Raw genomic sequence first — 57296 nt, forward strand, 5'->3', positions numbered from 1 at the left:
GAGCCGGACGAGGATGAAATGGTGTACGTCGCGCGTTTCGTGTCGACGAAGTTCGTGCCGATCCACATGCCGATCGGCAGCCGCATCCCGATGTACTGCACCGGCTCCGGTCGTGCGTTCCTGAGCGCGTTGCCGCCGGAAGAAGCGCGTATGCGGCTCGACGGCATGGCGCGCACGCCGCATACGCCGCGCACGGTCACGGCGCTCGACGATCTCGTCGCGTTGCTCGACGGCGCGCGGCGCGAAGGCTACGCGACCAACCAGGAAGAACTGTTCATCGGCGACATGTCGATCGCGGCGCCCGTGCTCGGCAGCCAGGGGCAGCCGGTCGCGGCCGTGCACGTGGTCGCGCCGACGAGCCGCTGGACGTTCGACGACGCGCGCCGCAAGCTCGCGCCGGCGGTAATCGACTGCGCGCGCGGGATCAGCAATTCGATCCGGACGCTTGAGTAGCGTCGATGAAATGGCATGCGGCGCGCCGTTGCATTGAAGTTCTGGAGGCAAGTTCGTGAGCCGGCCTCGGGCGAGGTTTGTACGACGCCTTCGCCACGGCCATCGTCGGTTGAAACGCGATGCACGCCAACGCGGCAGCGATCCGGACTCCCCTCATGACAGGCTCCAGAAATTTGCGCGATCGGTACGATGGTTTTGCCAGCCAATCCACTCCGAGACGGAATTGAGGCGTCAGCGTTGCATGCTCTTCCCGTACCCGCGCAACGCCCCCAGATACGCCACGTCGTGGATGAATCGCGGCGATCGTCGATGCGTATTCGAGTCCTGGGGTAAGCCCGCTAGCGGGCAACCGCCTCCGGCGTGCTGACGGCGGCGATCGCTGTCGCTCGCCGCTCCGCCAGCTTCTGCGCAAGCCGGTACGCGACAAGCGAGCCCGCCACGGCCAGCAGCATGGGCACGAGGCTGTCGTGATTCGCACGCGTGAATTCGAGCATCAATACGACGGCCGTGATCGGCATCTGCATCGACGCGGCAAGAAACGCGGTCGCGCCGATCAGTGCGCATCCGCCGAGCGATGCGCCCGGCCACACCGCGCTCCACAGTCCGCCGAGCACGACCCCGAGCAACGCGCCGTTCGCGAGACCCGGCGTCAGCAGCCCGCCTTCCGCGCCGGCCCGCAGGCTGCCGGCCTCGATCAGCACCTTCAGCACGAGCAACGTCGCGGCGAAACCGATCGTCAGCGTGCCGTCGAAACCGAGCGACGCCGGGCCCTTGCCGTTGCCGAGCAGTTGCGGAAACCCCATCGCAAGCACGCCGATCACCGCGAAATTGAGCAGCGCGAACACCGGCAGCCGCCAGTCCTTCGGCGCGTTCGCCCGCGCGCGGCTCGTGAGCCGGACGAAACCGTACGCGGCGAAGCCGAACAGCGGCCCGCAGACGATCGACCATGCGACGAGCGGCGTGCTCAGCACGAACGCCGGCACCGTGTACTGATGCTCGTTGCCGAGGCCGATCCATGCGACGACCGCCGCGATCGCGGACGTGACGACCGCCACGATCAGCGCCCGCAATTCGAACGTGCCGAGCAGCACCTCGAGCACGAAGATCGCACCGCCGAGCGGCACGTTGTAGACGGCCGCGAGCCCCGCGCCGGCGCCGCACGCGACCATCAGCCGGCAGTCGTCGGGCGTGAGTCGCGCCGCGTGGGCAAACCGCCCGGCGAGCAGCGAACCGATCTCGCGCGGCGCGACTTCGCGACCGAGCGGCGAGCCGAGCGCGACGGTGACGATCTGCAACAGCGCATGAACCGTCGTGCTGACGAACGGCATCCGAGGATCGGCAGCACGCACCGCTCGACGGATGCTGACGAGCGGCCGGCCATACCGGTAAAGCGCCCACCAGCCGCCGCCGGCGACGATCCCGCAGCCGGCCAGCACCGCCAACCGGCGCAACGGCTCGGCCGCGGTCACGCCAGTGAGGAAGCTCTCGGGCCCGATCACGTGCGCGAGGCTGTAGCCGTACGCGAGGTGCTGGATCGCATGCAGCAGCAGCGCGAGCAGCATGCCGCCGAGGCCCGCGCCGAGGCCGGTCAGGACAGTGACGACGGCCATGCGCGCGAACGGACTGGCGGTCGGCGAAGCAGCAACGGGGGCGGACGGAAGATCGAGGCGCATGGGGTCGGCGAACGAAGAGGGAAAAGGACGGTGCGCAAAGGGGCACGCCATCGTCAGGACCGAATCGTAGGCCCCGGCCTCTCATGAGACAAACGTATTTTTCGAATCGACTGATGTATTTTACGAATACTTGACGGCCAGCGGGCCACGACGGCCCGCCTTTCTGATCAATCCGGATACGTGATGCGCTCCGGTTCACGCCGCATGATGACTTCCCCGTGGCGCACCGACAGCGTGGCCTTCGCCTGCCGGCGCACGGCTTCGTAGTCGCTGTCCGCGTCGAGCACGACCAGATTGGCCGGCCGCCCGACCGCGATGCCGTAGCCATCGCCGAGATGCATCGTCGTCGCGCTGTGGTCGGTCACGAAGTCGAGGCAGCGCTGCAAGTCCTGGTAACCCATCATGTGGCAGATGTGAAGGCCCGCGTCGAGCACGCGCAGGATGTTGCCGTTGCCGAGCGGATACCACGGGTCCTTGATCGAATCCTGCCCGAAGCACACGTTGATCCCGGCACGGTCGAGTTCCGCGACGCGCGTGACGCCGCGCCGCTTCGGAAACGTGTCGAAGCGTCCTTGCAGATGGATGCTCTCGGTCGGGCACGAGATGAAGTTCAGCCCCGCCCGCTTCAGCAGCCGGAACAGCTTCGAGCAGTACGCGTTGTCGTACGAACCCATCGCGGTCGTGTGGCTCGCGGTGACGCGCGCCCCCATGCCGCGCACGCGCGCTTCTTCCGCGAGCACTTCGAGAAAGCGCGAATGCGGATCGTCGGTCTCGTCGCAGTGCACGTCGACGAGGCAGCCCGTGCGTTCCGCGAGATCCATCAGGAAGCGGATCGAGCTGACGCCCTGCTCCCGCGTGTTCTCGAAATGCGGGATCCCGCCGACGACGTCCGCGCCGAGTTCGATCGCCTGCTCCATCAGCGCGCGGCCGCCGTCGAACGATTCGATGCCCTCCTGCGGGAACGCGACGATCTGCAGGTCGATCAGCCCGCGCGCCTCGTCCTTCACTTCCAGCATCGCCTTCAGCGCGGCGAGCGTCGGATCGGTCACGTCGACGTGCGTGCGCACGTGCTGGATCCCGTGGTCGCGCAACATGCCGATCGCCGCATGCGCACGCGCCTTCGTGTCCTCGTGCGTGATCGTCGCCTTGCGCTCGGCCCAGCGCTCGATGCCCTCGAACAGCGTGCCGCTCATGTTCCACGCGGGTTCGCCGGCCGTCAGCACCGCATCGAGGTGGATATGCGGTTCGACGAGCGGCGCGATCGCGAGCCGGCCGCCGCCGTCGATATGGTCGGGGTTCGTCGACGCGACCGGTGCGATTTGCGCATCGATCCGCGCGATCTTGCCGGCATCGACGCCGATCGTGAACAGGCCGTCGCGGCCGCGCAGGCGTACGTTGAACAGGTTCATGGGGTGGCCTCTTGTCGTATGCGTTGACACGGCCGCGCGATCTGCGTCGGCGGCCGTGCGGTCCGGGCGACCAGTATGGAGGAAAAGCGGCGATGCGCGCACGTACCGCGCATGTTGCATCGACACGACAGCCGGGCCGCGCCGGACGGAAGCCGCGGGCAGGCCGTCGCGCAGGAACCGCCGGCCGGCGCGGGCGCATCGCGTCGTGTCGGTTTTGTGAACGACTCTTGCACGATCCGGAACAGTGCGCTCGCGGCCGCTCGGCCCGTGCGCGCGACGCGCATTCCTATACTTGCGCCGAACTTTGGTTTCCCGTCCCACACGCAGGAGCTTGATGATGCAAAAAACCCTGATCGCCGGCGCGTGCGCCGCCGCCCTGTTCGCGCCGCTCGCCCACGCGCAGAGCTCGGTCACGCTGTACGGCCTGATCGACGCCGGCATCGCCTATACCAACAACGTGAACGGCGCGTCGCAGTGGCGCATGGCGACCGGCACGATCAACGGCAGCCGCTTCGGCCTGCGCGGCACCGAGGATCTCGGCGGCGGCCTGAAGGCGCTGTTCGTGCTCGAGAACGGCTTCAACGCGAACAACGGCGGGCTCGGCCAGGACGGCAAGCTGTTCGGCCGTCACGCGTATGTCGGCCTGAGCCAGGCCGGCTACGGCACGCTGACGCTCGGCCGGCAGTACGACACGATGGTCGACTTCGTCGCGCCGCTGTCCGCGACGTCCGGCGATTTCGGCGATGCAGGCTTCGCGCATCCGTTCGACAACGACAACCTGAACCACTCGCTGCGCATCAACAACGCGGTCAAGTACACGAGCGACACGATCGCGGGCTTCAAGGTCGGCGCGCTGTACGCGTTCTCCAACTCGGCGAACTTCAGCGCGAACCGCGCGTACAGCATGGCCGCGAGCTACACGAACGGCCCGCTAAAGCTGGCCGGCGCCTACCTGCAGATGAACGGCACGAAGGGCTCGACGAGCGCTAGCCCCGGCGCGACCGATTCGGCCGAAGCGAAGAGCCTGAACCAGGGCGGCTGGTCGATCGGCTCGGACCGCATGCGCTCCTACGGCGGCGGCGTCAGCTACGTGTTCGGCCCGGCGACCGTCGGCTTCGTCTACACGCGTTCGCAGTACGACAACACGGGCGCGTTCGGCTCCAGCGGCCAGATCGCGTTCAACAACTACGACCTGAACGTGCGCTATGCGGTGACGCCGGCCATCAGCGTCGGCGCGGCCTATGTGTACACGGACGCCAGCGTGTCGAATCCCGACAGCAAGCACGGCACCGACCCGAAATGGCATCAGGCGAACCTGCAGGCCGTGTACAAGCTGTCGCGCCGCACCGACCTGTACGCGGAAGCGATGTTCCAGCATGCGTCGGGCCGCGGCTACCAGGCGTTCATCAATACGTCGGGCGGCGCATCGAGCACCGCGAACCAGGTGGTCGGCACGATCGGCATGCGCACGCGGTTCTGACGGGCATCGCGCGACGTCGTCCGTGTGCACGGCGCCCGTGTGCACGGCGCCCGTGTCACACACGGGTCCGGCGGCCGCGGACGACGACGCCAATGTTGTTCCTTCTGGAACGCAGCCCTGCTGGAATCGGGGTGTTTGCACGCGGACTCGCTACGTAGACTGACGTCGAAGGTCGGCGCCGCGCACCGCGTGTCGATCCGGCCACCCACCCCTTGTTCAGGAGAACCTCGTGAAATCGCTCGTCGTTACCGCCGCCGCTGCCGTCCTGCTTGCCGCACCGGCCCTGTCGTTCGCCCAGCAGGCGAAGTCGCCCGTCACGCGCGCGCAGGTGCTGCAGGAGCTGATCGATCTCGAATCGGTCGGCTACAACCCGGCGCGCGGGGAAGTCGGCAACTATCCGGACGACGTCCTCGCGGCGCAGGAACGACTGCAGGCGAAGCGTCTTGCCGAGCGGAAAGCGGCGCGGGCCGCGTACGGCCCGGCCGGCGAGCCGGCAACCGAATCGGGCGCGGCGGCCAAGCCCGCGCTGTGACGACGCGCGTCGCTCGCATCAAGCGTGCATGGCGAGCGACGTGGTTTTGGCATGGTCATGAAATGAAGCAACCCGCCGCGCGCCGACGCGCGCGGGGTCCAGGCGGCCGCGCTCAGGCGGCCTGCGGTTCGCGGCCGATCGCGTTCAGCATCTCGACGTCGCGCGCGATCATCGTCGGCACCTGCGCACGCAGCATCTCGACCCAGGTCCGCACCTTCGCATCGACGAAGCGGCGCGACGGGTACAGCGCATACACGTTCATCTTCTGCAGGATATGCGCGGGCAGCACGCGGACGAGCGTGCCGTCGCGCAGCGCGTCGATCGCCGAATACAGCGGCAGCATGCCGATCCCGATGCCGTCGCGGATCGCGAGCGCGAGCGATTCGGCGGTGTTGGTCTGCACCGGCCCGGCGACGTGGATCTGCTCGACGCCTTCGGGCCCTTCGAGCACCCATTCGTGCGTCGGAAACGCCGGCGTACACAGCGTCAGGCACGCATGCGCGGCGAGATCCTGCGGGCGGGCCGGCACGCCGTGCCGTTTCACGTAGTCGGGCGATGCACACAGAATGCTGAACGTCGAGCCGAGCAGATGCGACACGAGTTCCGAATCGGGCAGCGACGACGCGGTGACGACGGCCGTGTCGCTCGTGCCGTCGAACAGGTCGGGCATGCGCTGCGACAGCGACAGCTCGATCGACACGTCCGGGAATTGCGCGTGATAGCGCGTCAGCGTGGGCAAGACATAGTGATGACCGACGCTCGCGAAGCTGTGCATGCGCAGCACGCCGGCCGGGCGCTCGTGCGCGCAACTCGCCTCTTCTTCCGCGCGGTCGACGTCGGCGAGGATCTGGCGGCAGCGCCGCAGATAGCTTTCGCCGGCCGACGTGAGCGCGAGACGCCGCGTCGAGCGATTCATCAGACGGGTGCGCAAGCGCGCCTCGAGCTCCGACACCGCGCGCGACATCGCGCCCGTCGTCGAATTCAGCGATTGCGCGGCGGCGGTGAAGCTGCCCGTCTCGACGACGCGCGAAAACACCCGCATGTTTTGTAGGGTATCCATTCCTGTGAGCGACCTGTAGCGGAGCCGCCATTTTCCTCCACCGGATGCGACAGATTGTTACTCCGGCTGCAACTATCGTTTCCCCGCAGCTGCGTTAATGCGCGGGCGCCGCACTCCTACAATCGGCGCCTCACCAGTCGAACGGACCCGTTCGGACCCGCCGCGGCAGCTCGCGCGGTCGGCCTTGGGCCCTCTTTTCATGAAGCCACCACCTGCGATCGCGCGACCTTCCATCGAACCGGCACGATGGAGGCGATGGCTCGATCCGCTCGGCAACGCGGCGCGCGACTGGGCCACGACCGACGGGATGATCTGGCTGCACCTCGCGAAAACCGTGCTCGCGGCGCTGCTGGCGATGGGCATCGCGATGCGTCTCGAGATGTCGCAGCCGCGTACCGCGATGACGACGGTGTTCGTGCTGATGCAGCCGCTGTCGGGGATGGTGTTCGCGAAGAGCTTCTACCGCGTGCTCGGCACGGCGGCCGGCCTCGTCGGCGCGCTCGCGCTCGGCGGGCTGTTCGCGCAGCAGCCGGAGCTGTACATGGCCGGCATCACGCTGTGGATCGGCGGCTGCATCGCGCTCGCGGTACGCAACCGCCACTTCCGCTGGTACGGCTTCGTGCTCGCCGGCTATACGGCCGCGCTGATCGGCCTGCCGGCCGTGATGACGCCGCAGACGCTGTTCCAGTCCGCGCTCACGCGCGCCGCGGAAGTCGCCCTCGGCATCGCGTGCTCGGGCGCGGTCAGCGCGCTGATCCTGCCGTTGAGTTCCGCGAAGGCGCTGATGCGCTCGTTGAGCGCACGCCACGCGACGTTCGCGGCGTTCGCGGCCGGCGCGCTCTCGGGCGACGTCGCGCGCGGCGATTTCGAGCGGCGCTTCGCCGATTTCGTCGACGATATCGTCGGCTTCGAAGCCAACCGCGCGTTCGCGTCGTTCGAGGATCCGCACATTCGCGCGCGCAGCCGCCGGCTCGCGCGGCTGAACAGCGAGTTCATGAACGCATGCACGCGGCTGCATGCGCTGCATCAGCTCGTCAAACGGCTGCGTGCGAGTCAGTCGGACGCGGTGCTCGATGCGCTGGCGCCGCACGTCGACGCGCTGGCGCTGCGCTTTGCCGCGTTACGCGACGAACGCCCGCGCGGCATCGCGCCGGCCACGGGCGCGCTGCTCGAACTGCGCCGCTTCCACGGTGCATTGCCGAAGGCCGCGCGCGCGTCGCGGCGGGCCATCGAGGACCATGCGGCCGGCGGCCTGCTCGACTTCGATACCGCGATCGAACTGCTGTACCGGTTCATCGACGAATATCTCGGCTACGTCGACACCTACGCGTCGCTCGATCAGGACGATCACGCGTTCGAGCGCTCGGTCACGCATTACGCGGTGAAAACCAATGCGTTCTTCGTCGGCTTCGCGTTCCTGCGCACGGTGGTCGCCGTCGGCGCGATGAGCGCGTTCTGGATCGCGTCCGAATGGCCGAGCGGCTCGCTCGCGGTGATCGCCACCGCGATCGCGTGCGCGCTCAGCTCGACGTCGCCGCGCGCGCCGAAGTTCGTCGCGCAAATGGGCGCGGGCGCGGCGTTCGCGACCGCGGTCGGCTATCTGTTCCTGTGCTACGTCTATCCGAACATCGACGGCTTTCCGCTGCTGTGCGCGGCGCTCGCCCCCGTACTCGGCCTCGGCGCGTTTCTCGCGATGCGACCCGGCCTGTCCGGCTACGGGATCGGCTTCGCGGTGTTCTTCTGCCTGCTCGCGGGCCCCGACAACACGATCGCGTATACGCCCGAAGTGCTGATCAACAACGGGCTGGCGGTCGTCGTCGCGATGCTTGCGTGCTCGCTCGTGTTCGCCGTCGTGTTCCCCACCCACATGCCCTGGCTCACCAGCCGGATCGCGCACGACTTGCGCCGCCAGGTGACGCTTGCGTGCGAAGGTGCGCCGGACGGCCTCGCGCAGCGCTTCCAGTCGAGCACGCATGACCTGATGGCGCAACTGCGGACGCTGCTGGTGCGCCGCACGCGGCAGCATCGCGATGCGCTGCGCTGGATGCTGTCGACGCTCGAGATCGGCCACGCGGTCATCGACCTGCGCGACGAGCTGCACGCGTTCGGCGCGGCGAAGCCGCCGCAGATGCTGCGCTGGACCGGGTCGATCGATGCGGTGCTGCTCGAACTGCCACGCTTCTTCGACGATCCGACGCCCGCCCACCATGCGCGCACGCTGAAATCCGTGAATCTCGCGATCCGCGCGGCGCAGCACGCGCTGCAGGCGTGGTACGCGGTGCCCGACGCGCGGCGCAACATGCAGCGGATCGTCGGCTGCCTGCACTTCATGCGCAGCGCGCTGCTCGACAAGGACGCACCGTTCAACCGGCACCGCCATTGAAGATCGATGCGCGCGCAACGGGATCGTTGTTCCGGATGGAAATAAGCTCTCCAGGCGTGGTGATTAATCTTTAAGCAGTGCGAGCCTATAGTTTCCTCACTGCCAGCGAGACTGGCACTCACCCAGGAGAAAAAAATGAAGCCGCTGCACCTCGCCCTCGTTGCCCTGTCGCTCACCGCTGCCGTCGCCCACGCGCAGCCGGCGCCGGCAGACGCCGCACCGCAACAGGCGAACCGCGCCGAGGCCGTCAAGGCCGCCGGCCGCGTCAATCGTGCGCAATCGAAGCAGGAAGACCCGAACGCATGCGTCGGCCCCGTCAGCTTCTGCAACATCTATTTCGGCAGTTGAGCATGACGCCGCGTCGCCACGGCCACGCCCGCATCGCCCGCATCGCCCGCACCGCATGCATGACGTGCGCGGGCGAACGGCGGTCCGGCCGATCGCCGCATCGCCGCCCTGCACCACGCCGCTTCGATTGAAGCGGCGCTTGCCGTTTCAGGCGCCGCGCCCCGGCCGCCAGCCCACTTCGCGCAACGCATCCAGCAAGCGCGCCTGCCCGAGCCCTTCGACCCGCGCCCCGCGCGACTCGACGTCGCCGCCTGCAACCAACGCATTCACGATCGCTTCCTCCACCGTTTCCGCCGCCGCGACGAACAGCGCGGAAATATGGTCGTTGTTGACCATCCGCACGTCGGTGGTCGGCGTGCCCTTGCTGCCGTAATTCACGGCAGGCAAGCCGGCGTTGCCGGTCGCGAACGCGAGGAAGATGTCGCCGCTCGAATCCTCGGTGCCGCCGCCGACGCGGGCGAGCCCCACACTCGCGCGCTGCGCGAGACGCCTGCATTGATGCGGCAGCAACGGTGCGTCGGTCGCGATCGTGACGACGATCGAACCCATGCCGGCCTCGCCTTTCGCTTCGGCTTCGCGAAACGGCGAATGCACGTGCCGCAGCACTTCGCCGACCGGGTAGCCGGCCACGCGCAGCATCTCGCGCACGCCGTAGTTCGCCTGCACGAGCGCGCCGACCGTCCAGCCGCCCGCGTCGCTCGCCAGCACGCGCGACGCGGTGCCGATGCCGCCCTTGAACTCGTGGCAGATCATGCCCGTGCCGCCGCCCACGCCGCCTTCGGCGACCGGCCCCGGCTGCGCGGCGGCCAGCGCGCGCTGCACGTGCGCGGCGTTCACGTGCTGCCCCCAGATGTCGTTCAGCAGCCCGTCGTAGGTTTCCATCACGACCGGCATGCACCAGTACACGCGGCCGGCCGCCGCTTCGCGTTCGTTCGCGACCAACGCGTCGCGCACCGCGCCGACGCTGTGCGTGTTCGTATAGGCGATCGGCGTGGTCAGCAGGCCGGCTTCGCGGATCCATTCGAGCCCGGTCGCGTCGCCGTTGCCGTTCAGCACGTGCACGCCCGCGAAGCACGGCGAATCGTGCGCGGCGCCCGCGCGCGGCTCGATGACGGTGACGCCGGTGCGGATCGATGCGTCGCCGTTCTCCACGTTCAGCGTGCAATGACCGACCCGCACGCCCGCTACGTCCGTGATCGCGTTGAAGCGGCCCGGCGTGCCGAGTCCGATGCGGATGCCGAGATCCCTCGTGCGCATGATGTCATTCCTCCCGTCTTTCAATGATTCGGTGTAGCGGTGATACAGGGTGTCGACCCGATGCTCAGAGCGCGCGGAATGCCGCGCTGTGGCGCGCCCACGCTGCGTACATCACGAGCGCCGCGACCAGCAGCCCGGCGATGATGATCAGGTCGGTCGGCTTCGTCGCCGTCGCGAGCGTCGTGTAGAGCGTGTATGCGGCGCCCGCCACAGCGACCAGCGGCGTCAGGGGCCACAGCGGCATCCGGTAATGATGCTCGACGTCGCGGCGCACGAACCGGCTCGCAAGCGCGGCCAGCCCGACGACGAGGTAGATCAGCAGCAACAGGTCGACCGTGAACGCGGTCAGCTCGTCGAGGCTCGACACGAACACGAGCCCGGCCGACGGGATCGCGAGCGCGATCGTCGCGAGCCACGGCGATTCGAGGCGCGGATGAATCGTCGAGAACGCGCGGTTGCAGGTGCGCGACCAGAGCGCATGCCGGCCGCTGCTGTACAGCAGGCGGCCCATCGCGATCACGATCGCGATGATCGCGTTGAACACCGACAGGAAGATCCCGCCGCTGATCACGCGCGACACGGCCGGATTGCTCAGCGAACGCACGACATAGCCGATCGGATCGGCGCTCTTCGTCAGTTCCGTCAGCGACGGCGCGCCGAGCACGATCGCGGTGAGCGGCACCAGCTCGACGACGAGAATCACGAGCAGCGAATAGATCACCGCCTTCGCGACGTTGCGGTTGCCGCCGCGCAGGTCTTCCGCGAGATAGGCCGCCGAGCCGAAGCCGTTGTAGCAGAAGATCGCGGTGCCGATCGCGGGCACGATGGCCGCGAGCGTGGCCGGCACGAGCGCATTGCCGCTCGCGACGACCGGTGCGATCAGCACTTCGGCGCCGCGATGCGGCGACCCGAAGCCGAGCCCGGCGATCAGCATCAGCACGCCGATTTCGACGACCAGGAACGCGCCGGTGATCCACGCATTCGTCTTGATGTTCAGCATGCCGAGCAGATAGCTGAGCAGCACGATCGTCAGCGCGACCGACTGGTTGCCGAAGTGCGTGCCGAGTGCGCTGTTCAGGTACGGCGCGGCGCCGCTGGCGAGCACCGCCGGGATGAAGACGCTGACGGACAGCACCGTGATGAAGGTCAGGTAGCCGGGCAGCGTGCCGAACACGCGCTTGGCCATCACGTATTCGCCGCCCGCGCTGCGGTGCGCGGCGCTGAGTTCCGCATAGCAGAGCGCGAACGCCAGCGCGAGCACGCCGCCGAGCACGAACGACAGCACGGCGCCGCTGCCGGCCTGCTGGATCGCGAACGGCGCGATCACGAAGATCGAGCTGGCCGGGGTCACGCCCGATACGGTGATCATCACTGCGTCGCGCACGCTGAGCGTCTGCGACAGCGCGCGCGGCGCGTCTTCCGTTGCAGGCGCCGCTTGCAGCGTGCCCGTCGATTCCGACATCATCGCCATTTCGTGCTCCTTCGTTCCTTTGCCGCCTTTTTTTGAACACCCATACTCGGGCCCGATTGATTGCGTGGCAGTCTAGGAAGCCAATTTCAGGACCGCTATTCCCCCTTCGTGTTACGCCCTTCCGGTGGTGGTATGGATCGTCTCTTTTCCGAAATCGCGATGCATCAGGCGCTCGGCCGCGCGATCGACCATCTCGGCCAGCCGCGCTTCTGGCGGTTCCTCGTGCTGCTGCTCAATGAAATGACGCCGTTCGACAACGCGCTCGCGACCGCGATCGGCCGCGACGGCGTGCCGCTCGTGCTCGACGAATACGACACGGGCGGCACCGACTCCGCGTCGCCGGTGCCGCTTTACCTGAACGGGTTATATCTGCTCGATCCGTTCCTGCAGGCCGCGCACGACGGGCTCGCCGACGGCTGCTACCGGCTCGAGGAAGTCGCGCCCGACCTGTTCCGGCAGAGCGAGTATTTCCAGAGCTACTTCCGCGATGCGGTCGGCGACGACGAGATCCAGATCCTCGTGCGGCCGAATGCCGACACGCTGCTGTCGCTGTCGCTCGGTGCGGCGACGCGCTTCGACGTCGAGCCGCTCGGCAAGCTGACGGCCGCGATGCCGTGGGTGCTCGCGGTCATCCGGCAGCATTGGCGGCTGGTGGGCGATGCCGCGCGCGCCGCGCCCGACGCGGACCTCGGCGCGCGCGTCGAGCAGGCGCTCGCGCGCTTCGGCGCGGGTGTGCTGACCGATCGCGAGATGGCGATCGCAAGAATGGTGCTGCGCGGCAATTCGTCCAAGGCAATTGCCGAACGGCTGGCGATCTCGCCCGAAACGGTGAAGGTGCATCGGCGGCACCTGTACGCGAAGCTCGGGATTTCTTCACAGCCCGAGCTGTTTTCGCGGTTCATTCAGGCGCTGGGCGAAAACGACGCAGCCGGTTGAGCGGCGCGTGCGCCGTCGGCCGGCGACGCGCCGGCAGGCGGCCCTGCGCGGGCGGGGCGACGGCGAAACGTCGGCTTCGCACCGCGCGCTTGCATTCACCTGCCCGATTCGACGAACCCGCCATCCGGCGCCGGATGCGGCACGTACCAGCCGAAATACACTTCGGCCTCGACGAGCCGGCCATCGCGCACGCGCAACCGTTCGGCGTTGCGGAACCGCCTGCCGGCGGTCGTCACGGCTTCGTACACGACGAACACGTATTCGCCGTGCACGGCGACGTCGACGAATTCGAAACCGGCGAGCATCGCGCTGTTCGGCCAGCAGCGTGCGAGATACGCATCGCGATCGAGCCGGTTGTCGAGCGGGCTCGTGAAATGGAAATCCGGCGCGATCAGCGCTTCGATCGCGTCGCGGTCCTTGTCGACATACGCGCGATAGCTGGCGCGCGCGACATCGCCTGGATCCTGAAGCATCGTCGTCCCCTCCCGGAAGGATCGGCGCGAGCCGGGCTCGCGCTGACGACGATATTCCGGCGGAATGCGCGCGATGTCATCCACGCAAACCCGTATCCGGGTCGTTGCCGCCGCAATGCACGCGCGGCTGGGGCTCGGGGACGGATGCCGAATACCCGGGCACGACGACGATCGTCGCGCCGTGGCGCACTGCGTGCGCGCCGCCGATATGCCCCCCGATCTTCTCGCAGCACCGCCAAAAACCGCCTATCGTGAATAAGGCGCTCCGTTTGCCGCCTTTCGCCCCGACGTCGCTCGCGGGGGGCGGCGACGGCGCCGTGCTCCGGCACCATTCATCGCGATTCCGGCGCACGCTCGCCCGTGCACGCAATCGCGGCCGCCCACCGGATTATCAGGAGGCACTCATGAAAGCCGCGCTGCTCGTCAGCTCCGCCCTGCTCGCCATTGCGTCAGCTTCGGCCACGGCCCAGGGTTCCATCACGAAGGAAGAAAACGGCGCACTCGTCGCCGCAAACGGGATGACCGTCTACTCGTTCGACAAGGACAAGCCCAACGCCGGCACCAGCGCCTGTTCAGGCCCATGCGAGACCCTCTGGCCGCCGTACAAGGCCAGCGCGACCGACGTACCGGTCGGCCCCTACACGATCGTCAAGCGCGACGACGGCAGCCCGCAATGGGCGTACAAGGGCAAGCCGCTGTACTTCTACTCGAAGGACATGAAACAGGGCGAACGCAACGGCGACAACTTCAAGAACGTGTGGCACGTGGTCGCGCCTTGAACCTGCTTTCGACGCGTTCCGCGCGTTTCGCCGGGACGTAAAAAAGCCCGCCTCCGATCGTCGATCGGAGCGGGCCTCGGCGGCGCCTTCTTACGTCGCGCCGGCTGCATGCTGCCGGCGCGCGTCGACTCAGCGGTTCGACGGGAAGCTGAACACCGTCCCTTCGCGCACGCCGGCCGACGGCCAGCGCTGCGTGATCGTCTTGCGCTTCGTGTAGAACCGCACCGCATCCGGGCCGTACGCGTGCAGATCGCCGAACAGCGAACGCTTCCAGCCGCCGAACGAGTGATACGCGACCGGCACCGGCAGCGGCACGTTGATGCCGACCATGCCGATCTGGATGTTGTCGCTGAAGTAGCGCGCCGCCTCGCCGTCGCGCGTGAACAGGCACGTGCCGTTGCCGTATTCGTGCGCGTCGATCAGCGCCATCGCATCGTCGAGCGACTTCATGCGGATCACGCCGAGCACCGGCCCGAAGATCTCGTGCTGATAGATCGGCATGCCGGGTTTCACGTTGTCGAACAGGCACGGGCCGAGGTAATAGCCGCCGTCGTGGCCGTCGACCTTCACGCCGCGACCGTCGACGACGAGCGTCGCGCCCGCGGCCACGCCCGCTTCGACGAAACCCGTCACCTTCTCGAAATGCTGCTGCGTGACGAGCGGGCCCATGTCGATGCCCGCGCCGTTGCCCGGGCCGACCTTCATCTTCTCGATCTCGGCTTTCAGCCCCGCGACGACCTGGTCGCCCGTGTCGTCGCCGATCGCGACGACGAGCGGAATCGCCATGCAGCGCTCGCCGCACGAGCCGTACGCGGCGCCCATCAGCGCGTTCACCGCGTTGGGGATGTCGGCGTCCGGCATCACGACCGCGAAGTTCTTCGCGCCGCCGAGCGCCTGCACGCGCTTGCCGTGCGCGCAGCCGGTCGAATAGATGGTTTCGGCGATCGGCGTCGAGCCGACGAAGCTCACAGCCTTCACGCGCGGATCGGTCAGGATCGTGTCGACCGCTTCCTTGTCGCCGTTCACGACGTTCAGCACACCCGGCGGCAGGCCGGCTTCGAGCGCGAGCTCGGCCATGCGCAGCGTCGACGACGGCGTGCGCTCCGACGGCTTCAGCACGAACGTGTTGCCGCACGCGACGGCCATCGGCCACATCCACAGCGGCACCATCACCGGGAAGTTGAACGGCGTGATGCCGGCGGCCACGCCGAGCGCCTGGAACTCGCTCCACGAATCGATCGCGGGGCCGACGTTCTTGCTGTGCTCGCCCTTCAGCAGTTCGGGCACGTAGGACGCGTATTCGACGTTCTCGATCCCGCGCTGCAGTTCACCCATCGCGTCGGCGAGCACCTTGCCGTGCTCGGCGGTGATCAGCGCGCACAGTTCTTCCGCGTGCTCCTCGAGCAGCGTCTTGAAGCGGCTCATCACGCGGGCGCGCTTCAGCGGCGGCGTGTTGCGCCAGGCCGGGAACGCGGCCTGCGCGGATGCGATCGCCGCTTCGACGGTCAGCTTGTCGGCGAGCGCGACGCTCTTGTGCGATTCGCCGGTGGCCGGGTCGAACACCGGTTGGACCCGGCTGCCGCCGTCGACGCGCTTGCCGTCGATCAGGTGGCCGACGGTGGAAGTCACATTGCTGTCGTGTTTCATCGTTCAGGCTCGTTCGTGAATTCGGTTGTCGCTTCGAGCGCGCACGGGCTCAGTCCACTTCGTTCAGTGCGTCGGACAGCGCGTTGACGAGGTTGTCGATCTCGCGCTTCTCGGCGATGAACGGCGGCGCGAGCTGGATCGTGTCGCCGCCGTAGCGCACGTAGAAACCCTTCGCCCAGCAGCGCATCGCGATCTCGTACGGGCGCCGCGCCGGCTCGCCCGGCAGCGCGGCGATTGTCAGGCCGGCGGCCAGCCCGTAGTTGCGGATGTCCGCGATGTGGCGCTGGCCCTTCAGCCCGTGCACGGCCGCCTCGAAATGCGGCGCGAGATCGCGCACGCGGGCCACCGCATCTTCCTTCACCAGCAAGTCGAGCGCCGCGACGCCGGCCGCGCATGCAACCGGGTGCGCCGAATACGTGTAGCCGTGCGGAAACTCGAGCATGTACTCGGGGCCGCCCGCGGCCATGAACGTATCGTAGATTTCCTTCGTCGCGATCACGCCGCCGAGCGGCTGCACGCCGTTCGTCACCTGTTTCGCGAAGTTCATGATGTCCGGCACCACGCCGAAGGCGTCGGCGCCCGTCATCGCGCCGGCCCGGCCGAAGCCCGTGATGACCTCGTCGAAGATCAGCAGGATGTCGTGCGCGGTACAGATGTCGCGCAGGCGCTTCAGATAGCCCTTCGGCGGCACGACCACGCCCGCCGAACCGGAGAACGGCTCGACGATCACGGCCGCGATGTTCGACGCGTCGTGCAGCGCGATCAGCTCGAGCAGGCGGTCGGCCAGTTCCGCGCCGTGTTCGGGCATCCCGCGCGAGAACTTGTTCTCGGCCAGTTGCGTATGCGGCAGGAAATCGGCGTCGAGGCCCTGGCCGAACAGCTTGCGGTTCGGCCCGATCCCGCCGACCGAGATACCGCCGAAGTTCACGCCGTGGTAACCCTTCTCGCGGCCGATCAGGCGCGTCTTCGTGCCCTTGCCCTTCGCGCGCCAGTACGCGCGGGCCAGCTTCAGCGACGTGTCGGCCGCTTCCGAGCCCGAGCCCGTGAAGAACACGTAGTCGAGGCCGGCCGGCGTCAGTTCCTTGATCTTGTTGGCCAGCTCGAACGATTTCGGGTGGCCGAACTGGAAGGCCGGCGCGTAGTCGAGCTGCGCGACCTGGCGGCTCACCGCCTCGACGATTTCCGTGCGGCCGTGACCGAGTCCCGTGCACCAGAGGCCCGACAGGCCGTCGAAGATCTTGCGGCCTTCGCCATCGGTGTAATACGCGCCCTTGCCGGACACGATCAGGCGCGGATCGGCCTTGAACTGGCGATTGGCCGTGAACGGCATCCAGTGCGCGTCGAGCCATGCGGCATCGGTGCGGAGGTTCGTGTCGTCGTGCTGGGCGGTGGTGATGTCGGTCATGTCGGTCGGCGCGGCGCGCCCCTCCTTCTCGTATTGATATTGCGCATTGTCGGGACGCCAATTAGTCTTTTGAATATCGCAATATCAATGTTCACTTGCGCAACTATGCAAGCAAAGAAACCGAAGAGCCGCGCGCTGCTCGGGCAGCTCAGCGACATGGATCTCCGCCTGCTGCGGGTCTTCAAGGGCGTCGTGCAGTGCGGCGGGATGGCGGCGGCCGAACTGGAACTGAATATCGGCATCTCGACGATCAGCCGGCACGTGAAGGATCTGGAAACGCGGCTCGGCCTCGTGCTGTGCCGGCGCGGCCGTGCGGGCTTCACGCTGACGCCCGAGGGGCAGACGGTCTACGAGGAAACGCTGCGGCTGCTCGCGTCGATGGAAGCGTTTCGCAGCCGGATCGACGGCATTCACGACAAGATGGGCGGAGAACTGCACATCGCGGTGTTCGACAAGACGGCGACCAACCCGCGTGCGCGCCTGGGCGACGCGATCCGCCAGTTCGCGGACGAAGCGCCCGACGTCGCGCTGAACCTGCACGTCGCGTCGATCAACGAGGTCGAGCGCGGCGTCATCGACGGCAGCTACCACGTCGGGATCATTCCCGCGCACCGCAACTCGGGCAGCCTCGTGTATTCGGCGCTGTTCGACGAACGGATGCTGCTCTACTGCGGCCGCCAGCATCCGCTCTTCGACGCGCCGCACGGCAAGCTCACGTGGACGACGATCCGCCACCACGCATTCGCGGGGCTCGGCTTCCATTCCCCGAACATGGAGCTGAGCCACCGCGCGAAGCTCACGCGCAGCGCGACCGCGTCGGACCAGGAGTCGATCGCGACGCTGATCCTGTCGGGCCGTTATCTCGGCTTCCTGCCCGATCACTACGCGGAGAGTTTCGAGAACAAGGGGCTGATGCAGCCGATCGCGCCGCACCGGTTCAATTACCAGTGCCGGTTCGTGAGCCTGCTGCGGCGCTCGCCGCGGCCGTCGCGGGCGGCGCTGCTGTTCCAGTCGTGCCTCGAAGCCGCGCATGCGGCGGTGTTGCCGGCGGCTTAGCCGGCGGCTTCGGTTTCGGTTTCGGTTTCGTTCAGGCCCCGTCGTCGGCCGCGCGCGGCCGCGCCCGCCCGCGCGTGACGAAATGGGTCGCGACGAGCGCCGCGGCAAACCCGGACGCCGCGCCGACGCCGAGCGCCCAGCGCGGGCCGAGATGGTTCGCGACCCAGCCGGCCACCGGCGCGCCGATCGGCGTGCCGCCCAGCGCGACCGCGAGGCGCAGCGCCATCACGCGGCCGCGCATCGCCGGCTCGGTGGAGAGCTGCATCAGGCTGTTCGTGGAATTCATGAAGGTGATCGCGGCGATGCCGGTCAGCACCAGCGCGGCGGCGAACGACCAGTAGCCGGGCGCCAGCGCCGCGAACGTGCAGCCGAGCCCGAACAGCGCCGCGCCGATCCACAGATGACGGAACCGCGGCTGCTCGCGGCGCGCGGCGAGCAGCGCGCCCGAGATCGTGCCGACCGCCATCATCGACGACAGGAAGCCGAACCCGCGCGCATCGACGTGAAACACGCTGGCGGCCAGCGTCGAAATGAACAACTGGAAATTGAGCCCGAACGTGCCGATCAGGAACAGCATCACGAGGATCGCGGTCAGGTCCGGGCGGCGCCACACGTAGCGGAACCCGTCGAGCAGGCTGCCGCGCGAGCGGCCGGCCCGTACGTTCGCGCGCAACTCGTCTTCCCGAAGCCGCGACAGCGACGCCAGCACCGCGAAGAAGCTGAGCCCGTTCGCGAGAAACGCCCAGCCGGTGCCGACCGATGCGATCAGGAAGCCGGCCGCCGCCGGGCCGACCATTCGCGCGGCGTTGAACGACGTCGAATTGAGCGCGACCGCGTTCGCAAGCTCGCGGTCGCCGACGAGTTCCGCGACGAAGGTCTGCCGCACCGGCGCGTCGAACGCCGACGCGCAGCCGAACAGGAATGCGAACACATACACGTGCTCGAGCCGCACGGCGCCGGTGACCGTCAGCACGCCGAGCACGAGCGCCAGCGCACCCATCAGCGCCTGCGTGGCCATCAGCAGCTTGCGCTGGTCGAAGCGGTCGGCCGCGTAGCCGGTCCACGGCAACAGCAGTAATTGCGGGCCGAACTGCAGTGCCATCACCGTGCCGACCGCCGATGCGTCGTGATGCGTGAGCTGCGTAAGGACGAGCCAGTCCTGCGCGGTGCGCTGGATCCACGTGCCGATGTTCGACACGAGCGACCCGATCGCCCACACGCGATAGTTGAAGCTGCGAAGCGAGCGGAACACGCCCGCGGCCGGCACGCTCATCGCCGCTCCCGGTCGGGCGCGTTGCCGCCGTGCAGTTCGCCGAAATGCCGCGCGAGGAACAGCCCCAGAACGAGGATGCCGAGGCCGAACGCCGCCGCGTCGGCCGTGATCTTCAGGTCGAAATCGCCGATCCGGCGCACGAGTGCATAAGCGACGACGAGGTTCACGACGCCCCACACCACGTTCACGGTGGACGACGACAGCCCGCGCCCGGGCGGATTCGCGAACGGCGTCTGGAACGGCTCGCCGCGCAGGCCGCTGACGAGATGCGGCACGGCGTTCGCGAGAAACGCGCCGCAGAAGAAGTACGACACGAGATGCAGGAAGTTCATGGGCGGGCCATCCTTTCGGCGAGCGGGTCGATACGGTTTACGGACGTGCCGGGTCCTGGAATTCGGCGAGCCGCTGCAACAGCTTCACGGCCGCCGCGAGCTCGGCCTGTTCCGCCGCCGACAGTTGCGCGTGCAGCGCACGGAACAGCCAGTCGTCCTTGGCCGCGCGGTTCGCTTGCAGCACCTTGCGGAAACCAGGCGTGAGCGCGATCAGCGTCTGCCGGCCGTCGGTCGGATCGGGCGCGCCGGCGACCGCGCCCAGCGCCTCCAGCGTCGCGACCGTCACGCGCATCGACTGCGGACGCACGCTTTCGGCACGCGCGAGCGCCGACACGGTTGCCGGGCCGTCGCGATCGAGCCGCAGCAACACCGATTTCTGCGAGGACGTGAGGTCGTTCGGATGGGCCTGCTCCCGCATTCGCCGCATCAGCTTGCCGACCGAGATGCGGAGTTCGCCGGCGAGGCCGGCCAGCGGGAGCGTGTCAGGGGGAGACAAGGGGGAATTCATGAATTCAAGATAGCACATCGACAGTAAAACTGTACAGTTTTACTGTATATTTCATCGCGTAAGGATCGGAGCACCCGCACCCGCTTTCGCCGCGATGCCGCCGCCGTCCGGCCGCTCGAGCCGGCTCTGCGATAATGCGGGCTTCTCCCGTTTCCGCGCCGCCTTCCGCCATGACGCAGCCGTCCGCCCCGTTCTCCACCGACCTGCCGCCGATCTCGTGCCTGCCCGGCGACGCGCTGCCGTGGCTGCCGATGAGCGCCGACCTGCCGGGGCTCGCGATCAAGTACCTGCACATCAACGCGGCCGAGGACACGCTCACCGCGCTGCTGAAGATGCCGGCCGGCGGCACGCTGCCGCGCCATCGGCATGACGGCGAGGTGTTCGTCCATACGCTGCAGGGTGCATGGCGCTACCGCGAATACGACTGGGTCGCGCACGCCGGCTCGACGGTGCTCGAACCGGCCGGCTCGGTGCATACGCCGGAAACGCTCGGCGCGCCGGGGGAAGACGTGATCACGCTGAACGTGATGCGCGGCGACCTCGTGCTGCTCGACGACGACGGCCGCGAAACGGCGCGTGAGAACTGCCGCGTCGCGCTGCTGCGCCAGCGCAAGCATGCGCGTACGGCGCCGGATGCGGCCACGGCGTTCGTTACGCGGTAAGACTCGGGACAGGCGTCGGCGCGGCGCGATCCGCGCGATACGGCCGCACCCGATCGCCAGGATGGCCACCGACGTCCTTCGCCCGCTTCGCCGGCCGCTCCGCGCGTTATCGGAAACGCCTGAAAAACCGCCGAATATCGTCGGCAAGCAAATCCGGTTCTTCCATCGCCGCGAAATGACCGCCGCTCGGCATGTCGGTCCACTGCGCCACGTCGAACACGCGTTCGAGCCAACCGCGCGGCGGACGGCTGATTTCCTTCGGAAAGCGCGCGAACGCGACCGGCACGCCCGCGCCCAGATCGCCGCCCTGCGCGCCAAAGCGTCGGTAGCCAAGGCCGGCCATCAATTCCGCCCAGCAGTCGGCGACCTGAAGCGCCGACGTGCCGGGCGCCGTCGGCGCCGGAGAAAACAGGAAGCCGGGCAGCGACGGCGCGACGATGTCGAATGCGTCGTCCGGATCGCCGCCGAACGCGGCCGGATCGCACAGGCGATCGATCAGCGCGTGGAATTCGAATGCGGAACCGGGCCAGCCGTGCGTGACGACGAGCGGATAGGGTTTCGGGCCGGTGCCGCGCCGATGCACGAAATGCACGCGCCGGCCGTCGACGTCCGCGACGAATTGCGGCAGCCGGTTCAGCGCGCGTTCCGCCGCACGCCAATCGAACCCGTCGGCCCAGTACGCGGCCAGCTCGCGCAGCCACGCACCCTCGACGCCCTGCTGCCACGGCTCGGCAGGCGTCAGGTTCGGCGGGCGGGTGTCGCGCAGGCGTCGACGCAGTTCGTCAAGTGCTTGATCGGGTATCGCAATGTCGAACGGCTCGGCGTGCATCGTGTCTCCTCGCGAAACATGTCGACGAAATTCTGCGCGATTTTTCCGACCCGCGCTGGCGTGCGGCCGCGCGCGTCAGCCCGTTTCCCGCTCATCCGCCCGTGCGTCGCGCCGCAACGCCTGCGGCGGCACGCCGAACCCGCGCACGAACGCGTCGCGCATGTGCCGGCGGTCACGAAAGCCGTTCTCCTTCGCGATCACGTCGAGCGGATGGCGGCTCTGTTCGATCATCAGCCGCGCCGATTCGAGCCGCAGCCGCTCGATCGCCTTCGCCGGCGACTGCCCGGTTTCAAGCGTAAACACGCGGCTGAACTGGCGCGGGCTCAGGTGCACGGCCTCGGCCAGCTCCTCGACGGTCAGCGCGCGGCCGAGATTTTGCCGCGCGTAGTTCAGCGCGTTCTGGATCCGGTCGGATTTCGGCGCAAGCTCGAGCATTTCCGAATGCTGCGACTGGCCGCCGGCGCGGCGCTGATGCATCACCAGCTTGTGCGCGACCGACCGCGCGGCGTCGGCGCCGAGGTCCTTTTCCACCATCGCGAGCGCGAGATCGAGGCCGGCCGTCATTCCGGCCGACGTCCAGATCGGGCCGTCGACGATGAAGATCCGGTCGTCCTCGACGCGAATCTCCGGGTAGTGCCGCTGCATGTCGCGGCCGAACGCCCAGTGCGTGGTCGCGCGACGCTGCGCGAGCAGCCCGGCCTCGGCCAGCACGAACGCGCCCGTGCAGATGCCGGCGATCCGCCGCGCATGCGCATTCGCGCGGCGCAGATAGGCGACGACGCCGGCCGGCGCCGGCGCGGCGAGCGGATCGTTGACGCCCGCGACGATCCACGTGTCGACGCCGAGCCGCCCGCGCAGCGCGCGCGTGGCGACCGGCAGCCCGAGCGACGAGCGCACGTCGCCGCCGTCGACCGAATAGTTGTCCATCGTGTAGAACGGCGCGTCCATGCCCACGTTCGCGTACTCGAACACCGACTGCGCGGCGAGCGCCATGATCTGGAAGCCGTCGCTGATCAGAAAGCCGATTCGGTGCATCTGCGTTCTCCGGTTTCGTGCCGAATGGCCCGATGTCCGGAATCATACCCATCTACGTCATTTGTGTCGCCGCGCTTCGAGCCCAGAATGCCTTCACGCCATCCGGCCATCCTCATCGAAACGGAGCACATCATGACGCAAGCACATCGCGGTACCGCCCTCATCACCGGCGCGTCGTCGGGCATCGGCGCCGTCTACGCCGATCGCCTCGCGCGCCGCGGCTACGACCTGATCCTGGTCGCGCGCAATCGCGACCGGCTGAGCGCCCTCGCCGAGCGCATCACGAACGACACGCAGCGCGGCGTCGAGATCGTCGACGCGGACCTCAACGACCGCGCGGCGCTCGCCGCCGTCGAAGCGAAGCTGAAACAGGACGCGAGCATCACGCTGCTCGTGAACAACGCGGGCATCGGCACGCATGCGCCGCTGCTCGACAGCGACGTCGACGCGATGACGCGGATGATCGACCTGAACGTGACCGCGCTCACGCGGCTGACCTATGCGGCCGTGCCCGGCTTCGTCGCACGCGGCCGCGGCGCGGTGATCAACATTTCGTCGATCGTCGCGATCTCGCCGGAAACGCTGAACGGCGTGTACGGCGGCAGCAAGGCGTTCGTGCTCGCGTTCAGCCAGTCGCTGCATCACGAACTCGCCGACAAGGGCGTGCAGGTGCAGGCCGTGCTGCCCGGCGCGACGGCCACCGATTTCTGGCAGACGGGCGGCCTGCCGCTCGAGCATCTGCCGAAGGAAATCGTGATGACGGCGCCGGACATGGTCGATGCGGCGCTGGTCGGGTTCGATCGCGGCGAACTCGTGACGATCCCGTCGCTGCACGCGGGCGACGAATGGGACGCATACGAGGCCGCGCGCCGCACGATGGCGCCGCACCTGTCGGCCGATACGCCCGCGCCGCGCTACGCGGCCGTGCGCTAGCCGGACGGTATCGGCATCGCGCCCGGGCCAGGCCAGCATCTCGCGTGGCCGTTGCTCACCGAGCGGGGGCCGGCCGGCATCGTCCGGCCCGCCGCGTCGATGCATCCGGCGCAGGTCGATCAACGCGGCGCGTGCGCCGGCTCCCGCGGCGTCGCGCGCACGCCCAGCAGCATCGCCACCGCGCACGCGGCCAGCAATCCGGCGATCATCAGCATCGCCGCATCCATGCTGCCGGTGCGCGTGCGGATCACGCCGACGATCCACGGCGTGATCATCCCGCTCGATACGCCGATGCTGCTGATCAGCGCGATCCCGCCCGCCGCGCCGGCCCCCGCGAAATACGCGGACGGCACGGCCCAGAACACCGGGTGCGCGGCGAAGATCAGCATCGCCGCGATCGACAGCAGCGCCATCATCGCGACGATGCTCGGCAGGTGCAGCGTCAGCAACGCGAGCGCCACCGCGCCGCCGAATGCGCACACGGCGAAATGCCGGCGGCGTTCGCGCTTGCGGTCCGAGCGCCGCGCGATCGCGATCAGCCCGGCCGCGCCGATCGCGTTCGGCACGATCGACAGCAGGCTGATGTGCACGACATCGTGAATGCCGAATTCGCGAATCATCAGCGGCATCCAGAACAGCAGCATCAGCAGCGCGGTCGTCAGCGAGAAATAGATGAACGCGAACAGGTAAGTGCGCGGTTCGGTCAGCACCTGCCGCAGCGAAACAGCCGCGTGCGCGGGCGCATCCGCGCGATCGGCGGCCAGATCGGCCGCGAGCCGCTGCCGGTCGTCGCCGGACAGCCAGCGCGCGTGTTCGGGGCGGTCGCACAGCCAGAACCATGCGATCACGCCGAGCAGGATCGCGGGCGCGCCCTCGATCGCGAACATCCATTGCCAGCCGTGCAGCCCGAGCACGCCGGACATCCCGCGCATCAGCCAGCCCGATAGCAGCCCGCCGATCATCCCGGCCACCGCGACGCCCGCGTAGAAGATCGACAGCACCGACGCGCGACGGCGCGCCGGATACCAGTACGTCAGGTAGAACACCACCCCGGGGAAGAAACCGGCTTCGAACAGCCCGAGCAGGAAGCGCAGCACGTAGAACTGCTTGGCGCTGTCGACGGTGATCATCGCGACCGACACCGCCCCCCACAGGACCATGATCCGCGCGAACGTGCGGCGCGCGCCGAAGCGGCGCAGCAGCGCGTTGCTCGGCACCTCGAACAGCACGTAGCCGACGAAGAACAGCACCGCGCCGAGGCTGTACATCGCGTCGGTCAGGCCGAGATCCTGCCGCATCTGCAACTGCGCGAAGCCGATGTTGCTGCGATCGAGGATCGACACGATGTAACAGACGAACAGGAACGGCACGATGCGCATGCCGATGCGGCGGTAAAGCGCGTCGTTGCCGGACGCGGCGGGGCCGGACGCAGCCGCGTGCGCGGCGTCCGCTTGCAGGGGGATGGACATCGATCGTCTCCTCGATGGATGCGAATACGGGCCGGACGTGAAACGCGACGCCGGTCGCCGCCGCCCGCCGACGGCGACCGGCCGAAATCGACGGTCAACCGCGCCGCGCGGATTCGCCCTTCACGCCCGCCATCAGCGCCACGCCGCTCGCGACCAGCAGCGCGGCCAGCAGATACACGGCGAGATCCATGCTGCCCGTGCGCGTGCGGATCATCCCGATCACCCACGGGCTGACGATGCCGCTCGTGATCCCGATGCTGCTGATCAACGCGATCCCGGCCGCGGCCGCGTGGCCGGACAGGTAGCGGGTCGGCACGGCCCAGAAGATCGGCAGCGCGGCGAAGATCAGCGTCGCCGCGATCGACAGGCATGCAAGCATCGCCGCGAAGCTGTGCAGGTGCAGCGTCAGCGCCGCGAGCGCGAGGCCGCCGCCGATCGTGCAGCACGCGAAGTGCTTGCGGCGCTCGCCGGTGCGATCCGAGCGGCGCGCGATCAGCACCAGCCCCACCGCGCCCACCGCATTCGGCACGACCGTGTAGAGGCTCACGGCGACGACGTCGGTCACGCCGAAGTCGCGGATCATCAGCGGCATCCAGAAATTGAGCGTCAGCGATGCGCAGGTCAGCGAGAAATAGATGAACGCGAACAGGTACACGCGCGGGTTCGCGAGCGCGGCCATCACGCTGCGTCCGTCGTGCGCGTTGCCGTGTGCGCGGCCTTCGGCGCACAGCGCGGCGACGCGGGCCTTTTCGTCGGACGTGAGCCACGTCGCGTCCTGTGGCCGGTCGACGAGGAACGTGAACGCGGCGAACGCGAGCAGGATCGCCGGCGCGCCTTCGATCGCGAACATCCACTGCCAGCCGTGCAGCCCGAGCACGCCGCTCATGTCGCGCATGATCCAGCCGGACATCAGGCCGCCGAGCACGCCGGCCACCGCGACGCCCGCGAAGAACACGGAGATCGCCGCCGCACGCCGGTTCGTGGGGAACCAGTAGGTCAGGTACAGCACGATGCCGGGGAAGAAGCCGGCCTCGAACACGCCGAGCAGGAAGCGCAGCACGTAGAAATGCGACGGCTGCGACACGAACATCATCCCGGTCGACGCGAGGCCCCACAGCAGCATGATCCGCGTGAACGTGCGACGCGCGCCGAACCGCGCGAGCAGCATGTTGCTCGGCACTTCGCAAAACACGTAGCCGACGTAGAACACCGCGGCGCCGAGGCCGTACATCGCATCGCTGAAGCCGAGATCGTGCTTCATCTGCAACTGCGCGAAGCCGATGTTGATGCGGTCGAGGAACGACACGACGTAGCAGAGGAACAGGAACGGGACGATCCGCCACGCGATCTTGCGGAACAGCAGCGCGTCGTCGAGTGCGGATGCGGAAGCCGGCGCCGACGCGCTCGCGTGCGCGAGCGTCGCTTCGGCGGGAAGCGATTGAGGCATGTCTCTCTCCAAACGGGCCGCGCGATATCGAGCGCGCGGCAGTCTCCGAGGGCGTGCATGCGCCCTGCTTTCTTGTGAGACCGGATACGGATGCCGGCGCCGCGGCGCGATGCCGCCGCGGATGCCGCAACCCTCAGTGAAACGGCGAGGCGATCATGTCAACGCCGCCTCGCCGCCGCGTGCCGTTCACTCCTGCAGCGCGGCCCACATGTCCTTGTCGCGCTGCGCGGTCCAGATGCGCGGATGCGCGATGCCGCTCGCCTCGTCGAACGCGCGCGACACGTCGAACGGCAGACAGTGCTCGTAGATGAACACGTGGCCGAACTTCGGGTCCATCGCTTCGCGCGTGAGCGCCATCGCCGCCTTCAGGTCGAGATTGCGCTCGACGGCCTTGCGGCCCTGCGCGAGCAGCGTCGTGACGAAATCCTTCGTGTAGTCGAGGCCCTTGTTCACTTCGGCCGGATTCAGCAGCGCCGGGCCGCGGCCCGGCACGAGCTTCTCGGCGCCGAGCGCGCGCAGCGCCTCGAGCGTGGCCGGCCACTGTTCGAGCTGGGCGTCGCCGCAATAGCACGCGGCGTCGTATTCGACGAGGTCGCCCGAGAACAGCACCTTCTGCGACGGCAGCCACACGATCGTGTCGCCCTTCGTGTGGCCCGAGCCGACGTGCATGATCTTCACTTCGAGCTTGCCGAGGAACAGCGTGATCTCGCGCTCGAACACGAGCGTCGGCCAGGTCAGGCCCGGCACCGTCTCGACGCCGGCGAACAGGCGCGGGAAGCGCTCGATTTCCGACTTCATGTCGGCCTCGCCGCGCTCGACGATCATCTCGTACGTGCCGCGGCTCGCGATCACGTGCTGCGCGCCTTCGTCGAAGTACGCGGACGCGCCGAGCACGCGCACCGCATGGTAGTGCGACAGCACCACGTGCTTGATCGGCTTGTCGGTCACGCTGCGGATCTTCGCGATCAGGTCCTGCGCCATCGCGGGCGTCGCGGTCGTGTCGACGATCAGCACGCTGTCGTCGCCGATGATCACGCCCGAGTTCGGGTCGCCTTCGGCTGTGTACGCGTACGCGTTCTCGGACAGCTTCGTCCAGGTGACTTTCTTCTCTTCCAGATCGGCTTGGGAGGCGAATGCTTTGGCCATTGTGCGTTCCGTGGCTGCGAGCCATGTGTTGAGGGGAATGAGCGGATCATCTGCCCGCCCCGAATATTTGTCAATGGCAAATCGGCTTGCTATTGTTTAATACGGGTAAACCTGCGGGGCTGGCGCCAAAAACGGCGTCGGATACCATGCGGGGTTTCGTCAACGGAAGAATCATCGCGTGCAGAACCACGAAGTCAGCGCGGACGATGCGCCGCCCAAGGCGCAGCGCGGCATCCAGAGCGTCGAGGTCGGCGGCCGGCTGCTCGACGCGCTCGCGCGCCGGCGCAAGCCGCTCGGGCTGTCGGAGCTGGCCGCCGCGGCCGATCTCTCCACCGCGCAGGCGCACACCTATCTCGTGAGCCTGACGCGGCTCGCGCTCGTGAAGCGCGATGCGATCACCGGCAACTACGAGCCGGGCCCGCTGTCGCTGCGGCTCGGGCTGATGTCGATCGAGCGCCAGCCGGCCTACCGCGCGACGCTGCCGCATGCGGCGCGGCTCGCGGAAACGGTCGGCCTGAGCGTCGCGCTGTCGGTGCCGGGCGTGCTCGGCCCGACGATCGTGCGCATCGAGCACGGTGGCTATCCGCTACACATGAACCTGCACGTCGGTTCGGTGATGTCGCTGGACACCACGGCGACCGGCCGGGTGTTCCGCGCGTTCGGCGACGCCGCGCAAATCGGTGCGATGGCGGCCAGTCAGGCCGGCGCGGGCGATACGCTCGCCGGCGCCGAACACGCATCGCGCGTGACGGACGCCGACGCGCGACACGCGGACCTCGACGCCATCCGCGCGCGCGGCATCGAACGCAGCATCGACCGGCCGAGCCCGGGCGTCAGCGGGATGTGCGTGCCCGTTCTCGATGCGCACGGGCGCCTGCAGCTCGCGTTGACCGTGATCGGTTCGACGGGATCGATCGATGTCGACTGGGATGGCCCGATCGCGGCGGCGTTGCGCGATGCGGCGCGGCAGGCCACCGCGTCGCTCGGCGCGGAACCGGCGGAGCCGGTGCCCGCGCCGGCGCCGGGCACCGCGCGCGTACCGCCCGCGCTGGGCGACGACGCGAAGGCGCAGCGCGGGATCAATGCGCTCGACAGCACCGGCGACCTGCTGCTCGCGCTGGTGTCGGCCGGCCGCGCATTGCCGCTGCGCGATCTCGCGACGGCGGCCGGCATGCCGGCCGCGAAGGCGTTTCCGCATCTGGTCAGCCTGCAGAAAATCGGCCTGCTGGGTCGCGACGACGCCGGCTGCTTCAACGGCGGCCCGCTCGCGCAGGCGCTCGGGCTGATCGCGATGCAACGCGTGTCGCCGACGCGCGACGCGGAAGCGGAGATCGTCGCGCTCGCCGGCGCGACCGACATGAGCGTGGCCGCCGCGACGCTCGGGCCGCTCGGGCCGACCGTGATCCGGCTGGAAGAATCGGCGCGGCCGCAGCACGTGAGCCTGCAGGTCGGCACCGTGATGTCGCTCGTCAATACGGCGATCGGGCGGATTTTCGCGTCGGGCATGTCCGACGACGTGCTGGCCGACCTGCTCGCCAACGAGCCGGTGCGCCTCGCCGGCGCGCGCACCGCGCCGGACGACGCGGCCTTCCGCTCACGGCTCGCGGCGATCCGCGCGGACGAACTTGATTTCGCGTTCGACGCGCCGGTGCCCGGCATCGGGACGATCGCCGCGCCGGTGTTCGATCACACCGGCAGCATCCGGCTCGTGATCGCGATCATCGGCTCGTCGCGCGGCTTCCCGCGCGGCCCGGACAGCGAGCTGGCGCAAGCACTGCACGCCGCGACGCGACGGCTGTCCTGGCGCTTCGGGTGGATCGGCCGGTAGCCGCGCCCTTTCCCCACACCGTACGTTCGAATCCCTTTCTTTCTGCTCGCGGGGCCGTGCCGGCACGGCCTCGTCACGCCTATCCGACACGCGCGGACAGCCAATATTCATGTTGCGCGGCAGCAACATAAATTGTCAGTAATTCTCATATAACGAAATCGCATTTCACAAGGCGAGGTCGTTTCGCTATGATTAGGGTTATCCCTAACTCGCCACCTATATGGGGCTTCGTCATGCAAACGTCTAATGTCTCCGATCGTTCCACCCAATCCACTGGCTGGCTCGCACGTGTTGGCGAGCTGCTTGCGGAAGCCTGGGCACTGCACCTCGAGAACTGCGAAGTCATCGCTGAAGCACACGCGCGCCTGCCGCGCTGAGCGAACCGCCAGCCGCCTGATGCGTTTGCGCTGACGCGCACCGCGAGCGGCTGTTGCACCGGGCACCGGACGGTTGCGTCGGTCGGATAGCAAGAGGCCGCGCCCGTCCCGGCCGAATACGCTCGCCGGGCGGCGAGCGTTTCGAGATCGTGTCGAGGCGGTGTTTCAGGCCGATATAGGCGCCGATTCGTATGTATCGGCGCGAACCGCTTGCTGCAAGCGGTTGCCCGCATGAAAAGCCACGGCGATTAGCGCCCGGCAATCGTAATCGGAAGATTCATCCGTTTTTGTGGGTCAACGCCCGTCTTCACGGCCAGCCTTCCCTTTCAGCCGTTCACCGGTGACATCCGCGCCGACGCCTAGCCGCATCCGCGCGCCGTTGCCACGCCGGTCGCGCTTTCAGCTCCCTTCCGTCACACCTGAATCGAAGGCACATCCTTCATGCACCGCAGCGCGAACATCGAACGGCTGTGGCGGATGCTCGATATCCGGTACAGCTTTTCGCGCAGGAAGCGTTCGTAGCCGGCCGTGCCGTCCACCGCGACCTTGATCCAGTAGTCGTATTCGCCCGACACCAGATACGCCTCGAGCACCTCCGGCAGCGCCGCCAGTTCGGCGCCGAAACGCGCCAGCGCGTCGTCTTCATGGCGATCGAGCGTGACTTCGAGAATCACGATGTCCGCATAACCGAGCTTGCGCTGGTTGACCAGCGCGACATAGCCGTCGATGTAGCCGTCGAGTTCGAGTTGCCGCGTGCGGTTCCAGCAGGCGGTGGTCGACATGCCGATCTGTTCGGCCAGTTCGGCGTTCGACAGACGCGCATTTTTCTGCAATGCCCCGAGGATCTTGCGGTCCTGATTGTCGAGCGTTTTCGGCGTGCGTTCGCGGGTAGCCATGGCGAGAAGAATCTTCTACTGAAAATCGGCATTCTATCTGAACGACATTCCGGTTTCAGGTCTGTTTTGCTGGAAAACAGGAAGCCTTTTAACCGGGCCGCTTGATACATTTTCTCCATGCCTGCTGCCCGGCACGCTCCCCGCGACCACCCCTCGCAGCGGGACGCACGACCGCAATCACGAGTTGCGGTGCCGGCCGGCAGGCATGCGATTCCCCGCCGCCCGCACGCCTATCCGACCGCGTGCGGGGCCGGTGCCTGCTTCCCCGCTTCTGCCCGCCCGTCATGTCGTTCAAGCTTTATCTGTCGTTCCTCGCTGCTTCCGTCGTCCTCATCTACGCGCCCGGTCCCGTCAACCTGCTCACGATGAACCAGGCGCTGCGCACCGGCTGGCGCCGCGCGCTGCCGTGCGTCTGGGGCGGCACGCTCGCCGTGCTGCTGCAACTCGCGCTGACCGCGCTGTGCCTGAATTCGCTGGTTCACCTCGACGAACACGCGCTGACCGTGCTGCGCTGGGCCGGCGCCGCGTATCTCGTCTGGCTCGGCGCCAGGCAATGGCTGAATCGCGCGCCGGCCGGCGCAGCCGCGGCACCGGCCGACACCGGCGCCGACACCGGAACGGCAAGCGCCGCGCCGGACACCGACACCGGGCGCGCGCTGTTCTGGCGCGGCGTCGCGACTTCCGGACTGAATCCGAAGACGCTGCTGTTCTTTCCATCGTTCTTTCCGCAATTCATCAGCCCGACCGCCGACTGGAGCCTGAACGGCCAATATCTGCTGCTCGCCGCGACGTTCGCGCTGCTGTTCGCGGGCGGCGTCGCATCGATGGCGCTGTTCTCGCACCGGCTGAGCCGCGCGTTGCAGCGGCCGGCGCGCATGCGTGCGGTGAACCGCGTGACGGGCGGGCTGCTCGTCGGGATGGGCGCGATCATGGTCGGCTGGAACTGAGAACGCCGACGCGTGCCTTTCCGCGCGACCATGCGCGCCGTACCCGGCGGCGACACCGCCAGTACAATCGCGCGATGTCCGAATTGCTCACTTACGGCGGCCTGTTCGCCGTGTCGATGGTCGCCGCGACCCTGTTCCCGCTCCAGTCCGAAGCCGTGCTCGCCGGCCTGCTGCTTGCCGGGCGCGAACCCGTGTGGGCGCTGGTGCTCGTCGCGAGCGTCGGCAACGTCGCCGGCTCCGCGATCAACTGGGTGCTCGGGCGCGGCATCGAGCACTTTCGCGAGCGCCGCTGGTTTCCGGTCAAGCCGTCCGCGCTCGCGCGCGCCGAGCGCTGGTATGCGCGCTACGGCCGCTGGTCGCTGCTGCTGAGCTGGGCGCCGGTGATCGGCGATCCGCTGACGATGATCGCCGGCGTGCTGCGCGAGCCGCTGCCGACCTTTCTCGTCATCGTGACGATCGCGAAAGTCGGCCGCTATCTGGCCGTCGCGTGGCTCGTCACGCACTGATCTGCGCTGTCCCTTCCCGCGCCCGCCGGTCCGCGATTCGCGACCGCCGCTAAAGATTTCGAGAAAGTTGCCGTATTAACGGGTCCACGAGCGGTGACGCGTGCGTTCCGCCCCCTCTCACTCCCACTCAGGATGTTCCATGAGACTGACCCAACTGGGCCGGGTGAGCGTCGGCGCGCGTCTGGCCGCGCTCGCGTGCGCGCTCGTCGCCCTGCTGTTTACCGTGTTCGCGTGGACACTCGCCCATTTCGCCGGCCAGCAACTCGCCGATGAAGCACATAAGCGGATCGACGACAGGGAGCAGTCGATCCGCGCGATGGTCGACCTGTTCGACAAGGCGCTGACCGCCGAAGCCAACCGCTCGATGTCGCTGTTCGCGAGCTTCCTGCCGGCCGATTTCTCGCTCGACCCGGCACGCACGGTCGATATCGGCGGCGTCGCCGCGCCGACCCTCCTCGCGGGCGGCCAGCCGCTCGATCTCGATTACTCGATTCCCGATCAGTTCCTGAAGAAAAGCGGCGCGATCGCGACCATCTTCGCGCGCGACGGCGACGATTTCGTGCGCATCACGACGTCGCTGAAGAAGCAGGACGGCGCGCGCGCCGTCGGCACCAAGCTCGACCGCGCCGGCCCCGCGTATGGGCCGCTGGTCGCGGGGCGCAGCTACACGGGCCTCGCGAAGCTGTTCGGCCGGTCGTACATCACGCAGTACAAGCCCGTGACCGACGCGACCGGCCGCGTGATCGGCGCGCTGTTCGTCGGCCTCGACATCGGCGCCGAGCTCAAGCTGGTCGAGGACGGCATCCGCTCGCTGAAGATCGGCGACAACGGCTACTACTTCGTGCTCGATGCATCGCAAGGCCCGTCGCGCGGCGCCTTCGTCGTGCATCCCGACGCGGCGGGCCAACCGGCCGACAACACGCGCGCGCCCTACGCGCAGATGCTCGCGGCCGGCCAGGGCCGGCTCGCGTACACGTCGACCGACCCGGCCGCGCACGACCGCGGGCCGACCGCGAAAGTCGTGTCCTTCACGACGATTCCTCAATGGCAATGGCTCGTCGGCGGCATCGCGCTCGACGACGAACTGCTCGCCACGATGCGCGCCACCCGCAACCGCTTCCTGATGATCGGCGCCGTGCTCGTCGCGGCGTTCGCGACGCTGTTCGTCATCGTCGTGCGTCGCGTCGTGAGCCGGCCGCTGGACGCCGCCGCCCGCGCGTCCGAGCGCTATGCGGCGGGCGATCTCAGCGTGCGGATCCGCGACGGCGCGAATGTGCCCGACAGCGCGGGCAACGACGAGATCGGCCGGCTCGTGCAGGCGGTCGACGGGATCGGCGACGGCCTCGCGCGCATCGTCGCGCAGGTGCGCAACAGCGCCGCCGACATCGCGCACGGCACGGTCGGCATCGCGGCCGGCAGCGGCGACATCGCCGCGCGCATCGCGACGCAGGCGAGCAGCGTCGAACAGACGGCCGCGAGCATGGAGCAGATCACCGCCGCCGTGCAGCAGAGCGCCGAGCATGCGGCGCAAGCCAACGCGCTGGTTGCGGACGCATCGGCCGCCGCGACGAACGGCGACGCCGCGGTGCAGCGCGTGGTCACGACGATGGACGACATCGGCCGCGCGACGCGCCGGATCGCGGAGATCACCGGCGCGATCGAAGGCATCGCGTTCCAGACCAACATCCTCGCGCTGAACGCGGCCGTCGAGGCCGCCCGCGCGGGCGAACACGGCAAGGGCTTCGCGGTGGTCGCGGCCGAGGTGCGCGCGCTGGCGCAACGCAGCGCGGCCGCCGTCAAGGAAATCGACGCGTTGAGCGCCGAATCGTCGACGACCGTCGAACAGGGTTACCGGATCGCGGACGCCGCGCGCGGCACGATGCGCGACATCGTCGCGCGGGTCGACCAGGTCCGCACGCTGATCGGCGAGATCAGCGCCGCGTCGCGCGAACAATCGACCGGGATCGAGCAGGTGAACCTGGCCGTCACGCAGATCGGCGAAGCGACGCAGCAGAATGCGACGCTGATCTCGGACGCCGAGCGCGCGGCCGTCGCGTTGCGCGACCAGGCCGCACACCTGTCGGACGCCGTCAGCGTGTTCCGGCTCGAACGCACCGCGTGACGGACAGCCGGCGATCGAGCCGGGCCGGGCGGCTCGCCTACTTCTTGTCGCCCGCCAGGTCGATCGCCGTGTTCGAGCCGACCGCATTGCGCAACTGGAACTTCTGGATCTTGCCGGTCGACGTCTTCGGCAGCTCGCCGAAGCGCACGACCTTCGGCACCTTGAAGCCCGCGAGCAATTGCCGGCAGTGCGCGACGATCTCCGCCTCGGTCGCCCTCATGCCGTTACGCAGTTCGACGAACGCGCACGGCACCTCGCCCCATTTCGGGTCGGGCATCGCGACGACCGCGGCCACCTCGACGGCCGGATGCCGGTACAGCGCGTCCTCGACCTCGATGCTCGAGATGTTCTCGCCGCCGGAGATGATGATGTCCTTCTTGCGATCCTTGATCCGGATATAGCCGTCCGGCATCAGCACCGCGAGATCGCCCGTATGGAACCAGCCGCCGTGGAACGCCTCGTCGGTCGCCTTCGGGTTCTTCAGGTAGCCCTTCATGCAGATGTTGCCGCGGAACATGATCTCGCCGAGCGTCTCGCCGTCGGCCGGCACCGGCGTCATCGTGTCGGGATCGAGCACCGTCGCGCCTGCTTCGAGGTGGTAGCGCACGCCCTGGCGCGCATTCAGCCGCGCGCGTTCCTCGTCGGACACTTCGTCCCAGTGCGACTGCTTCGCGCAGACGGTCGCCGGGCCGTAGACCTCGGTCAGCCCGTACACGTGCAGCAGGTCGAAGCCGATCTCCTTCATCTTCGCGATCACGGCCGGCGCGGGCGCCGCGCCCGCGACCATCGCGTGCACCGTATGGTCGATCCCCGTGCGCAATTCGGCCGGTGCGTTCGCGATCGCGCTCTGCACGATCGGCGCGCCGCAGTAATGCGTGACGCGCTCGCGGCGGATCAGGTCGAACACGGTCTTCGCGTCGAACTTGCGCAGGCACACGTTCACGCCGCCGCGCGCCGCGACGGCCCACGGAAAACACCAGCCGTTGCAATGGAACATCGGCAGCGTCCACAGATACACCGCGTGCTTCGGCATGTCCCATTCGAGGATGTTGCTGATCGCCGCGAGATACGCGCCGCGATGGTGGTAGACGACGCCCTTCGGGTCGCCGGTCGTGCCCGACGTGTAGTTCAGCGCGATCGCGTCCCATTCGTCGGCGGGCGGCGTCCAGGCGTAGTCGGGGTCGCCGCCGGCCACGAACGCCTCGTAGTCGGTCGCGCCCGCGAAGCGGTCGGGGTCGGCCGGCATCGCGTCGGCCACGCTGACGATCTTCAGGCCCGGCACCTCGAGCGCCGCGCGATGCGCGAGCTCCGCGTATTCGGTGTCGACGATCAGCACCTTCGCCTCGCCGTGACGCAGCATGAACAGCACCGACGACACGTCGAGCCGCGTGTTGATCGTGTTCAGCACGGCGCCGGCCATCGGCACGCCGAAGTGCGCCTCGACCATCGCCGGGATGTTCGGCAGCAGCGCCGCGACCGTGTCGCCGCGCTCCACGCCGGCCTGCGCGAGCGCGCTCGCCAGCTGCTTCGCGCGCGTGCAGGTCTCGCCCCACGTGCGCCGCACGTCGCCGTGCACGATCGCGAGGCGCTCGCCGTAGACTTCGGCCGCGCGGATCAGGAAATCGATCGGCGTGAGCGGCACGTAATTGGCATCGCGGCGGCCGAGCCCGGCCTCGAACATCTGCGTCATGATCCTGTCTCCCGTGTTCTGTCGACCGGGATGCGTGCACCCCGGATCGTTTTGATGTGGTTCAATTGCCGACAGCCTAACGGGCGTTATTGTGAGCCGTCTGTCATCGAAACGACAGAGTGCCGCTCGAACGCTGCGCGTTATCCCTATCCTCGCAAACCCGCACCCATGCACGACCACCCCGACGCGGCCGCCCGGCCGGCCGACACGCTCCCCGAACCGGCCCCGCTGCCGCCGCTCGCGACGCTGTTCGGCCAGTGCGCGTGGTTCCGCACGCTGGCGCCCGAACACCAGGCGCTCGTGCTCGCCCAGTCGCACGTCGAGCAGTGCGAAGCCGGCGACGTGATCGCGCACCGGCTCGCGCCGTCCGCATACTGGATCGGCGTCCATCGGGGGCTGCTGAAGCTCGCGATCTTCAACGTATCGGGACGCGGCTGCACGTTTTCCGGCGTGCCGTCGGGCGGCTGGTTCGGCGAAGGCAGCGTGATCAAGCGCGAGCTACGCAAGTACGAGGTCGTCGCGATCCAGCGCTCGACCGTGCTGTTCGTGCCGGTCGACACGTTCCACGCGCTGCTCGACACGAGCCTGCCGTTCACGCGCTTCGTGATTCATCAGCTGAACAACCGGATGGGCGAATTCATCGCGTCGATCCAGAACAGCCGGCTGCTCGACGTCGACGCGCGCGTCGCGCAGGCGCTCGCGCAGCTCTTCAACCCGGCGCTGTATCCGGATACCGGCCCGTCGCTGTCGATCTCGCAGGAAGAACTGGGGATGCTCGTCGGCGTGTCGCGCCAGCGGATCAACCAGGCGCTGCAGCAACTCGAGAAGCTCGGCGTGCTGCGGCTCGCGTACAACCAGATCGAGGTCGTCGATCTCGACGCGCTCGCGCGCTTCGGCATGGAGCAACTGTGAGCGCCGCCCGAGGCGCGAGACCGTCGCCGTCGCGACCACGCATTCCATCTGCGGAATCGGCCGGCGACCGGCGCGCCCCAACCTGACAATTCCGCCAGTTTCGCGACAGTAACCCGTCGCGGGCCGACGCCTATCATTCGGGTTCCCTTCACCGACGCCTGATCACCGCCTGCCCCGCCGCCTTCATGTGGATCGTCAATCTCGCGCTCAGGCGCCCCTACACGTTCATCGTCATGGCCATCATGATCGTGCTGGCCACCCCGCTTGCGCTGATGCGCACACCGGTCGACGTGCTGCCCGCGATCAACATCCCCGTGATCAGCGTGATCTGGAATTACAGCGGCTTCTCCGCGACGGAGATGACGAACCGCATCACGTCCGTCCATGAACGGATCCTGACGACGACCGTCAACAACATCCAGCACGTCGAATCGACGTCGCTGCCCGGCATCGCGGTCGTGAAGGTGTTCCTGCAACCGGGCGCGAACGTGCAGACGGCGATCGCGCAGACGGTGTCGTCCGCGCAGGCGATCGTGCGGCAGATGCCGCAGGGCGCGACGCCGCCGCTCGTGATCACCTATTCCGCGTCGAGCATTCCGGTGATCCAGCTCGGGCTGTCGAGCAAGACGCTCAGCGAGCAGTCGCTCGCCGACATCGCGCTCAACTTCCTGCGCCCGCAACTGATCACGGTGCCCGGCGTGCAGATTCCGTTTCCGTACGGCGGCCGCACGCGCGTGGTCGCGATCGATCTCGATCCGCAGGCGCTGCAAGCGAAGGGCCTCACGCCGGCCGACATCGTCAACGCGGTCAACGCGCAGAACCTCGTGCTGCCGACCGGCACCGCGAAGATGGGCCAGACCGAATACCGGGTCGACACGAACGCGTCGGCCGATACGATCACCGACATCAGCAACCTGCCGATCCAGACCGTCAACGGCGCGACGACCTACCTGCGCGAGGTGGCGTCGGTGCGCGACGGCTTCGCGCCGCAGACGAACGTCGTGCGCCAGAACGGCCAGCGCGGCGTGCTGATCTCGATCCTCAAAAGCGGCGACGCGTCGACGCTCAAGGTCGTGTCGGACCTGAAGGCGCTGCTGCCGAAGGTGATCCCGACGCTGCCCGAGGGGCTCACGATCACGCCGCTGTTCGACCAGTCGGTGTTCGTCAACGCGGCCGTCCAGGGCGTGATCCACGAGGCGCTGATCGCCGCCGTGCTGACCGCGATGATGATCCTGCTGTTCCTCGGCAACTGGCGCAGCACGCTGATCATCGCGATCTCGATCCCGCTGTCGATCTTCACGTCGCTGATCGCGCTGTCCGCGCTCGGCGAGACCATCAATATCATGACGCTGGGCGGGCTCGCGCTCGCGGTCGGCATTCTCGTTGACGATGCAACGGTCACGATCGAGAACATCGAGCGGCACCTCCATCTCGGGACGAACCTGCACGACGCGATTCTCGAAGGCGCGGGCGAGATCGCGGTGCCCGCGCTCGTGTCGACGCTGTGCATCTGCATCGTGTTCGTGCCGATGTTCTTCCTGACCGGCGTCGCGCGCTTCCTGTTCGTGCCGCTCGCAGAAGCCGTGGTGTTCGCGATGCTCGCGTCGTACGTGCTGTCGCGCACGCTGGTGCCGACGCTCGCGATGCTGCTGTTCCGCCCGCAGCAGGCGAGCACCGGCCCCGATCATTCGACGTCGCGCTTCGCGCGTATCCATCACGCGTTCAACCACGCGTTCGAACGGCTGCGCGCGTGGTACATCGTGCTGCTCAGCATCCTGCTCGTGCGCCGCCGCTTCTACGCGCTGTGCTTCCTCGGTTTCTGCGTGCTGTCGACCGGCCTCGTGTTCGTGCTCGGCCGCGACTTCTTCCCGAACGCCGATTCCGGCAACCTCCGGCTGCACATGCGTGCGCCGACCGGCTACCGGATCGAGGAAACCGCGCGGCTCGCCGATCAGGTCGAGCGCGTGATCCGCGAAACCGTGCCGCCCGACGAACTCGGCGCGATCGTCGACAACCTCGGGCTGCCGGTGAGCGGCATCAACCTGTCGTACAGTAACGCCGGCACGATCGGCACGCTCGACGGCGAGCTGCTGATCGCGCTGAAGCCCGGCCACCGCGCGACCGCGCACTACGTGCAGACGCTGCGCACGCTGCTGCCGCAGCGCTTCCCGGGCGTCGAGTTCTTCTTCCAGCCGTCGGACATCATCACGCAGATCCTCAACTTCGGGCAGCCGGCCGCGATCGACGTGCAGGTGCTCGGCAACGATCTCGCGAGTAACATGACCATTGCGAGCAGCCTGATGAAGAAGATCAGGCAAATCCCCGGCGCCGTCGACGTACACGTGCTGCAACGCAACGACGAGCCGACCCTGCTGGCCGACATGGACCGTACGCGCATGCAGCAGCTCAATCTCTCCGCGCAGAACGTCGCGCAGAACATGCTGATCTCGCTGTCGGGGAGTTCGCAGACCACGCCCTCGTTCTGGATCAACCCGCGCACCGGCGTGCAGTACCCGCTGCAGATCCAGACCCCGCAATACGACATCGCGTCGGTCGACGACCTGCTCGGCACGCCGATCTCCGCCAGCGGGCGCACCGGCACGCCGCCGCAGTTGCTCGGCAACCTGGTGCAGGTGCGCAGTACCGCGAACCCCGCCGTGATCACGCACTACAACATCCGCCCGGCGATCGACGTGTACGTGAGCGTCGAAGGCCGCGATCTCGGCGCGGTCGCGGGCGAGATCGACCGCATCGTGTCCGACGCGCGCGCGTCGCTGCCGCGCGGCACCGGCCTCGCGATGCGCGGCCAGATCGAGACGATGCGCACGTCGTACGTCGGCCTCGGCGCGGGCGTCGCGATGGCGATCGTGCTCGTCTACCTGCTGATCGTCGTCAATTTCCAGTCGTGGCTCGACCCGCTGATCATCATCAGCGCGATGCCGGCCGCGCTCGCCGGCATCGCATGGATGCTGTTCGTCACCGGCACGCACCTGAGCGTGCCCGCGCTGACGGGCGCGATCATGACGGTCGGCGTCGCGACCGCGAACAGCATTCTCGTCGTCTCGTTCGCGCGGCAACGCCTCGCGGCCGGCGCGCCGCCGCTCACGGCCGCGCTCGAAGCCGGCGCGACACGCATCCGCCCGGTGCTGATGACGGCGCTCGCGATGATCATCGGGATGGTGCCGATGGCGCTCGGTCTCGGCGAAGGCGCCGAGCAGAACGCGCCGCTGGGCCGCGCGGTGATCGGCGGGCTGCTGTTCGCGACCGTTTCGACGTTGCTGTTCGTGCCGCTCGTGTTCGGCGGCGTGCATTCACGGCTGGCCCGGCGGCGCGCGCGCCAGGCCGGTCACTGACTTTCGCCCTGCTTTTCACCTACTACCCGGTTGAATTGGTTGAATTCATGGAAGAGAAACATCACAGCGCCGTCGGCATCCAGGTGGACGAACACGGCATGCACCTGCCGGCGCGCGCGTCGGTGTCGCGGCGCGGACGGATCGTCGTGATCGTGATCGGCGTGCTGCTGGCCGCCGGCGCCGCGCGCACCATCGTCGTCAACGTACTGAACCAGCGTCACCTCGACGCGGTCGCCGAGCAGAACACGCGCCAGTACGTGAGCGTCGTGCATCCGGTCGACGCGGCCACCGGCGGCAAGCTGACGCTGCCCGGCACGCTGCGCGGCTTCGTCGAGGCGCCGATCTATGCGCGCGCCAGCGGCTACGTGCTGCGCTGGCAGGCCGACATCGGCGCGCACGTGAAGCAGGGGCAAACGCTCGCCGAACTCGACACGCCGGAGTTGAACCAGGAACTCGCGCAGGCCACCGCGCAGCGCCAGCAGGCGCAAGCGTCGCTCGCGCTCGCGAAGACGTCGTTCGACCGCGCGCAGCAGTTGCGCCAGCGCGATGCCGTGTCGCAACAGGAACTCGACGACCGGCAAGGCGCGTTCAACCAGGGCACCGCGAATCTCGCGGCGGCCGACGCGAACGTGCGCCGTCTCACCGAATTGAAGGGCTTCCAGCGGATCGTCGCGCCGATCGACGGGATCGTCACGCAGCGCAACGTCGACGTCGGCGATCTCGTCAATTCCGGCAACGCGGGCCGCTCGCTGTTCACGGTCGTGCAGGCCGACCGCCTGCGCCTGTACGTGCAGGTGCCGCAGGCGTATGCGCAGCAGGTGAAGGTTGGCCAGCACGTGAGCGTCGCGCAGGCCGAGCTGCCGGGGCGGACCTTCGACGGCACGATCACGCGCACGTCGCAGGCGATCGACGTCGCGACGCGCTCGCTGCAGATCGAGATCACGCTGCCGAACCCGGACGGGCGGCTGCTGCCCGGCGCGTACGTGCAGGCGACGCTGCCGATGACGCCGGTCGGCCGCCTGCAGGTGCCGGCCAATACGCTGCTGTTCCGCGCCGAAGGCCCGACGGTCGCGACCGTCGATGCGAACGGCAAGGTCCGGCTGAAGCAGGTCACGGTCGTGCGCACGATCGGGCAGACGCTCGAAGTCGACGGGCCGATCACGCCGAACGACCGCCTCGTCGCGAACCCGAGCGACGCGCTCGCGACCGGCGACGCGGTCGTCGTGCAGGCGCCGGCGGCGCAACCGGCCTCGGCCGTCGCGGGAGCGAAGTCGTGAGTGCGATACGCACCCGCATGCACCCGGCCGCGATCGGCGCCGTCGCGATCGTCGCGGCCGCGGTGCTCGCCGGCTGCACGGTCGGCCCGGATTACCGGCGCCCGGCCGTCGACACGCCGGCCGCGTGGCGGCTCGACCCGGCCGACGCATACTGGCACCCGGCCGCGCCGGCCCGCGCGCCGCTCGATCCGGCCTGGTGGACCGCATTCGGCGACGCCCAGCTCGACGCGCTGGAAGCCGATGCGCTGCGCAACAACCAGAACCTGAAAGCGGTGGCCGCGCGCTACGACCAGGCGAAGGCGACGCTCGCGTCGGTCGCATCCGCGCAGTATCCGGCCGTCGGGCTGAACGCGAGCGGCCAGCGCTTCAAGATCTCCGCCGACCGGCCGCAGACCAACTACGCGACGAAAAGCATGTCCACCGTGCAGAACGAGATCCAGGTCGGCGCGGCGGTCAGCTACGAACTCGACCTGTTCGGCCGCGTGCGGCGCAACGTCGAAGCCGCGCAGGCCAGCTCCGAGCAGGCGCGCGACGATTTCGCGAATGCGCGCCTCGTGCTGAGCGCCGATCTGGCATCGAGCTACTTCGCGCTGCGCGAGCTCGACACCGAGATCGACGTCGTCAAGCGCTCGATCGAACTGCAGCAGAAGGCGCTCGATTACGTGAGCGCGCGCCACGACCTCGGCGCGGTGTCCGGTCTCGACCTGTTGCAGCAGCGCGCGCAGCTCGACGCGACGCGCACGCAGGCGCAGTTGCTGATCCAGCAGCGCGCGCAGGTCGAAACCGCGATCGCGACGCTGGTCGGCACGCCGGCCCCCGCGTTCTCGCTGCCGCCGCGCGTGGTGCCGATCAACGCGCCCGCGCTGCCGACCGGCATGCCGAGCGATCTGCTGCAGCGGCGCCCCGACGTCGCGTCGGCCGAGCGCGCGATGGCCGCCGCGAACGCGCAGATCGGCGTCGCGCGCGCCGCGTATTTCCCGCGCATCGCGCTGTCGCCGGACATCGGCTGGGACGCGACCCGCTTCGCGGGCCTGTTCACCGTGCCGGCGCTGCTGTGGTCGGTCGGCGGCTCGCTCGGCCAGCCGCTGTTCGAGGGCGGCAAGCTGAAGGCCGGCGTCGATTTCGCGCAGGCCGGCTACGTCGCCGCGCAGGCCAGCTACCGGCAGACCGTGCTCACCGCGTTCCAGGAGGTGCAAAATGCGGTGACCGGCCTGTCGGTGCTCGCGCAGGCGGCCGAGCAGGCGTCGGCGGCCGTCGACGACGCGCGCAAGCTCGTGTCGCTCGCGCAGGACCGCTACGCGGGCGGCCTGACGCCGTTCATCGACGTGCTGACGGCCCAGCAGCAGTTGCTGACGAGCGAGCGCCAGGCCGTGCAGATCCAGGGCCAGCGCGCGGCGCTCGTCGTGTTTCTCGCGAAGGCGCTCGGCGGCGGCTGGGACGGCGATGCGTCGAACGGCCCCGCGCCGTCCGACGTCGCGTCGGCGGCCCCGCAGCACGGCGCGGGCGTCGGCCCTTAACCCGGTTACGCGGAATACGAACATGAAAGTGCTGATCGTCGAAGACGAACCGAAGGTCGTCGAATACCTGAAGAGCGGCCTGACCGAGGAAGGCTGGGTCGTCGACACCGCGCTCGACGGCGAGGACGGTGCGTGGAAAGCTGTCGAATTCGACTACGACGTGGTCGTGCTCGACGTGATGCTGCCGAAGCTCGACGGCTTCGGCGTGCTGCGTGCGTTGCGCGCGCAGAAGCAGACGCCCGTGATCATGCTGACCGCGCGCGATCGGGTCGACGACCGCGTGCGGGGCCTGCGCGGCGGCGCCGACGACTACCTGACCAAGCCCTTCTCGTTCCTCGAGCTGATCGAACGGCTGCGCGCGCTGACGCGCCGCGCCCGCGTGCAGGAATCGACGCTGATCTCGATCGGCGACCTGCGCGTCGACCTGATCGGCCGCCGCGCGACCCGCGACGGCGCGCGGCTCGACCTGACCGCGCAGGAATTCCAGCTGCTCGGCGTGCTCGCGCGGCGCAGCGGCGAGGTGCTGTCGAAGACGACCATCGCCGAACTCGTGTGGGACGTGAACTTCGACAGCAACGCGAACGTCGTCGAGACGGCGATCAAGCGCCTGCGCGCGAAACTCGACGGCCCGTTCGCGGACAAGCTGCTGCACACGATCCGCGGGATGGGCTACGTGCTCGAGGCGCGCGAGGACGGCGACGCGGAGAAGCACGCATGAAACGCTCGATCACCCTGCGCCTGTCGGCGATGTTCGGCATCGTGTCGCTGCTCGTGTTCACGCTGGTCGGCTGCGGGCTGTTCGTGATGATGGAGCGCCAGTTGCTCGCCGAGCTGCGCGCGACGATCGACACGCGCGCGAAGGTCGCGCAGATGATCGTGTCGCATGCGACCACGGCCGCGCGCGGCCGCCTGATGCAGGAAAAGCTCGCCGACCTCGAACCGCCCGACGGGTCGACGCGCTATCAGGTCGACAGCCCCGACGCCGATTTCCGCTTCGGCCGTCCCGTCGACGGGGTGCCCGACGGCAAGCCGTTCGGCGCGTTCCAGCAGTACGCGCTCAACAACAGCAGCTACAACGTGATGACGAAGGCCGTCGCGATCGCCGGCAGCGGCGAGCGCCCGGACGTGAAGCTGATCGTCGCGTCGTCGTGCGAGCGCACGCAGCGGATGCTGCGTCGTTTCGTCTGGACGCTGGCCGCGCTGATCGCGACGGCCACCGTCATCACGCTGCTGCTGAGCCGCGCGGTCGCGCGCTTCGGGCTCGCGCCGCTCGACCGGCTGTCGCAGGACGCGGCGAGCGTGAGCGCGACGAACCGCCGCCAGCGGCTGCACACCGACGCGCTGCCGACCGAGCTGCGCGATCTCGCGACGTCGTTCAACGGCGCGCTCGAACGCATCCAGCAAACCTACGCACGGCTCGAAGCGTTCAACGCGGACGTCGCGCACGAGCTGCGCACGCCGATCAGCATCCTGATCGGGCAAACCCAGGTCGCGTTGACGAGCCGCGACCGCTCGGTCGACCGGATGCGCCAGACGCTGCAGTCGAACCTCGAGGAATTCGAGCGGCTGCGCGTGATCATCAACGATATGCTGTTCCTGTCGCGCAGCGACCGCGGCGAACGCGCGACCGACCTGAAGGACGTGTCGCTCGCCGACGAGGTGCGGCGCATGCTCGACTTCCTCGAAATCCCGCTCGACGAGGCGCGGTTGCGCGCCGAGCTGCACGGCGACGCGCGCGCGGCCGTCGATCCGTCGCTGTTCCGCCGCGCGATGACGAACCTGCTGATCAACGCGATCCAGCATTCGGCGCCGGGCGCGACGCTGAACGTGACGATCACTCGCCGCGACACGCTCGTCGAGATGGCCGTGTCGAATCCCGGCGAGCCGATCGATCCGGTGCAGCGCTCGCACGTGTTCGAGCGCTTCTACCGGCTCGAGGAGGCGCGCGCGAACAGCAAGGAAAACCACGGGCTCGGGCTGTCGATCGTCAAGGCCGTGGCCGAGATGCACGGCGGCGGCGTGTTCGTCGCCTGCTCCGGGGGTGTCAACACGTTCGGCTTCTCGGTGTCGACGCAACCCTGGTCGGGCGGGCCGCTGCGTCCGGCCGACGCCGCCGATTCCAGCGATGCGGCCAATCCGGCCGATCCGCGCGGTGCTCGCGCGGCGCCCGTGCCGCGCGCATTGCACTGACGGCGTCGCGCCTGTCGACGTCCAGCCGCTTCCGATCGGCGCTGGCCGGCCGCGAACGCGGCCCGGAACGACGCGTTACGCGCGCGGCTTGCCGCCCTGCTCGCGCCACGCCCGCGGCGACATCGCAAACCGCTCGCGAAACACGCGACTGAAATGCGACATGTCGTTGAATCCCCAGCGCAACGCGATGTCGGACACGCGCAGCACCGCGCATTGCGGATTCGCGAGATCCTGCGCGCACCGTTCGAGCCGCAGGTTCAATACGTAGCGCATCAGCGACGTGTTCTCGGCCTCGAACAGCTTGTTGATGTACCGCGACGAAATCCCGATCGACCGCTCGATCATCATCGGGCTCAGCTCCGGATCGTGCAGGTGTTCGAGCAGATGCCGCTTCACCCGCGTCAGCGTCAACGCCTTCATCCTCGATTGCGCGAGATCGTTGCGCTGCATGCCCCCGAGCGTCATCGCGATCAGTGAGATCGCGGTATCCGACAACTGCCGCATCTCGTCCTCGGTCACGCTGCGGATCTGCGCCGACATCTGCTCGAGAAACGCACGCATGACGCTGCCCACGCCCTGCCCGGTGTGCGTCGGGCAGGCCGTGCGGTGCTCCATGCCGACGACGAGCTGGTTCAGGGTCGCGCGGGGAATGCTGACGACGATCTCGCGCCACGACTGGCCGAACTGCAGGTGGTGAGGCCGGGTCGCGTCGTAGACCGCGAAATCCCCGGGGTGCAGCGTGACGATCTTGCCGTCCTGCTCGACCGATTGGCTGCCCTCGAGCATCAATACGCCGAAATACTTGTCCTCATACTCGCTTCGCGCCTGGCGATAGCGCCGAATCACGGCCTGCTCGCTGGCGTAGATTTCCGAGATCCGCATCTTTTCGCATTTGCGCTGCCGCACCTGGCCGAAGAAATCGGCCTTCTGCACGGCCGCGATCTGCACGTCCGCGAACAAACGCAGAATCGTCTCGCGCCAAAACTCGATACGCTGGCTGACCGAGCCGTCGGTCGCCACCTCGATCGCCGAATTCGTCCATTCGTCCGGCGGGCTGTCGTCGGCCGCCGGGCCGGACGCGTCGCCGCTTGCGGCGCGCGGGAAAGGACGCATCGTCATGGTCGTGCCCCACATCGGTTAGCCAACACGCAGCCGGTAGCGTGCCCGTTCAAAAGCGCCTTGTCCAATCGGCAACCGTGCGAGCCGCGTCGCCGGTCGGACCCGCAGGCGGCGCGGCGGCGATACGCGGCCGCGCCGGGCATGTCATGCGAACGTCGCCTGACGCCAGTCGGAAGACTGTTCATACGCATAGGCGCAGCGGTAGATCGTCGCCTCGTCGAAGCGGCGCCCGACCAGTTGCAGCCCGATCGGCAGATCGTCGGCGACCCCGCACGGCAGCGACATGGCCGGATGCCCGGACACGTCGAACGGCGCGGTATTCGCGATCATCTCGAACGCCCGCGTCAGCGATTCGGACATCGCACAGCCGGGCTTCGGCAACTCCGACGCGCGTATCGGGACGGTCGGCATCAGCAATACGTCATACGATTGCAGCGCCGTGTCATACGCAGATCGCAAGCGTCGCGCGAGGTTCTGGCACTTCGCGTAGTAGCGCCCGCGATACCGGCTCGTGAAATATTCGCCGAGCAGCATCGTCACCTTCACGGTATCCGGCAACTCGTCGGCGCGCTCGCGCCAGCCCGCGTGATGATCGATCATGCCGGTCACGTACAGGCCGCCCCAGTTGAAGCCGTGGCTGTTGCCCTTCATCATCTGCTGCGTCGCCCCCTCGGCCGCGATCGGCAGCCAGATCGCGGTGCCGGCCGCATGCAGCGGCACCGACACTTCGTCGACGCTCGCGCCCAGCTTGCGCAACCGGAGCGCGGCGACCCGCACGGCCTCGTCGACCACTTTCTCCGAATTCGCGAGCCCGAACGCCTCGCGCAGCACGCCGATCCGCAGGCCCGCGATGCCGTCGCGAATCGCGCCGAGATAATCGGCGCGCGGCGGCAACATCCGTTGGCGCGGATCGAGCCCGTCGTCGCCCGCGATGACGTCGAGCAGCAGCGCGTTGTCGAGCACGCTGCCCGTCATCGGCCCGAGATGATCGACGGTCGCCTCGATCGGCATCGCGCCGGTGTACGGCACGAGCCCGTGCGTCGGCTTCATTCCGTAGATGCCGCAATAGGCGGACGGGATTCTCACCGAGCCGCCCTGGTCGCCGCCGAGCGCCATGTCGACCTCGCCGCTCGCGACCAGCGCGCCGCTGCCGGACGACGAGCCGCCCGACGAATATCCGGCCTTGCGCGGATTGTGCACCGGCCCCGACGCGCTCGTGTGCGAGCCGCCGGAAAAGCAGTAGTACTCGCAGGTCGCCTTGCCGGCGATCGTCGCGCCGGCGTCGAGCACCCGCGTGACGACGGTCGCATCGATATCGGGCACGTAGCCCTCGAACGTGCTCGCGCCATTGCGCATCGGCACACCGGCGACGCAGATGTTGTCTTTCACGGCCACCGTCTTGCCGCGCAGCTTGCCGTCGGCGGCGCCGTGGATCATGCTCTTGCGCGCCCATGCGCCGTAACGGTTCTCGTCGCCTTCCGGGCGGTAGCCGGGCGTGCGCGGGTACGCGACGACGGGCAGAGGGTCGGGCAGCGCGTCGATCGCGTCGTACGCGTCGAAGTTGGCCTGCAGCGCATCGTCGTAGTCGGCGAGCTGGCGGGCATCGACATGAAAGCCGAAACCGGCTGCAATGTCGGACAGTTGTTCGCGGGTCGGGCGTTTGATGGCCATCGACGTTCTCCAGTTCGGTAAGCGGCGGCGCCAGCCTGGGCGGCGCCGGCGGGATTCATCGCGCGACGGCGACGGCGTCGCGCATCAGCCCGGTGCGCGGATGGCAGTTCACGTATTCGTAGACCTGATGCTTTGCGTCGAAGACGGAAACCTCGTGATACAGCCGCAGTTTCGACAGTCCGGTGACGACGCGGAAGAACGTGACGAAGATCCGCAGGTGCGTCGGATGGGATTCGGCCCACCGCTCGAGGCGGTCGAGCGAGCGCCAGTGGCCGATGTTGTAGCTCTCGTCGAGCTCGTTGCCGTCCAGATCGATCGAGCGCACGTAGCGATTGCTGTAGCAGCCGACGTCCTTGCCGTTGTCGCGCAGGAACTCCATTCCGCTGCGCAGCGTCGGCTCGATCTCCTCCAGATACAGCCGGCGCTCGTCAGTCTCCGCCGCGCGCCAGTCCTGACCGGAGCGAATCAGCGCGATGTTGTCGTGCGCCAGTACGACGACACGGCCGCCGCGAGCCGGATCGCCGTCGACGATGCGCAACTCGCCGTCCGCGGCCATCCAGTCCGTCTGCGAGATCGGGAACCGGTCGCGCATCGATCCCCAGTAGCCGTGCTCCTCGATCTCGCCGCTGACGCCGTCCATGATCGCGCCGACGCCGGGGAAATCGCTCGTAAATGCGTAAAGCGTCTCGAACTGCTCGGCGCGCGGCGCGACGATTTCCCGGAAGTAGCCGATCCCGTCCGCGAGGCGTGCGTCGGAGGCCCACCATTCGACGAGTGCCGGCGACGCGATCCAGCGCGCATACGCGGCCGGATCGCGCCAGTAGCCGACGGCAATCAGGTTCTCGTAGCCCTGGTCGTCGGTGTGTTGCGTCAGGTCGAAATTGTTCGGGCCGTCCTGCGCACCGAAATCGGCGACGATCCGGCGCAACGCGGCCAGCGCCGCCGCGCGCTTGTCGGCGCCGCGATACTGGACGCCGAAATAGCCCATCACGACCTGGCTCAGGTCTTCGGCGGCCCGGGCGACGTACATCGGGAACGGCGGCTGGTAATCGTCGGCGACGCGGCGCGACAGCGTCCGCGGGCACATCAGGTGTTTGTCGATGGCGGATTCCATGCGTGATCTCTCTGGAAAGGGAATCGGGTGTCGAGGGTTCGACGTGGGGGACACGGAGCGACATGCACCGGCCATAGCCCGGCGCACACGGGTCGTCAGAAGATGTGCGCGTAACGCAGGCCGGCGAGCACGCTATTCTTCGGGCCGTTGCGCACGCTCAGGTCGGTGCCGAGCTGGATTTGCACCTGGTCGGCCTTCGTCACGAACTTCGCCGCGGTGAGCCGCAGGCGCGTCGTGCGCAGCGCGTCGTTGTTGTCCGCGCCGTCGACGCGCGTTTCTCCGCCCCAGAGTTGGGTGATGCCGACCCCGAGCGACGTGCCCGGATCGGGCATGTAACGCACCATCGCCTGGGCGCTGTAGCTCATCCGCTGATGCAGCGTCGCACCGCTCGCGCCGTACGACGTGTTGTTGCCGTACCAGATCGCGTCGCCGACGAGATCGAGGGCCCATTGCGGCGAAAAGTGCTTGACGTAGGCTGCCTGGAAATCGAGCGACCAGCGGTTGGCGCCGAGATTGAGGCCGCGGTTCCGGTCGTAACTTCCGGTCGGCGCATAAACGTAGACCGTCGCGGCGACGACGTCCTTCGCTTCGTTCAGGCGGAATTTCAACGGCGCGGTCAGGATCACGTCGCCGACGCCGTTCGTACTGCCAAGCGCGCCTGCGTTGCCGAAACTGCTGATGTGACCGAACGGCAGCAGCACCTGCGGATCGATCGTGAGCCTGTCGGTAAGCTGGAACACGTGCAGCAGGCGGGCGATGCCGACATTGGACTGCAGGTCGAAATCCGACGTCCGGTGGCCATTCGCGTAGTACGCGTTCGTCGCCGAATAGTTGTAGTACAGCACGCCGATCGTCGCGCCCACCGGATACTGCTCGTAGTCGCCGGGATCGACCTCGACCGCGCCCGCGTAATGCGATGCGACGACCATCAGCGACAGGCCGATCCAGCGCGCGACGCGCTTCAGTTTCATTCTGTTGACGTTGTCCATCATGCTCCTCACCTGGATGCGCAGACACCGCCACGCTCGACGTACGACGAACGGGAACCGTTGCCGGACGGTGGAATCGCGGGGTGCTGGCTGACTGTTATTCCGCCGGTACTCGAGGGAGCGCCGACGATTCGCGACATCGAACGGCCGTCGCTTGAGGATGAGAATAGAAAGGCAAAATCCGCATTTCTGTTTTCCGGCGGAACAAGAAATTGGCTGTGGCGGACCTCCGCGGCCAGTGCCCGGAAGCGGTCGCAAAACGGGCGCGGGCTGCCGCCGTTTCATGCCGGACGCCCTGCCGATGCCGCGAATCGCCGCGCATCCGGTGCGCGTCGGCGCCTGCCGTGCAATGGGGCCGTCTCGGCATAGTTTCCGATCCGTGCCGGCAAAGAACCGCATTTTTTCTCTTCTTACCCTGCTCGTCGAGCGTGACCGACACGACGCGCCATCCCCCGCCACGGCAGCCGCCACGCCGTGGCGGCGGTCGCCCCGAACCACGACAAGGAGCCCCACGATGAATACGACGCCTTCCGAGAAAACCGCCTCGACGCCCGGCGAACGCGCCTGGGCGCTGTTTCGCGTGATGAAAGAGAAGAACCTGATTCCCGACGGCTATATCGACAATCTGACCGAGCTGATGTCCACGACCTGGGATCCGGCCAACGGCGCGCGCATCGTCGCGCGTGCGTGGGTCGACCCCGCGTTTCGCGAACTTCTGCTGAAGGACGGCACGGCCGCATGCGCGCAGTTCGGCTACACCGGCCCGCAGGGCGAATACATCGTCGCGCTCGAAGACACGCCGACGCTGAAGAACGTGATCGTCTGCAGCCTGTGCTCATGCACGAACTGGCCGGTGCTCGGGCTGCCGCCCGAGTGGTACAAGGGCTTCGAATATCGTGCGCGGCTCGTCCGCGAAGGGCGCACGGTGCTGCGCGAGCTCGGCACCGACCTGCCCGACGACGTCGTCGTGAAGGTCTGGGACACCACCGCCGAAAGCCGCTATCTCGTGCTGCCCGTGCGGCCGGCCGGCACCGAGCACATGACCGAGGAACAACTGCGCACGCTCGTCACGAAGGACGTGCTGATCGGCGTCGCGCTACCGCGCGCGCACTGACGCGCACCCCGTTTCGCTCTCGACCTTCCTCTCGGAGATCACATATGGACGGCTTTCACGACCTCGGCGGATTCCAGGGTTTCGGCCCGGTGCCGCATACGATCAACAGCCTCGGCTACAAACCGGTCTTCAAGGAAGACTGGGAGCATCTCGCGTACAGCCTGATGTTCGTCGGGGTGGATCAACTGAAAAAATTCAGCGTCGACGAGGTGCGTCACGCGGTCGAACGCATCGACGTGCGCCAGCACGTCGGCACACGCTACTACGAGCGCTACGTGATCGCGACCGCGACACTGCTCGTCGAAACCGGCGTGCTCACGCAGGACGAACTCGACCGCGCGCTCGGTGCGCCTTTCCGGCTCGCGAACCCGCCGCGATCCGGCGGCCGGGCGGCCCCGCTCGACTCGACGCGGTTCGAGGTCGGCGATCGCGTCGTCGTTCGCGACGAATACGTCAGCGGACACATCCGCGCGCCGGGCTACGTTCGCGGCAAGACAGGCATCGTGCTGCACCGGACGACCGAATCGTGGCCATTCCCGGACGCGATCGGCCACGGCGACACCGGCGCCGCGCATCAGCCGACCTATCACGTCGAGTTCCGCGTGAAGGATCTGTGGGGCGACGCCGCCGACGACGGCTATGTCGTGGTCGACCTGTTCGAAGGCTACCTGGATCGCGCGTCCGGGCAGAGCGCATGACGACGCCGGCCATTCGACACGTGGCGGCCGCCCCGCCGCCGAGGATTCCGGTCACCGTGCTGTCCGGCTTCCTCGGCGCCGGGAAGACGACGTTGCTGAACCATATCCTGCGCAATCGCGCCGGCCTGAAGGTCGCCGTGATCGTCAACGACATGAGCGAAGTCAACGTCGACGCCGACGATGTGCGACGCAACGTCGAGTTGCATCGAGGCGAGGACGAACTGGTCGAAATGACCAACGGTTGCATCTGCTGCACGCTGCGCGCCGATCTGCTCGAGCAGATCAGCACGCTTGCGCGGCAGCATCGCTTCGATTATCTGCTGATCGAGTCGACGGGTATCTCGGAGCCGATGCCGGTCGCGGAGACGTTCGCGTTTCTCGACCGGGACGGTTTCAGCCTCAGCGAGCTCGCGCGGCTGGACACGCTCGTCACGGTGGTCAACGGCGAGACGTTCGAGGACATGATCGCGTCGGCCGAACCGGTCACGCGCGACGCCCCGCCCGCGAACGACGGCGATGCCGATCCGCCGCGCAAGTTGTCGGATCTGCTGATCGAACAAGTCGAATATGCGAACGTGATCCTCGTGAGCCGACTCGACCGCATCGGCCACGCGGGTTTCGAGCGGCTGCGCGCAATTCTGGCGTCACTGAATCCATCGGCGCGAATCCTGCCGATGCAGCACGGCAAGGTCGATCCGTCGGACGTCCTCGATACGCGGCGCTTCGATCTTCCGGCGCTCGTCGAATCGCCGGGATGGATGCAACGCATGCAGGCCGACGAACGCCCGTCGGAATCGGACGCGTACGGGATCGCGTCGTGGGTCTATCGCGAACGCGCGCCGTTTCATCCGGCGCGCCTGCTCGCGTGGCTGCGTCGCCCCTGGACCAACGGCCGACTGCTGCGCTGCAAGGGATATGTGTGGGCCGCGCACCGATACGCCGAAACCGCCCTGCTCGTGCAGGCCGGCGACACGTTCCAGTGGGGCTACGTTGGCCGATGGTGGCGGTTTACGCCGCCGTCGGACTGGCCGCAAGACGACTACCGTCGCGAGGGTGTGCTGAAGCAATGGGAGGAGCCGGCAGGCGATTGCCGACAGGAAATCGTGTTCATCGGGCAGTCGATCGATCACGGCCGGTTGCGTCGCGAACTCGATGCATGCCTGCTGACGGTCGAAGAAATCGACGCAGGGCCGGAGTCGTGGCGCCAGCTTCCGGAAGCCGACGCGTTCGACGCACTTGCGACGCCCGCCCGTCCGTGAAGCGACACTCGATGGCTTCGGCCGCCACGCCTGCGCCCTGTCGCTTTCGGTCGACCCGCGAGCGTTGCGCCCGGTTCAGCGTGACGTGAATCGCGGCCGCGCCGCCGAGGGCAGTTTTCTTCAATACGGGCCGACGCAACGCCCGTAGTCTCGATGCGACTTTCAACATGTCGCATGGAGACACCTGATGAGCATGCTGGTTTCGATGGCCGCGTTCGCGCTGGCCTCGTCGATCACCCCCGGCCCCGTCAACATCGTCGCGCTCAGCGCGGGCGCGCGCCACGGCCTCGGCGCGAGCCTGCGCTACGCGGCCGGCGCGACGCTCGGCTTCGTCGCGCTGTTCCTGCTGATCGGCCTCGGCCTGCACGCGGCGCTCGCACGCTGGCCCGTGCTGACGACGGCCACGCAGTGGTCGGGGATCGCGTTCCTGCTCTACATGGCGCTGCGGCTCGCGCTCGACGACGGCCGGCTGTCGGCCGATCCGGACGTGGCCGGCCCGTCGGCGGCGGCCGGCGCGGCGATGCAGTGGCTCAATCCGAAGGCGTGGCTCGCGTGCGTGGCCGCGATGGGCGCGTATGCATCCGACGGCGACCGCGCGCAGGTCTGGCAGTTCGCCGCGCTGTATCTGGTGATCTGCTTCGCGTCGATCGCCTGCTGGGGCTATGCGGGCGCATCGCTGCGGCACCGGCTCGCGAACGCGCGGCGCATGCGCGTGTTCAACCGGCTGATGGCGCTGCTGCTCGCGGGCAGCGCGCTGTTTCTGCTCGACGTGTAGCCGCCGTCGCGTTCAGCGCATCGCGCTGCGATACTGCCCAGGCGTCGCGGCCGCGATTCGCCGGAACGCGCGCTGGAAATGCGCCTGGTCCGCAAAGCCGGCGTCGAGCGCGACTTCGGCGATCGGCCGGCCGCGGCGCAACTCGGTGCGGCCGTATTGCACGCGCCGATCGATCAGAAACGCATGCGGCGTCATCCCGTAACGCGCATTGAACGCGCGGATCAGGTACGACGGCGACAAGTCGGCCGCCGCGCAGATCGCATCGAGCGTGACGGCCTCGCGGCAATGGGCGGCGATGTAGTCGGCCGCGCGCGCGAGCTTCGCGTTGTCGTCCCCCGGCCGCGGGGCGAGCGGTTCGCGATCGAGCGCGCCGTGCAGCGCTGTGAAGAATTCGACCGCCGCGCTCTCCTTGCCGAGCGCATCGAGGCCGGGCGACACGAGCGTGCGGTAGAAGCTACCAAATTGCGCGAACAGATCGCCGCGCTCGGTCAACTTCGGCGAAAACCCGTGAAAATCGCGGTTCGGATCGCGGCCCAGCGAATGCTGCAGCCGCGCGAGCCACGGCACGTCGACATAGACCATCCGGTACGCCCACGCATCGGGGCCGTACGGATTGCATGCGTGCACCTGCTCCGGATCGATGATCACGAGCACGCCGCGCCCGACGTGAGCGTGCGTCGCGCCGTTCACGTACGTGCTCGTCCCGCCGACGATCGCGCCCACCGAAAACGTGTCGTGCGTGTGCTTCGCGTAGCAGATCGCGCGCCCGTCGTCGACGGTGCGCGCCTCGATGAACGGCAGCGCGCCATCGCGCCAGAACGGCGACGGTACGGCGGATCGGTTGGCGGTACGGGTCACGCGGCGGGCTCCAGGTTCGAACGGCGAACGCTCACCGTACAAGACCGGGCGGCGCCGCGCAACAGCGAGCCGACGCCCGGCGGCTGGATCGCCTAAGCTTTGAATTCGGCCGCCGCGGCAGACGCGGCGGGTTCCCTTTCTCTTCCAACCGGTACACTCATGCAGATCGATCTGAAAGGCAAGACCGCGGTCGTTACCGCTTCCACCGCCGGCATCGGGTTCGCGATCGCCGAAGGGCTCGCGCGCGCCGGCGCGCACGTCGTCGTCAACGGCCGCAGCGATGCGTCGGTGCAGTCCGCGCTCGGGAAACTGCGCGACGCCGTGCCCGGTGCAAGCTTCGACGGCGTCGCCGCCGACCTGTCCGACGCGGCCGGCGTCGCGCGCGTCACGCAGCACACGCCGAACGCCGACATTCTCGTCAACAACGCGGGCATTTACGGCCTGAAGGCGTTCTTCGACATCGACGACGCCGAATGGGAACATTTTTTCCAGATCAACGTGATGTCAGGCGTGCGGCTCGCGCGGCATTACCTGAAAGGGATGATCGAACGCAATGCCGGGCGCATCGTGTTCATTTCGTCGGAATCGGGCCTGAACATCCCCGTCGACATGATTCATTACGGGTTCACGAAAACCGCGCAGTTGTCGATCGCGCGCGGCCTCGCGAAGCTCGCGGCCGGCACCCACGTGACCGTCAATTCGGTGCTGCCGGGCCCGACGATGTCCGAAGGCGTGCGCGAGATGCTGAAGGCGCAGGCCGACGAAACGGGCCGCAGCATCGACGACATCGCCGTGGAGTTCGTGCGCAGCGAACGTGCGAGTTCGATCATCCAGCGGCCGGCGACGACGGAGGAAGTCGCGAACATGGTCGTGTACGTGTGCTCGCCGCAGGCATCGGCCACGACCGGCGCGGCGTTGCGCGTCGACGGCGGCGTGGTCGACACGATAGCGTGACGGCCGTGACGGCCATATGACCCGCCCGCGCGGCGCGTGGCCGCCGCGCTATCGCGACGCGCGCTTGCCAGGCTGAAGCGTGCCCTTGCGATCGGCGTCCATGCAGGTATCGAAGCCGGACTGCGTGACGACGCCGGCCTTGTCGAACACGACGAAGTACGCCCGGTGATCGTTGCCGTGCTCGATGAAGTAGTTGTAGCAGACGCCGCTGCCGTTGCGGACCATCCAGACGCTGCGCGGGTTGCCGGCGGCGCGGACGACGTCGGCGCGCGTCGCGCCGTGCCGCGACGCGGCCCGTGCCAGCGGCGTGCGCGAATACGAGAACGGCAACCACGAGTCGAACCACGCACAGCCGTGCAACATCAGGCAACTGGCGGCCAGGGACAGCGTCGCTGCGGGACGGGCCATCGGAATCAATCGCATGCTCGGGAAATCTGCTGCGCCATACCGGCGTGATCGAAAACCCCATGCTACTCGACCTTTGGGTCCGGATCGAAAAGAAATGTAGAGATCTTTATCCGAATCCCCGCATTCGCGGGCGTGCGCGCCGGTCGAATCGTCAGCGATCGTTGCAGCCGGCCCATGCTTGCGCGCGCAACCGCATTGCCGTGCCGTTGCGTCGAACCGATGCAACGGCCTCCGCCGTCACGCGATCCATTCGGCCCACAGCATCGTCAGCACCGTCATCAGCGCGGGGCCGACGAACAGCCCGATCAGGCCGAACGTCTCGGCGCCGCCGAGGATGCCGAACAACACGAGCAGGAACGGCAACCGTGTCGAACCGCCGATCAGCACCGGCCGCACGAAATGCTCGGCGATGAACACGACGATGAACCCGAGCGCCGCGACCACGACGGCCCACATGGTCGCCCCCTGCACGAACAACCAGAGCGCCGCGCCGCAGAACACGACCGGCGCGCAGAACGGCAGCATCGCGGCGACCGCCGTGACGAGCCCGAGCAGCGCCGCGTGCGGCACGCCCGCGAGCGCGTAGGCGATACCGAGCAGCGCGCCCTCGCCGAGCCCGACGACGACGAGCCCCGTCACCGTGCCGTACACGGCCGCGACCATGCGCTCGATCAGTTCCGCGCCGTTACGCCCGAACGCGCGCCGCGCGCCCTGCAGCAACGCACC

50 protein-coding genes (2 of these 50 only partly in view) are annotated in these 57296 nt (G+C 68.1%); 25 read left to right on the forward strand and 25 right to left on the reverse strand.

Going from position 1 to position 57296, the window contains the following annotated elements:
- Positions 1 to 453 carry the 3' portion of an IclR family transcriptional regulator gene (locus QZM72_RS08775; RefSeq protein WP_089469745.1) on the forward strand. Its footprint begins 339 nt before the window's first position, so the window shows 453 of its 792 coding nt (coding positions 340-792); its start codon lies beyond the left edge, outside the window; its stop codon occupies positions 451 to 453.
- Positions 454 to 791: 338 nt separating this feature from the next.
- On the opposite strand, the gene QZM72_RS08780 is transcribed toward QZM72_RS08775, so the two are convergent.
- The gene (locus tag QZM72_RS08780; protein WP_301737847.1) at positions 792 to 2126 is read right to left on the reverse strand and encodes a chloride channel protein; all 1335 of its coding nucleotides are present in this window, start codon (positions 2124 to 2126) and stop codon (positions 792 to 794) included.
- Positions 2127 to 2293: 167 nt separating this feature from the next.
- Complete coding sequence (gene codA / locus QZM72_RS08785; RefSeq protein ID WP_301737848.1) at positions 2294 to 3535, reverse strand: cytosine deaminase; 1242 nt, start codon at positions 3533 to 3535, stop codon at positions 2294 to 2296.
- Between the two features lie 337 nt (positions 3536 to 3872).
- Between codA and QZM72_RS08790 the strand changes: the two genes are divergently transcribed.
- Together QZM72_RS08790 and QZM72_RS08795 are read left to right on the forward strand one after the other, a co-directional pair.
- On the forward strand, positions 3873 to 5015 hold the full coding sequence (locus tag QZM72_RS08790; protein ID WP_301737958.1) for a porin: 1143 nt from the start codon (positions 3873 to 3875) through the stop codon (positions 5013 to 5015).
- A 229-nt stretch (positions 5016 to 5244) separates the two neighbouring features.
- Positions 5245 to 5547, forward strand: coding sequence for a DUF4148 domain-containing protein (locus QZM72_RS08795; RefSeq protein ID WP_089469742.1), 303 nt, complete (start codon positions 5245 to 5247; stop codon positions 5545 to 5547).
- A 112-nt stretch (positions 5548 to 5659) separates the two neighbouring features.
- Here QZM72_RS08795 and QZM72_RS08800 read toward each other — a convergent pair whose 3' ends face one another.
- Positions 5660 to 6607: a LysR family transcriptional regulator gene (locus QZM72_RS08800; protein WP_089469741.1), complete on the reverse strand. Its 948-nt coding sequence runs from the start codon at positions 6605 to 6607 to the stop codon at positions 5660 to 5662.
- A gap of 199 nt (positions 6608 to 6806) precedes the next feature.
- Between QZM72_RS08800 and QZM72_RS08805 the strand changes: the two genes are divergently transcribed.
- Both QZM72_RS08805 and QZM72_RS08810 read left to right on the forward strand, forming a co-directional pair.
- Positions 6807 to 8990, forward strand: coding sequence for an FUSC family protein (locus QZM72_RS08805; RefSeq protein WP_301737849.1), 2184 nt, complete (start codon positions 6807 to 6809; stop codon positions 8988 to 8990).
- A 135-nt stretch (positions 8991 to 9125) separates the two neighbouring features.
- Complete coding sequence (locus tag QZM72_RS08810; protein WP_301737850.1) at positions 9126 to 9338, forward strand: hypothetical protein; 213 nt, start codon at positions 9126 to 9128, stop codon at positions 9336 to 9338.
- Between the two features lie 147 nt (positions 9339 to 9485).
- Here the strand turns inward: QZM72_RS08810 and QZM72_RS08815 are convergent, their stop codons facing one another.
- Both QZM72_RS08815 and QZM72_RS08820 read right to left on the reverse strand, forming a co-directional pair.
- Positions 9486 to 10595, reverse strand: coding sequence for a P1 family peptidase (locus QZM72_RS08815; protein ID WP_301737851.1), 1110 nt, complete (start codon positions 10593 to 10595; stop codon positions 9486 to 9488).
- Positions 10596 to 10659: 64 nt separating this feature from the next.
- Positions 10660 to 12066 carry an APC family permease gene (locus tag QZM72_RS08820; RefSeq protein ID WP_089469738.1) on the reverse strand — a complete coding sequence of 469 codons (1407 nt, stop codon included), beginning with the start codon at positions 12064 to 12066 and terminating at the stop codon, positions 10660 to 10662.
- A gap of 132 nt (positions 12067 to 12198) precedes the next feature.
- Here QZM72_RS08820 and QZM72_RS08825 point away from each other — a divergent pair, with 132 nt between their 5' ends.
- A complete protein-coding gene (locus QZM72_RS08825) occupies positions 12199 to 13002 on the forward strand; it encodes a helix-turn-helix transcriptional regulator (RefSeq protein WP_301737852.1) in 804 nt (267 codons plus the stop codon).
- Between the two features lie 95 nt (positions 13003 to 13097).
- Here the strand turns inward: QZM72_RS08825 and QZM72_RS08830 are convergent, their stop codons facing one another.
- On the reverse strand, positions 13098 to 13475 hold the full coding sequence (locus QZM72_RS08830) for a nuclear transport factor 2 family protein (RefSeq protein WP_089469736.1): 378 nt from the start codon (positions 13473 to 13475) through the stop codon (positions 13098 to 13100).
- A 404-nt stretch (positions 13476 to 13879) separates the two neighbouring features.
- Here QZM72_RS08830 and QZM72_RS08835 point away from each other — a divergent pair, with 404 nt between their 5' ends.
- The gene (locus QZM72_RS08835) at positions 13880 to 14254 is read left to right on the forward strand and encodes a hypothetical protein (protein WP_050010995.1); all 375 of its coding nucleotides are present in this window, start codon (positions 13880 to 13882) and stop codon (positions 14252 to 14254) included.
- Positions 14255 to 14383: 129 nt separating this feature from the next.
- On the opposite strand, the gene QZM72_RS08840 is transcribed toward QZM72_RS08835, so the two are convergent.
- A complete protein-coding gene (locus QZM72_RS08840) occupies positions 14384 to 15901 on the reverse strand; it encodes a CoA-acylating methylmalonate-semialdehyde dehydrogenase (RefSeq protein WP_301737853.1) in 1518 nt (505 codons plus the stop codon).
- A 49-nt stretch (positions 15902 to 15950) separates the two neighbouring features.
- Positions 15951 to 17306: an aspartate aminotransferase family protein gene (locus tag QZM72_RS08845; protein WP_301737854.1), complete on the reverse strand. Its 1356-nt coding sequence runs from the start codon at positions 17304 to 17306 to the stop codon at positions 15951 to 15953.
- Positions 17307 to 17411: 105 nt separating this feature from the next.
- Between QZM72_RS08845 and QZM72_RS08850 the strand changes: the two genes are divergently transcribed.
- On the forward strand, positions 17412 to 18362 hold the full coding sequence (locus tag QZM72_RS08850; protein ID WP_301737855.1) for a LysR family transcriptional regulator: 951 nt from the start codon (positions 17412 to 17414) through the stop codon (positions 18360 to 18362).
- A gap of 31 nt (positions 18363 to 18393) precedes the next feature.
- On the opposite strand, the gene QZM72_RS08855 is transcribed toward QZM72_RS08850, so the two are convergent.
- The 3 genes from QZM72_RS08855 to QZM72_RS08865 are packed head-to-tail and all read right to left on the reverse strand — an operon-like array spanning position 18394 to position 20475.
- Positions 18394 to 19635 (reverse strand): MFS transporter, encoded by a 1242-nt coding sequence (locus QZM72_RS08855; protein ID WP_301737856.1) that lies wholly within the window; start codon positions 19633 to 19635, stop codon positions 18394 to 18396.
- Positions 19632 to 19967, reverse strand: a complete 336-nt coding sequence (locus QZM72_RS08860; RefSeq protein ID WP_089469732.1) for a hypothetical protein — start codon at positions 19965 to 19967, stop codon at positions 19632 to 19634. The genes QZM72_RS08855 and QZM72_RS08860 overlap by 4 nt, the downstream gene beginning before the upstream one ends.
- A 37-nt stretch (positions 19968 to 20004) precedes the next feature.
- The gene (locus tag QZM72_RS08865) at positions 20005 to 20475 is read right to left on the reverse strand and encodes a MarR family winged helix-turn-helix transcriptional regulator (protein ID WP_089469731.1); all 471 of its coding nucleotides are present in this window, start codon (positions 20473 to 20475) and stop codon (positions 20005 to 20007) included.
- A gap of 170 nt (positions 20476 to 20645) precedes the next feature.
- On the opposite strand from QZM72_RS08865, the gene QZM72_RS08870 reads away from it, so the two are divergent.
- Entirely contained in the window at positions 20646 to 21137 is a 492-nt protein-coding gene (locus QZM72_RS08870; protein ID WP_089469730.1) for a 2,4'-dihydroxyacetophenone dioxygenase family protein, read from the forward strand.
- A 106-nt stretch (positions 21138 to 21243) separates the two neighbouring features.
- Here the strand turns inward: QZM72_RS08870 and QZM72_RS08875 are convergent, their stop codons facing one another.
- Both QZM72_RS08875 and QZM72_RS08880 read right to left on the reverse strand, forming a co-directional pair.
- Entirely contained in the window at positions 21244 to 21966 is a 723-nt protein-coding gene (locus QZM72_RS08875; protein ID WP_089469729.1) for an epoxide hydrolase family protein, read from the reverse strand.
- A gap of 75 nt (positions 21967 to 22041) precedes the next feature.
- Positions 22042 to 23001 (reverse strand): GlxA family transcriptional regulator, encoded by a 960-nt coding sequence (locus QZM72_RS08880; protein WP_301737857.1) that lies wholly within the window; start codon positions 22999 to 23001, stop codon positions 22042 to 22044.
- Positions 23002 to 23133: 132 nt separating this feature from the next.
- Between QZM72_RS08880 and QZM72_RS08885 the strand changes: the two genes are divergently transcribed.
- Positions 23134 to 23934: an SDR family oxidoreductase gene (locus QZM72_RS08885; protein WP_301737858.1), complete on the forward strand. Its 801-nt coding sequence runs from the start codon at positions 23134 to 23136 to the stop codon at positions 23932 to 23934.
- Between the two features lie 119 nt (positions 23935 to 24053).
- On the opposite strand, the gene QZM72_RS08890 is transcribed toward QZM72_RS08885, so the two are convergent.
- From QZM72_RS08890 to QZM72_RS08900, 3 genes are all read right to left on the reverse strand, one after another.
- Positions 24054 to 25403: an MFS transporter gene (locus tag QZM72_RS08890; protein WP_089469727.1), complete on the reverse strand. Its 1350-nt coding sequence runs from the start codon at positions 25401 to 25403 to the stop codon at positions 24054 to 24056.
- Positions 25404 to 25497: 94 nt separating this feature from the next.
- Positions 25498 to 26850 carry an MFS transporter gene (locus QZM72_RS08895; protein WP_089469726.1) on the reverse strand — a complete coding sequence of 451 codons (1353 nt, stop codon included), beginning with the start codon at positions 26848 to 26850 and terminating at the stop codon, positions 25498 to 25500.
- A gap of 186 nt (positions 26851 to 27036) precedes the next feature.
- Positions 27037 to 27996: an MBL fold metallo-hydrolase gene (locus QZM72_RS08900; RefSeq protein WP_050010982.1), complete on the reverse strand. Its 960-nt coding sequence runs from the start codon at positions 27994 to 27996 to the stop codon at positions 27037 to 27039.
- A 178-nt stretch (positions 27997 to 28174) separates the two neighbouring features.
- Between QZM72_RS08900 and QZM72_RS08905 the strand changes: the two genes are divergently transcribed.
- A complete protein-coding gene (locus QZM72_RS08905) occupies positions 28175 to 29824 on the forward strand; it encodes an IclR family transcriptional regulator (RefSeq protein WP_301737859.1) in 1650 nt (549 codons plus the stop codon).
- Positions 29825 to 30614: 790 nt separating this feature from the next.
- On the opposite strand, the gene QZM72_RS08910 is transcribed toward QZM72_RS08905, so the two are convergent.
- Positions 30615 to 31097 (reverse strand): Lrp/AsnC family transcriptional regulator, encoded by a 483-nt coding sequence (locus QZM72_RS08910; protein ID WP_006479115.1) that lies wholly within the window; start codon positions 31095 to 31097, stop codon positions 30615 to 30617.
- A gap of 284 nt (positions 31098 to 31381) precedes the next feature.
- Here QZM72_RS08910 and QZM72_RS08915 point away from each other — a divergent pair, with 284 nt between their 5' ends.
- From QZM72_RS08915 to QZM72_RS08925, 3 genes are all read left to right on the forward strand, one after another.
- Complete coding sequence (locus QZM72_RS08915) at positions 31382 to 32044, forward strand: LysE family translocator (protein ID WP_301737860.1); 663 nt, start codon at positions 31382 to 31384, stop codon at positions 32042 to 32044.
- Positions 32045 to 32118: 74 nt separating this feature from the next.
- Positions 32119 to 32550 carry a YqaA family protein gene (locus QZM72_RS08920; protein WP_301737862.1) on the forward strand — a complete coding sequence of 144 codons (432 nt, stop codon included), beginning with the start codon at positions 32119 to 32121 and terminating at the stop codon, positions 32548 to 32550.
- A gap of 139 nt (positions 32551 to 32689) precedes the next feature.
- Complete coding sequence (locus tag QZM72_RS08925) at positions 32690 to 34672, forward strand: methyl-accepting chemotaxis protein (protein WP_301737863.1); 1983 nt, start codon at positions 32690 to 32692, stop codon at positions 34670 to 34672.
- A gap of 37 nt (positions 34673 to 34709) precedes the next feature.
- Here QZM72_RS08925 and QZM72_RS08930 read toward each other — a convergent pair whose 3' ends face one another.
- Positions 34710 to 36362 carry an acyl-CoA synthetase gene (locus QZM72_RS08930; protein WP_301737864.1) on the reverse strand — a complete coding sequence of 551 codons (1653 nt, stop codon included), beginning with the start codon at positions 36360 to 36362 and terminating at the stop codon, positions 34710 to 34712.
- 168 nt (positions 36363 to 36530) lie between these two features.
- Here QZM72_RS08930 and QZM72_RS08935 point away from each other — a divergent pair, with 168 nt between their 5' ends.
- From QZM72_RS08935 to QZM72_RS08960, 6 genes are all read left to right on the forward strand, one after another.
- A complete protein-coding gene (locus QZM72_RS08935) occupies positions 36531 to 37274 on the forward strand; it encodes a Crp/Fnr family transcriptional regulator (RefSeq protein ID WP_301737865.1) in 744 nt (247 codons plus the stop codon).
- A 185-nt stretch (positions 37275 to 37459) separates the two neighbouring features.
- On the forward strand, positions 37460 to 40627 hold the full coding sequence (locus QZM72_RS08940) for an efflux RND transporter permease subunit (protein ID WP_301737866.1): 3168 nt from the start codon (positions 37460 to 37462) through the stop codon (positions 40625 to 40627).
- Between the two features lie 47 nt (positions 40628 to 40674).
- Positions 40675 to 41904 carry an efflux RND transporter periplasmic adaptor subunit gene (locus QZM72_RS08945; protein ID WP_089469719.1) on the forward strand — a complete coding sequence of 410 codons (1230 nt, stop codon included), beginning with the start codon at positions 40675 to 40677 and terminating at the stop codon, positions 41902 to 41904.
- 17 nt (positions 41905 to 41921) lie between these two features.
- Positions 41922 to 43421, forward strand: a complete 1500-nt coding sequence (locus tag QZM72_RS08950; protein WP_301737959.1) for an efflux transporter outer membrane subunit — start codon at positions 41922 to 41924, stop codon at positions 43419 to 43421.
- 22 nt (positions 43422 to 43443) lie between these two features.
- Complete coding sequence (locus QZM72_RS08955; RefSeq protein WP_059505120.1) at positions 43444 to 44139, forward strand: heavy metal response regulator transcription factor; 696 nt, start codon at positions 43444 to 43446, stop codon at positions 44137 to 44139.
- Entirely contained in the window at positions 44136 to 45611 is a 1476-nt protein-coding gene (locus tag QZM72_RS08960; RefSeq protein ID WP_089469718.1) for a heavy metal sensor histidine kinase, read from the forward strand. The genes QZM72_RS08955 and QZM72_RS08960 overlap by 4 nt, the downstream gene beginning before the upstream one ends.
- Positions 45612 to 45686: 75 nt before the next feature.
- Here QZM72_RS08960 and QZM72_RS08965 read toward each other — a convergent pair whose 3' ends face one another.
- The 4 genes from QZM72_RS08965 to QZM72_RS08980 form a co-directional block, all read right to left on the reverse strand.
- Entirely contained in the window at positions 45687 to 46730 is a 1044-nt protein-coding gene (locus tag QZM72_RS08965; RefSeq protein WP_089470568.1) for a helix-turn-helix domain-containing protein, read from the reverse strand.
- A gap of 144 nt (positions 46731 to 46874) precedes the next feature.
- The gene (locus QZM72_RS08970) at positions 46875 to 48401 is read right to left on the reverse strand and encodes an amidase (protein WP_301737867.1); all 1527 of its coding nucleotides are present in this window, start codon (positions 48399 to 48401) and stop codon (positions 46875 to 46877) included.
- A 55-nt stretch (positions 48402 to 48456) separates the two neighbouring features.
- Complete coding sequence (locus tag QZM72_RS08975) at positions 48457 to 49515, reverse strand: phenylacetaldoxime dehydratase family protein (protein ID WP_301737868.1); 1059 nt, start codon at positions 49513 to 49515, stop codon at positions 48457 to 48459.
- Positions 49516 to 49610: 95 nt separating this feature from the next.
- On the reverse strand, positions 49611 to 50507 hold the full coding sequence (locus tag QZM72_RS08980) for a transporter (protein ID WP_301737869.1): 897 nt from the start codon (positions 50505 to 50507) through the stop codon (positions 49611 to 49613).
- Positions 50508 to 51018: 511 nt separating this feature from the next.
- Between QZM72_RS08980 and nthA the strand changes: the two genes are divergently transcribed.
- The 4 genes from nthA to QZM72_RS09000 all read left to right on the forward strand — a co-directional run bounded on the left by nthA (position 51019) and on the right by QZM72_RS09000 (position 54350).
- Complete coding sequence (gene nthA / locus QZM72_RS08985; protein WP_089469714.1) at positions 51019 to 51618, forward strand: nitrile hydratase subunit alpha; 600 nt, start codon at positions 51019 to 51021, stop codon at positions 51616 to 51618.
- Positions 51619 to 51662: 44 nt separating this feature from the next.
- Positions 51663 to 52316 (forward strand): nitrile hydratase subunit beta, encoded by a 654-nt coding sequence (nthB, locus tag QZM72_RS08990; protein ID WP_301737870.1) that lies wholly within the window; start codon positions 51663 to 51665, stop codon positions 52314 to 52316.
- Positions 52313 to 53575, forward strand: coding sequence for a GTP-binding protein (locus tag QZM72_RS08995; RefSeq protein WP_301737871.1), 1263 nt, complete (start codon positions 52313 to 52315; stop codon positions 53573 to 53575). Before nthB ends, QZM72_RS08995 begins: the two co-directional genes overlap by 4 nt.
- A gap of 187 nt (positions 53576 to 53762) precedes the next feature.
- Positions 53763 to 54350 (forward strand): LysE family translocator, encoded by a 588-nt coding sequence (locus tag QZM72_RS09000; RefSeq protein ID WP_126366428.1) that lies wholly within the window; start codon positions 53763 to 53765, stop codon positions 54348 to 54350.
- Between the two features lie 12 nt (positions 54351 to 54362).
- Here the strand turns inward: QZM72_RS09000 and QZM72_RS09005 are convergent, their stop codons facing one another.
- Complete coding sequence (locus QZM72_RS09005; protein ID WP_301737872.1) at positions 54363 to 55208, reverse strand: AraC family transcriptional regulator; 846 nt, start codon at positions 55206 to 55208, stop codon at positions 54363 to 54365.
- A 159-nt stretch (positions 55209 to 55367) separates the two neighbouring features.
- Here QZM72_RS09005 and QZM72_RS09010 point away from each other — a divergent pair, with 159 nt between their 5' ends.
- On the forward strand, positions 55368 to 56162 hold the full coding sequence (locus QZM72_RS09010) for an SDR family NAD(P)-dependent oxidoreductase (RefSeq protein WP_089469709.1): 795 nt from the start codon (positions 55368 to 55370) through the stop codon (positions 56160 to 56162).
- 48 nt (positions 56163 to 56210) lie between these two features.
- On the opposite strand, the gene QZM72_RS09015 is transcribed toward QZM72_RS09010, so the two are convergent.
- Positions 56211 to 56585, reverse strand: a complete 375-nt coding sequence (locus tag QZM72_RS09015) for a hypothetical protein (RefSeq protein ID WP_089469708.1) — start codon at positions 56583 to 56585, stop codon at positions 56211 to 56213.
- A gap of 222 nt (positions 56586 to 56807) precedes the next feature.
- Positions 56808 to 57296, reverse strand: the 3' portion of a protein-coding gene (locus QZM72_RS09020; RefSeq protein ID WP_089469707.1) for an AI-2E family transporter. Its footprint extends 582 nt past the window's final position; 489 of the gene's 1071 nt are visible here — the last part of the coding sequence; its start codon lies off the right edge, out of view — the gene reads right to left on this strand; its stop codon occupies positions 56808 to 56810.

The sequence above is a fragment of the Burkholderia sp. AU45388 genome (assembly GCF_030481585.1).
GTDB lineage: Bacteria > Pseudomonadota > Gammaproteobacteria > Burkholderiales > Burkholderiaceae > Burkholderia > Burkholderia sola.

Coding starts and splice junctions, on each gene's coding strand:
- QZM72_RS08780 (WP_301737847.1), bottom strand. CDS start 2,126: ATGCGCCTCGATCTTCCGTCCGCCCCCGTTGCTGCTTCGCCGACCGCC.
- codA (WP_301737848.1), bottom strand. CDS start 3,535: ATGAACCTGTTCAACGTACGCCTGCGCGGCCGCGACGGCCTGTTCACG.
- QZM72_RS08790 (WP_301737958.1), top strand. CDS start 3,873: ATGCAAAAAACCCTGATCGCCGGCGCGTGCGCCGCCGCCCTGTTCGCG.
- QZM72_RS08800 (WP_089469741.1), bottom strand. CDS start 6,607: ATGGATACCCTACAAAACATGCGGGTGTTTTCGCGCGTCGTCGAGACG.
- QZM72_RS08805 (WP_301737849.1), top strand. CDS start 6,807: ATGAAGCCACCACCTGCGATCGCGCGACCTTCCATCGAACCGGCACGA.
- QZM72_RS08810 (WP_301737850.1), top strand. CDS start 9,126: ATGAAGCCGCTGCACCTCGCCCTCGTTGCCCTGTCGCTCACCGCTGCC.
- QZM72_RS08815 (WP_301737851.1), bottom strand. CDS start 10,595: ATGCGCACGAGGGATCTCGGCATCCGCATCGGACTCGGCACGCCGGGC.
- QZM72_RS08820 (WP_089469738.1), bottom strand. CDS start 12,066: ATGGCGATGATGTCGGAATCGACGGGCACGCTGCAAGCGGCGCCTGCA.
- QZM72_RS08825 (WP_301737852.1), top strand. CDS start 12,199: ATGGATCGTCTCTTTTCCGAAATCGCGATGCATCAGGCGCTCGGCCGC.
- QZM72_RS08830 (WP_089469736.1), bottom strand. CDS start 13,475: ATGCTTCAGGATCCAGGCGATGTCGCGCGCGCCAGCTATCGCGCGTAT.
- QZM72_RS08835 (WP_050010995.1), top strand. CDS start 13,880: ATGAAAGCCGCGCTGCTCGTCAGCTCCGCCCTGCTCGCCATTGCGTCA.
- QZM72_RS08840 (WP_301737853.1), bottom strand. CDS start 15,901: ATGAAACACGACAGCAATGTGACTTCCACCGTCGGCCACCTGATCGAC.
- QZM72_RS08845 (WP_301737854.1), bottom strand. CDS start 17,306: ATGACCGACATCACCACCGCCCAGCACGACGACACGAACCTCCGCACC.
- QZM72_RS08850 (WP_301737855.1), top strand. CDS start 17,412: ATGCAAGCAAAGAAACCGAAGAGCCGCGCGCTGCTCGGGCAGCTCAGC.
- QZM72_RS08855 (WP_301737856.1), bottom strand. CDS start 19,635: ATGAGCGTGCCGGCCGCGGGCGTGTTCCGCTCGCTTCGCAGCTTCAAC.
- QZM72_RS08860 (WP_089469732.1), bottom strand. CDS start 19,967: ATGAACTTCCTGCATCTCGTGTCGTACTTCTTCTGCGGCGCGTTTCTC.
- QZM72_RS08865 (WP_089469731.1), bottom strand. CDS start 20,475: ATGAATTCCCCCTTGTCTCCCCCTGACACGCTCCCGCTGGCCGGCCTC.
- QZM72_RS08870 (WP_089469730.1), top strand. CDS start 20,646: ATGACGCAGCCGTCCGCCCCGTTCTCCACCGACCTGCCGCCGATCTCG.
- QZM72_RS08875 (WP_089469729.1), bottom strand. CDS start 21,966: ATGCACGCCGAGCCGTTCGACATTGCGATACCCGATCAAGCACTTGAC.
- QZM72_RS08880 (WP_301737857.1), bottom strand. CDS start 23,001: ATGCACCGAATCGGCTTTCTGATCAGCGACGGCTTCCAGATCATGGCG.
- QZM72_RS08885 (WP_301737858.1), top strand. CDS start 23,134: ATGACGCAAGCACATCGCGGTACCGCCCTCATCACCGGCGCGTCGTCG.
- QZM72_RS08890 (WP_089469727.1), bottom strand. CDS start 25,403: ATGTCCATCCCCCTGCAAGCGGACGCCGCGCACGCGGCTGCGTCCGGC.
- QZM72_RS08895 (WP_089469726.1), bottom strand. CDS start 26,850: ATGCCTCAATCGCTTCCCGCCGAAGCGACGCTCGCGCACGCGAGCGCG.
- QZM72_RS08900 (WP_050010982.1), bottom strand. CDS start 27,996: ATGGCCAAAGCATTCGCCTCCCAAGCCGATCTGGAAGAGAAGAAAGTC.
- QZM72_RS08910 (WP_006479115.1), bottom strand. CDS start 31,097: ATGGCTACCCGCGAACGCACGCCGAAAACGCTCGACAATCAGGACCGC.
- QZM72_RS08915 (WP_301737860.1), top strand. CDS start 31,382: ATGTCGTTCAAGCTTTATCTGTCGTTCCTCGCTGCTTCCGTCGTCCTC.
- QZM72_RS08920 (WP_301737862.1), top strand. CDS start 32,119: ATGTCCGAATTGCTCACTTACGGCGGCCTGTTCGCCGTGTCGATGGTC.
- QZM72_RS08925 (WP_301737863.1), top strand. CDS start 32,690: ATGAGACTGACCCAACTGGGCCGGGTGAGCGTCGGCGCGCGTCTGGCC.
- QZM72_RS08930 (WP_301737864.1), bottom strand. CDS start 36,362: ATGACGCAGATGTTCGAGGCCGGGCTCGGCCGCCGCGATGCCAATTAC.
- QZM72_RS08935 (WP_301737865.1), top strand. CDS start 36,531: ATGCACGACCACCCCGACGCGGCCGCCCGGCCGGCCGACACGCTCCCC.
- QZM72_RS08940 (WP_301737866.1), top strand. CDS start 37,460: ATGTGGATCGTCAATCTCGCGCTCAGGCGCCCCTACACGTTCATCGTC.
- QZM72_RS08945 (WP_089469719.1), top strand. CDS start 40,675: ATGGAAGAGAAACATCACAGCGCCGTCGGCATCCAGGTGGACGAACAC.
- QZM72_RS08950 (WP_301737959.1), top strand. CDS start 41,922: ATGCACCCGGCCGCGATCGGCGCCGTCGCGATCGTCGCGGCCGCGGTG.
- QZM72_RS08955 (WP_059505120.1), top strand. CDS start 43,444: ATGAAAGTGCTGATCGTCGAAGACGAACCGAAGGTCGTCGAATACCTG.
- QZM72_RS08960 (WP_089469718.1), top strand. CDS start 44,136: ATGAAACGCTCGATCACCCTGCGCCTGTCGGCGATGTTCGGCATCGTG.
- QZM72_RS08965 (WP_089470568.1), bottom strand. CDS start 46,730: ATGACGATGCGTCCTTTCCCGCGCGCCGCAAGCGGCGACGCGTCCGGC.
- QZM72_RS08970 (WP_301737867.1), bottom strand. CDS start 48,401: ATGGCCATCAAACGCCCGACCCGCGAACAACTGTCCGACATTGCAGCC.
- QZM72_RS08975 (WP_301737868.1), bottom strand. CDS start 49,515: ATGGAATCCGCCATCGACAAACACCTGATGTGCCCGCGGACGCTGTCG.
- QZM72_RS08980 (WP_301737869.1), bottom strand. CDS start 50,507: ATGATGGACAACGTCAACAGAATGAAACTGAAGCGCGTCGCGCGCTGG.
- nthA (WP_089469714.1), top strand. CDS start 51,019: ATGAATACGACGCCTTCCGAGAAAACCGCCTCGACGCCCGGCGAACGC.
- nthB (WP_301737870.1), top strand. CDS start 51,663: ATGGACGGCTTTCACGACCTCGGCGGATTCCAGGGTTTCGGCCCGGTG.
- QZM72_RS08995 (WP_301737871.1), top strand. CDS start 52,313: ATGACGACGCCGGCCATTCGACACGTGGCGGCCGCCCCGCCGCCGAGG.
- QZM72_RS09000 (WP_126366428.1), top strand. CDS start 53,763: ATGAGCATGCTGGTTTCGATGGCCGCGTTCGCGCTGGCCTCGTCGATC.
- QZM72_RS09010 (WP_089469709.1), top strand. CDS start 55,368: ATGCAGATCGATCTGAAAGGCAAGACCGCGGTCGTTACCGCTTCCACC.
- QZM72_RS09015 (WP_089469708.1), bottom strand. CDS start 56,585: ATGCGATTGATTCCGATGGCCCGTCCCGCAGCGACGCTGTCCCTGGCC.